This is a genomic window from Pseudomonas sp. BIGb0176, assembly GCF_024810175.1.
Taxonomy (GTDB): Bacteria; Pseudomonadota; Gammaproteobacteria; order Pseudomonadales; family Pseudomonadaceae; genus Aquipseudomonas; species Aquipseudomonas protegens.
Map to the genome: position 1 here is coordinate 1364185 of NZ_JANUEC010000002.1, position 57671 is coordinate 1421855.

At 61.2% G+C, this 57671-nt stretch carries 47 protein-coding genes, 3 tRNA genes and 1 pseudogene (2 of these 51 only partly in view); 10 read left to right on the plus strand and 41 right to left on the minus strand.

Translation table 11 applies throughout. The features are described from left to right. Both M2395_RS17290 and M2395_RS17295 read left to right on the plus strand, forming a co-directional pair. Nucleotides 1-238, plus strand: partial view of a betaine/proline/choline family ABC transporter ATP-binding protein gene (locus M2395_RS17290; protein WP_015634138.1) — the 3' end only. 920 nt of this gene lie to the left of the window's left edge; only the last 238 of its 1158 coding nucleotides appear in the window; its start codon lies beyond the left edge, outside the window; it ends in the stop codon at nt 236-238. 678 nt (nt 239-916) lie between these two features. Then, nucleotides 917-2080 (plus strand): type III PLP-dependent enzyme, encoded by a 1164-nt coding sequence (locus M2395_RS17295; RefSeq protein WP_015634137.1) that lies wholly within the window; start codon nt 917-919, stop codon nt 2078-2080. A 70-nt stretch (nt 2081-2150) separates the two neighbouring features. On the opposite strand, the gene M2395_RS17300 is transcribed toward M2395_RS17295, so the two are convergent. The 4 genes from M2395_RS17300 to M2395_RS17315 are packed head-to-tail and all read right to left on the minus strand — an operon-like array spanning nt 2151 to nt 4214. Next, the gene (locus M2395_RS17300) at nt 2151-2429 is read right to left on the minus strand and encodes a type II toxin-antitoxin system RelE/ParE family toxin (protein ID WP_072443006.1); all 279 of its coding nucleotides are present in this window, start codon (nt 2427-2429) and stop codon (nt 2151-2153) included. Continuing rightward, on the minus strand, nt 2426-2689 hold the full coding sequence (locus M2395_RS17305; RefSeq protein ID WP_047283908.1) for a CopG family ribbon-helix-helix protein: 264 nt from the start codon (nt 2687-2689) through the stop codon (nt 2426-2428). The genes M2395_RS17300 and M2395_RS17305 overlap by 4 nt, the downstream gene beginning before the upstream one ends. A gap of 55 nt (nt 2690-2744) precedes the next feature. Further along, nucleotides 2745-3530, minus strand: a complete 786-nt coding sequence (locus M2395_RS17310) for a tetratricopeptide repeat protein (RefSeq protein WP_077933345.1) — start codon at nt 3528-3530, stop codon at nt 2745-2747. A gap of 3 nt (nt 3531-3533) precedes the next feature. Continuing rightward, the gene (locus tag M2395_RS17315; protein WP_011059221.1) at nt 3534-4214 is read right to left on the minus strand and encodes a Fe2+-dependent dioxygenase; all 681 of its coding nucleotides are present in this window, start codon (nt 4212-4214) and stop codon (nt 3534-3536) included. Between the two features lie 206 nt (nt 4215-4420). On the opposite strand from M2395_RS17315, the gene M2395_RS17320 reads away from it, so the two are divergent. Both M2395_RS17320 and M2395_RS17325 read left to right on the plus strand, forming a co-directional pair. Next, nucleotides 4421-6727 carry a TonB-dependent siderophore receptor gene (locus M2395_RS17320; RefSeq protein ID WP_065364619.1) on the plus strand — a complete coding sequence of 769 codons (2307 nt, stop codon included), beginning with the start codon at nt 4421-4423 and terminating at the stop codon, nt 6725-6727. 156 nt (nt 6728-6883) lie between these two features. Further along, a complete protein-coding gene (locus M2395_RS17325) occupies nt 6884-9415 on the plus strand; it encodes a sulfite reductase flavoprotein subunit alpha (protein ID WP_077933343.1) in 2532 nt (843 codons plus the stop codon). A gap of 369 nt (nt 9416-9784) precedes the next feature. Here the strand turns inward: M2395_RS17325 and M2395_RS17330 are convergent, their stop codons facing one another. The 4 genes from M2395_RS17330 to ptsP all read right to left on the minus strand — a co-directional run bounded on the left by M2395_RS17330 (nt 9785) and on the right by ptsP (nt 17218). Next, nucleotides 9785-11326, minus strand: a complete 1542-nt coding sequence (locus M2395_RS17330; protein ID WP_077933342.1) for an alkaline phosphatase — start codon at nt 11324-11326, stop codon at nt 9785-9787. Between the two features lie 332 nt (nt 11327-11658). Continuing rightward, on the minus strand, nt 11659-13404 hold the full coding sequence (locus tag M2395_RS17335) for a PTS fructose-like transporter subunit IIB (protein WP_123430069.1): 1746 nt from the start codon (nt 13402-13404) through the stop codon (nt 11659-11661). 11 nt (nt 13405-13415) lie between these two features. Continuing rightward, complete coding sequence (gene pfkB, locus M2395_RS17340; protein ID WP_011059216.1) at nt 13416-14357, minus strand: 1-phosphofructokinase; 942 nt, start codon at nt 14355-14357, stop codon at nt 13416-13418. After that, nucleotides 14357-17218, minus strand: coding sequence for a phosphoenolpyruvate--protein phosphotransferase (gene ptsP, locus M2395_RS17345; RefSeq protein ID WP_123430068.1), 2862 nt, complete (start codon nt 17216-17218; stop codon nt 14357-14359). The genes pfkB and ptsP overlap by 1 nt, the downstream gene beginning before the upstream one ends. Nucleotides 17219-17519: 301 nt before the next feature. Here ptsP and cra point away from each other — a divergent pair, with 301 nt between their 5' ends. Further along, entirely contained in the window at nt 17520-18515 is a 996-nt protein-coding gene (cra, locus tag M2395_RS17350) for a catabolite repressor/activator (protein WP_011059214.1), read from the plus strand. A gap of 3 nt (nt 18516-18518) precedes the next feature. Beyond that, complete coding sequence (locus tag M2395_RS17355) at nt 18519-19310, plus strand: TatD family hydrolase (protein ID WP_015634130.1); 792 nt, start codon at nt 18519-18521, stop codon at nt 19308-19310. On the opposite strand, the gene M2395_RS17360 is transcribed toward M2395_RS17355, so the two are convergent. The 6 genes and pseudogenes from M2395_RS17360 to M2395_RS17380 all read right to left on the minus strand — a co-directional run bounded on the left by M2395_RS17360 (nt 19296) and on the right by M2395_RS17380 (nt 25842). Next, nucleotides 19296-19667, minus strand: coding sequence for a hypothetical protein (locus M2395_RS17360; RefSeq protein WP_019095647.1), 372 nt, complete (start codon nt 19665-19667; stop codon nt 19296-19298). The genes M2395_RS17355 and M2395_RS17360 overlap by 15 nt on opposite strands. A gap of 196 nt (nt 19668-19863) precedes the next feature. Then, on the minus strand, nt 19864-20577 hold the full coding sequence (locus tag M2395_RS31830) for a methyl-accepting chemotaxis protein (RefSeq protein ID WP_404944722.1): 714 nt from the start codon (nt 20575-20577) through the stop codon (nt 19864-19866). A 144-nt stretch (nt 20578-20721) separates the two neighbouring features. Continuing rightward, a pseudogene (locus M2395_RS31835) lies at nt 20722-21861 on the minus strand (HAMP domain-containing protein); the annotation flags it as partial. A gap of 295 nt (nt 21862-22156) precedes the next feature. Beyond that, nucleotides 22157-22993 carry a regulatory signaling modulator protein AmpE gene (gene ampE, locus M2395_RS17370; RefSeq protein ID WP_011059211.1) on the minus strand — a complete coding sequence of 279 codons (837 nt, stop codon included), beginning with the start codon at nt 22991-22993 and terminating at the stop codon, nt 22157-22159. Then, on the minus strand, nt 22990-23550 hold the full coding sequence (gene ampD / locus M2395_RS17375) for a 1,6-anhydro-N-acetylmuramyl-L-alanine amidase AmpD (RefSeq protein ID WP_011059210.1): 561 nt from the start codon (nt 23548-23550) through the stop codon (nt 22990-22992). Before ampD ends, ampE begins: the two co-directional genes overlap by 4 nt. 63 nt (nt 23551-23613) lie before the next feature. After that, nucleotides 23614-25842, minus strand: a complete 2229-nt coding sequence (locus tag M2395_RS17380) for a DUF1631 domain-containing protein (protein WP_053149016.1) — start codon at nt 25840-25842, stop codon at nt 23614-23616. A 364-nt stretch (nt 25843-26206) separates the two neighbouring features. On the opposite strand from M2395_RS17380, the gene nadC reads away from it, so the two are divergent. After that, complete coding sequence (gene nadC, locus M2395_RS17385) at nt 26207-27055, plus strand: carboxylating nicotinate-nucleotide diphosphorylase (protein WP_015634124.1); 849 nt, start codon at nt 26207-26209, stop codon at nt 27053-27055. 40 nt (nt 27056-27095) lie between these two features. Here the strand turns inward: nadC and M2395_RS17390 are convergent, their stop codons facing one another. The 18 genes from M2395_RS17390 to rlmE form a co-directional block, all read right to left on the minus strand. Beyond that, on the minus strand, nt 27096-27392 hold the full coding sequence (locus M2395_RS17390; RefSeq protein ID WP_015634123.1) for a DUF6388 family protein: 297 nt from the start codon (nt 27390-27392) through the stop codon (nt 27096-27098). 321 nt (nt 27393-27713) lie between these two features. Further along, nucleotides 27714-28244, minus strand: a complete 531-nt coding sequence (locus M2395_RS17395) for a hypothetical protein (RefSeq protein ID WP_123430067.1) — start codon at nt 28242-28244, stop codon at nt 27714-27716. Between the two features lie 424 nt (nt 28245-28668). After that, nucleotides 28669-28744 (minus strand) — tRNA-Thr (locus M2395_RS17400). Nucleotides 28745-28863: 119 nt separating this feature from the next. Further along, a complete protein-coding gene (gene pnp / locus M2395_RS17405; RefSeq protein WP_015634122.1) occupies nt 28864-30969 on the minus strand; it encodes a polyribonucleotide nucleotidyltransferase in 2106 nt (701 codons plus the stop codon). 197 nt (nt 30970-31166) lie between these two features. Next, on the minus strand, nt 31167-31436 hold the full coding sequence (gene rpsO / locus M2395_RS17410) for a 30S ribosomal protein S15 (protein WP_011059205.1): 270 nt from the start codon (nt 31434-31436) through the stop codon (nt 31167-31169). A 115-nt stretch (nt 31437-31551) separates the two neighbouring features. After that, nucleotides 31552-32469: a tRNA pseudouridine(55) synthase TruB gene (gene truB, locus M2395_RS17415; RefSeq protein WP_011059204.1), complete on the minus strand. Its 918-nt coding sequence runs from the start codon at nt 32467-32469 to the stop codon at nt 31552-31554. Between the two features lie 3 nt (nt 32470-32472). Next, complete coding sequence (gene rbfA / locus M2395_RS17420) at nt 32473-32874, minus strand: 30S ribosome-binding factor RbfA (protein ID WP_011059203.1); 402 nt, start codon at nt 32872-32874, stop codon at nt 32473-32475. A gap of 159 nt (nt 32875-33033) precedes the next feature. Beyond that, nucleotides 33034-35550 (minus strand): translation initiation factor IF-2, encoded by a 2517-nt coding sequence (gene infB / locus M2395_RS17425; RefSeq protein WP_011059202.1) that lies wholly within the window; start codon nt 35548-35550, stop codon nt 33034-33036. Nucleotides 35551-35577: 27 nt separating this feature from the next. Beyond that, nucleotides 35578-37059 carry a transcription termination factor NusA gene (nusA, locus tag M2395_RS17430; RefSeq protein WP_011059201.1) on the minus strand — a complete coding sequence of 494 codons (1482 nt, stop codon included), beginning with the start codon at nt 37057-37059 and terminating at the stop codon, nt 35578-35580. A gap of 47 nt (nt 37060-37106) precedes the next feature. Further along, a complete protein-coding gene (gene rimP / locus M2395_RS17435; RefSeq protein ID WP_041120545.1) occupies nt 37107-37565 on the minus strand; it encodes a ribosome maturation factor RimP in 459 nt (152 codons plus the stop codon). Between the two features lie 130 nt (nt 37566-37695). Continuing rightward, a tRNA-Met gene (locus M2395_RS17440) sits at nt 37696-37772 on the minus strand. A 96-nt stretch (nt 37773-37868) separates the two neighbouring features. After that, nucleotides 37869-37954: transfer RNA gene (locus tag M2395_RS17445), tRNA-Leu, on the minus strand. Nucleotides 37955-37983: 29 nt separating this feature from the next. After that, nucleotides 37984-38367, minus strand: a complete 384-nt coding sequence (secG, locus tag M2395_RS17450) for a preprotein translocase subunit SecG (protein WP_015634120.1) — start codon at nt 38365-38367, stop codon at nt 37984-37986. A 4-nt stretch (nt 38368-38371) separates the two neighbouring features. After that, the gene (gene tpiA / locus M2395_RS17455) at nt 38372-39127 is read right to left on the minus strand and encodes a triose-phosphate isomerase (protein ID WP_015634119.1); all 756 of its coding nucleotides are present in this window, start codon (nt 39125-39127) and stop codon (nt 38372-38374) included. Between the two features lie 66 nt (nt 39128-39193). Next, nucleotides 39194-40531 carry a phosphoglucosamine mutase gene (glmM, locus tag M2395_RS17460; protein WP_019095644.1) on the minus strand — a complete coding sequence of 446 codons (1338 nt, stop codon included), beginning with the start codon at nt 40529-40531 and terminating at the stop codon, nt 39194-39196. A gap of 16 nt (nt 40532-40547) precedes the next feature. Continuing rightward, nucleotides 40548-41399: a dihydropteroate synthase gene (gene folP, locus M2395_RS17465; protein ID WP_123430066.1), complete on the minus strand. Its 852-nt coding sequence runs from the start codon at nt 41397-41399 to the stop codon at nt 40548-40550. 8 nt (nt 41400-41407) lie between these two features. Next, on the minus strand, nt 41408-43312 hold the full coding sequence (gene ftsH / locus M2395_RS17470; protein ID WP_011059197.1) for an ATP-dependent zinc metalloprotease FtsH: 1905 nt from the start codon (nt 43310-43312) through the stop codon (nt 41408-41410). Between the two features lie 201 nt (nt 43313-43513). After that, nucleotides 43514-44143 carry a 23S rRNA (uridine(2552)-2'-O)-methyltransferase RlmE gene (rlmE, locus tag M2395_RS17475; RefSeq protein ID WP_011059196.1) on the minus strand — a complete coding sequence of 210 codons (630 nt, stop codon included), beginning with the start codon at nt 44141-44143 and terminating at the stop codon, nt 43514-43516. 104 nt (nt 44144-44247) lie between these two features. On the opposite strand from rlmE, the gene M2395_RS17480 reads away from it, so the two are divergent. Then, the gene (locus tag M2395_RS17480) at nt 44248-44556 is read left to right on the plus strand and encodes a YhbY family RNA-binding protein (RefSeq protein WP_015634115.1); all 309 of its coding nucleotides are present in this window, start codon (nt 44248-44250) and stop codon (nt 44554-44556) included. A gap of 12 nt (nt 44557-44568) precedes the next feature. Here the strand turns inward: M2395_RS17480 and M2395_RS17485 are convergent, their stop codons facing one another. The 8 genes from M2395_RS17485 to grpE all read right to left on the minus strand — a co-directional run bounded on the left by M2395_RS17485 (nt 44569) and on the right by grpE (nt 55068). Then, nucleotides 44569-44973: a hypothetical protein gene (locus M2395_RS17485; protein ID WP_011059194.1), complete on the minus strand. Its 405-nt coding sequence runs from the start codon at nt 44971-44973 to the stop codon at nt 44569-44571. Nucleotides 44974-45001: 28 nt separating this feature from the next. Then, nucleotides 45002-45478: a transcription elongation factor GreA gene (gene greA / locus M2395_RS17490; protein ID WP_011059193.1), complete on the minus strand. Its 477-nt coding sequence runs from the start codon at nt 45476-45478 to the stop codon at nt 45002-45004. Further along, nucleotides 45475-48696, minus strand: coding sequence for a carbamoyl-phosphate synthase large subunit (carB, locus tag M2395_RS17495; RefSeq protein WP_011059192.1), 3222 nt, complete (start codon nt 48694-48696; stop codon nt 45475-45477). Before carB ends, greA begins: the two co-directional genes overlap by 4 nt. Nucleotides 48697-48825: 129 nt before the next feature. Further along, entirely contained in the window at nt 48826-49962 is a 1137-nt protein-coding gene (carA, locus tag M2395_RS17500) for a glutamine-hydrolyzing carbamoyl-phosphate synthase small subunit (protein WP_011059191.1), read from the minus strand. A gap of 256 nt (nt 49963-50218) precedes the next feature. Continuing rightward, complete coding sequence (gene dapB / locus M2395_RS17505; RefSeq protein WP_015634113.1) at nt 50219-51025, minus strand: 4-hydroxy-tetrahydrodipicolinate reductase; 807 nt, start codon at nt 51023-51025, stop codon at nt 50219-50221. Between the two features lie 10 nt (nt 51026-51035). After that, on the minus strand, nt 51036-52160 hold the full coding sequence (gene dnaJ, locus M2395_RS17510; RefSeq protein WP_015634112.1) for a molecular chaperone DnaJ: 1125 nt from the start codon (nt 52158-52160) through the stop codon (nt 51036-51038). Between the two features lie 322 nt (nt 52161-52482). After that, nucleotides 52483-54399, minus strand: a complete 1917-nt coding sequence (gene dnaK, locus M2395_RS17515; protein ID WP_011059188.1) for a molecular chaperone DnaK — start codon at nt 54397-54399, stop codon at nt 52483-52485. A gap of 102 nt (nt 54400-54501) precedes the next feature. Continuing rightward, a complete protein-coding gene (grpE, locus tag M2395_RS17520; RefSeq protein WP_011059187.1) occupies nt 54502-55068 on the minus strand; it encodes a nucleotide exchange factor GrpE in 567 nt (188 codons plus the stop codon). A gap of 250 nt (nt 55069-55318) precedes the next feature. Between grpE and recN the strand changes: the two genes are divergently transcribed. Continuing rightward, nucleotides 55319-56992, plus strand: coding sequence for a DNA repair protein RecN (recN, locus tag M2395_RS17525; RefSeq protein ID WP_011059186.1), 1674 nt, complete (start codon nt 55319-55321; stop codon nt 56990-56992). Between the two features lie 94 nt (nt 56993-57086). On the opposite strand, the gene fur is transcribed toward recN, so the two are convergent. Further along, nucleotides 57087-57491, minus strand: coding sequence for a ferric iron uptake transcriptional regulator (gene fur, locus M2395_RS17530; RefSeq protein WP_011059185.1), 405 nt, complete (start codon nt 57489-57491; stop codon nt 57087-57089). A gap of 98 nt (nt 57492-57589) precedes the next feature. Here fur and M2395_RS17535 point away from each other — a divergent pair, with 98 nt between their 5' ends. Further along, nucleotides 57590-57671 carry the 5' end (the start) of an outer membrane protein assembly factor BamE gene (locus tag M2395_RS17535; RefSeq protein ID WP_011059184.1) on the plus strand. Its footprint extends 446 nt past the window's final position, so 82 of the gene's 528 nt are visible here — the first part of the coding sequence; it begins with the start codon at nt 57590-57592; its stop codon lies off the right edge, out of view.

The following is a 57671-nucleotide window of genomic DNA, read 5'->3' on the forward strand; positions in this document are numbered from 1 at the left end:
CGGCACCTGCGCCCAGTTCCTGCGAGAGTTCAACGCTACAGCCGCCTACGACGAACACCTGCGGATTCTTCTGTCGCGCATGTACGAGTTCAACCGCTCGTGGCTGCCGGTGATGGATGCCGAGCGGGTGTTCCTGGGCGAGGTGACTCAGGAATCCATCGCCGCCTACCTGAGCTCCGGGCGTTCGCGGGGGATGAAGACCAATATCGTCTCGCCGGCTGAAACAGTGGTCGCCTGATCAATAAATAGCCAATAACCAACCTGTGGCGAGGGCGCTTGCTCCCTCGGGACCGTGAAGCGGCCCCTCTTTGCAAAAAGAATGGGGCTGCTGCGCATCCGGCGCGAGCAAGCGCCCTCGCCACCAGGTGTTTTTGACCCACCCACACGCCGGAAAAAAATATCAACAGCCGCCCCGGTCAGAGCTGTCCGGCGCCCTCCTCCGAAACAGCCAAAATCCCCCTCAAACCGCCCTCTCGCCGCTAACGTCGCCGATGTTGACGCTTTCATACTTCCCAGCTACTTGGCACGCAAAAGCGTCGAACGTGCAGGTATTTTTAACACTCGAGAATTCTTCGGGAACATCTGTCCGTCATCTGTGTCGGCTACAAAGAGAGGTGTCGATAACGCACGTCAGACAAGTGCAAAAACGCGACATTTTTTGTTGATCTCAGCCCCCTCACCGCCTAAAGTTCGCGCCGAACGTCCATGCTGGAAACGATCCATCCGGCTCAAGTACTGACGACGAGACAGCAAGGCCAAGGGCAGATTTCCCATGGCCTTTTTGCTTTCGGCGACATGCCTTGGGAAGTAGGCGAACCAAAGTGGGGATACGGAGGACGTTCACAAGGCACTGTCATCAATGACATGTCCTTAAACCCATTGATTACCAACGTTTGCCAGTAGGAGTTCCCAACGCATGTCGATTAACGTCGAAGACTATTTCGCGCGCGAAACCTTTCAGAAAATGAAGTCTTTCGCCGACCAGCAAGAAACCCCGTTCGTGGTCATCGACACCCAGATGATCTCCCAGGCCTACGACGACCTGCGCGCCGGTTTCGAATTCGCCAAGGTCTACTACGCGGTCAAGGCCAACCCGGCCGTCGAGATCATCGACCTGCTGCACGAAAAAGGCTCCAGCTTCGACATCGCTTCGATCTACGAGCTGGACAAGGTGCTGGGCCGCGGCGTCAACCCGGCCAACATCAGCTACGGCAACACCATCAAGAAGTCCAAGGACATCCGCTACTTCTATGACAAGGGCGTGCGCCTGTACGCCACCGACTCCGAGGCCGACCTGCGCAACATCGCCAAGGCCGCACCGGGTTCGAAAGTCTACGTGCGTATTCTCACCGAAGGCTCCACCACCGCCGACTGGCCGCTGTCGCGCAAGTTCGGCTGCCAGACCGACATGGCCATGGACCTGCTGATCCTCGCTCGCGACCTGGGCCTGGTGCCTTACGGTGTGTCGTTCCACGTGGGTTCGCAACAGCGCGACATCAGCGTCTGGGACGCCGCCATTGCCAAGGTCAAGGTGATCTTCGAGCGCCTCAAGGAAGAAGACGGTATCGAGCTGAAGCTGATCAACATGGGTGGCGGCTTCCCGGCCAACTACATCACCCGCACCAACAGCCTGGAAACCTATGCCGAGGAAATCATCCGCTTCCTCAAGGAAGACTTCGGCGACGACCTGCCGGAAATCATCCTCGAGCCAGGCCGTTCGCTGATCGCCAACGCCGGCATCCTGGTCAGCGAAGTAGTACTGGTGGCGCGCAAATCCCGCACCGCCGTCGAGCGCTGGGTGTACACCGACGTGGGCAAGTTCTCCGGCCTGATCGAAACCATGGACGAGTCCATCAAGTTCCCGATCTGGACCGAGAAGAAAGGTGAAGTGGAAGAAGTGGTGATCGCCGGCCCGACCTGCGACAGCGCCGACATCATGTACGAGAACTACAAGTACGGCCTGCCACTGAACCTGGCCATCGGCGACCGCCTGTACTGGCTGTCCACCGGCGCCTACACCACCAGCTACAGCGCGGTGGAATTCAACGGCTTCCCGCCGCTGAAGGCCTTCTACGTTTAAAGACGGCAGCTAGCTGCAAGAAAAAGCCCATGACTTGTCATGGGCTTTTTTGTGCGCGCGGTTCAGTGATTCAACGATCTTCCCGGACATGCCAAATACGCAGGATGGACAAGGCCATGCCTTGAATCTCATAACGCATCTCGTAATGCCCCACCAGCAATCTTCGAACATCCCTCGGCTTGAATTCCTCCAACTGCTCTCCCAATCGAGGGTTAGATAGAAGAGCATCTGGAGCCTGCACCAGCGATTGCACGGTCCGAGCAGCAGTAGAACGATTGGCCTGGGCGAGAAACTCAAAAAGCCGAGCCAGATCGGATAGGGCCTTGCTCGTCCATTTCAGCTGTCTCATTTTGGTAAGGGCAGAGGGTTGTCGCCAGACAGACTCTGCGCCCAAGCCAACACTGACTGATGATCGACAACCCTTCCAGCATCGACATCTGCCAAGGCCTCAAGCGTCAGTCGACGGCGCTCTTCTTCCTGGTCAACCCAGGCCACCAACGCCTGCTTCACGACCCAGGCCCGGGAGCGTTCCAGGCGAGAAGCAAGTTGATCGACCTTATCAGCCAGGTCCAAGGGAATGTGAGCGGTCAGTACTTTTGTCGCGGGCATGAGGCAAGACCTGCATCAGAATGATTAAAAGCGATTAGCTTTGAATCATAGTGATTTAAGACAACACAGCAAGCCGCTCTCCATCCCGTTCGTCACCCAATTGCGCCGCCCGCCGCTGATAGGCCTGAGCCAGGTCGCGAATCTCGGGGTGCGTGGCCTTGAGCAGCGCGGCGCATGCCACCCGGAGGAAATTCAGGTTGCCACCGGCCAGAGCCCGTTGCAGCCACGCCACGGCTTCGTCAATACGCCCGGCATCGGCCAGCACCGCCGCATGGCTGAACTGCCCGCGAAAATCCCCGCCTTCGGCCGAGCGCCGGTACCAGTCCCGCGCCGCTTCAAGGTCGGCCTGGCACACCAGCCCCTCCTCCAGGTAGCGCCCCAGCAGGTTCATCGATTTGGCATGGCCAAGGTCCGCCGCACGACGGTAACAGGCCAGGGCCAAGGCATGGTTCTGCACCACGCCGCGACCGGTGGCCAACAGGTTGGCGTAGTTGTACAGCCCCCAGTCCAACCCCGCCTCGGCAGCCAGGCGATAGTGCCCGGCCGCGCGGGCGGCATCCGCCGGGCAACCCCAGCCGTGCTCATGGCAGCGCCCGAGCATGTTGCGCGCCATCAGGTGCCCGCGTTGTGCGGCGATCTCGAACCAGCGCACCGCCAGGGGTTGATCCTGCTGGATGCCGCGGCCGTCGAGGAGGATCTGCCCCAGCAGCGCCTGGGCGTCCAGCAGGCCCTCGGAAGCAGCGGCCAGCACCGCCTGGGCGGCGCGGGCCGGGCTCTCTTCAAGCATGGCGCTCAGTTGCGCGCCGTCGAGGAGCTCCTCGCGGCGAAGTTGAAAAGTCACGGCTTACACCTCGACCCAGCGACGCAGAAGGTTGTGGTAGGTGCCGGTCAGGCGGACCAGCGAAGGATGGTCGGGCACGTCCCGGGTCAGCTCCTGGATCGCGCCGTCCATCTCGAACAGCAAGGCGCGCTGGCTATCTTCGCGCACCAGGCTCTGGGTCCAGAAGAATGAGGCGTAGCGAGCACCCCGGGTCACCGGGTTGACCTTGTGCAGGCTGGTGCCTGGATACAGCACCATGTCCCCCGCCGGCAGCTTGACCCGCTGCAGGCCGAAGGTGTCCTGGATCTCCAGCTCGCCGCCTTCGTAATCCTCGGGGTCGCTGAAGAACAGGGTCGACGACAGGTCCGTACGCACCCGCTCCGGGCTGCCCTTGGGCTGGCGCACCGCGTTGTCGATATGAAAATCGAAACTGCCGCCGGCGGTGTAGCAGTTGATCAGCGGCGGAAACACCTTGTGCGGCAAGGCGGCGGACATGAACAGCGGGTTCTGCCACAGGCGATCGAGCATCGCCGCGCCGATCTCCTGGGCCAGCGGGTGGCCTTCCGGCAGTTGCAGGTTGTGCTTGGCCTTGGCCGACTGGTAACCGGCGGTGATCTTGCCGTCCGCCCAGTCCGCCTGTTCCAGGGCTTCACGGATGCGCCCGACCTCGTCACGGGTGAACACGCCAGGGATGTGCAGCAACATGGCCAGGTACCTGCAGAGCGAAAGGCCGTCAATGATATTGATTCTTATTGACTGTGTAAAACCCCGGGACGCATGAGAACGTAAAAACCGTAAAGGCAAATTGTAAAGAATGTAAATTAAGTGCGAATAGCAATATTTCGCAATTGATAACAAATGTTTCTTTCCCCTATATTCCGCCGCCTCAAATCCTTGGGGAGGGGAAAAACATGTCACGCCAACAACCACCATCCGCTGTCAGTTCACCACGCCTGCTGGCGTCTGCAATTGGCGTGGCGATCACCGCCGGCTCCGCAGGCCATATGGTCCAGGCGGCTGAAGAGACTCAGCAGAAGACTTCGGGCAAAGCCATTGCCCTGGAAGCCACCAGCATTACCGGTGAGGCCCAGGACCAAACGTCCTACAAGGTCGAAAACTCCTCCTCGAAAAAGTACACCGCGCCGCTGGTGAACACCCCACGCTCGGTGACCGTGGTGCCACAGCAAGTACTCAAAGACACCGCGGCCACCTCGCTGCAGGACGCCCTGCGTACCGTGCCCGGTATCACCTTCGGTGCCGGTGAGGGCGGCAACCCCCAAGGCGACCGTCCGTTCATCCGGGGGTTCGACGCCCAAAGTGACACCTACCTGGACGGCGTCCGCGACACAGGTGCCCAAAGCCGCGAAGTCTTCGCAGTTGAAAACATCGAAGTCAGCAAAGGCCCTAACTCGGCCATGGGCGGCCGTGGCGCCGCTGGCGGCAGCATCAACCTGGTGAGCAAGAAGGCGCACCTGGGTAACTCCCTGGACGGTGGCTTCACCTGGGGCTCCGATCAGACCCAGCGCTACACCCTGGATGGCAACTACCAGTTCAGCGATACCGCCGCTGGCCGTCTGAACCTGATGAGCCATGAAAGCAACGTCGCCGGACGAGACAAGGTCAACTACGACCGCTGGGGCATCGCCCCGTCCCTGGCCTTCGGCCTAGGCACCGACACCCGGGTATTCCTCGATTACTACCACCTGGAAAGCGATGACCTGCCGGACTCGGGCATTCCCTACGGCTATTCCATGGGCACCGCCCACACCGCGGCCCATCCGGACAAACCGGTCAACGGCGGCGACAGCAGCAACTTCTATGGCCTGACCGACCGCGACTTCCGCAAGTCCCGCGTGGACACCGCGACCTTCGCCATTGAGCACGACCTGAATGACTCGCTGACCCTGAAGAACACTTTCCGTCACGGCACCAGCATGCAGGACTACATCCTGACCCAGCCGGACGACAGCCAGGGCAACGTGCGTAGTGGCACCGTCTGGCGCCGGGCCAACACCCGGGTGTCGAACACCGACACCACCACCAACCAGACCGATCTGTATGGTGAGTTCGTGCTGGGCGGCTTCAAGAACAACTTCTCCGCCGGCATCGAACTGTCCGACGAGTCCTCGAGCAAAAGTGGCTACACCGTTTCCAACAACGCCAATATCAAGTGCAACGTGCCGCAGCCTGCTGGCGTTTGTACTTCGCTGTCGAATCCGACTCCGGATGACGCCTATGCCGGCACCATCAGCCGCAACTACGCGGGCACCGACACCGAAGGCACCACCCGGGCCATCTACTTTGCCGACACTCTGGAGCTGACCCCGCAGTGGCTGGTCAACATGGGCCTGCGCTACGACCACTTCGAAACCCAGGCCAAGACCAAGAACACCGCGCGCACCACCACCTTCAAGGCCGAGGACACCAGCGAATTCGTGACAGGCCAACTGGGCCTGGTATGGAAGCCGCAGGACAACGGCAGCGTCTATATCTCCTATGCCACCTCGGCTACACCGGTCGGCAGCACCCTGGACAACGGCGCCGAGACCAACCCGTTTGCCACCACCTCCGGCACGCCGACCAGCATCGTCAGCGACATGAAGCCCGAGGAAACCGTCAACTACGAGATCGGCACCAAGTGGGACCTGTTCAACGACCGCCTGGCACTGACCGGTGCGATCTTCCGTACCGAAAAGGAAAACACCCGGGTCCTGAGCAGCAACTACACCTACGAAAACGCCGGCAAGACCCGAGTTGACGGCCTTGAGCTGACTGCGAGCGGCAAGCTGACCGACAAGTGGCAAGTGTTCGCCGGCTACAGCTACCTGGACAGCACCATCGTCGATCCGGGCGCCAGCGGTGATCGCAGCGGTAAAGTCAGTGGCCTCGCCAACCCGGCCAAGGGCAATGAATTGCCAAATACGCCGAAAAACAGCTTCAGCCTGTGGACCACCTATAACCTGACCCAGAAGCTGACCATCGGCGGTGGCGCCTTCTACGTCGACAAGGTCTGGGGCGATAACAACAACAGCCTGTACGTGCCGTCCTACACCCGCTACGACGCCATGGCCAGCTACAAGCTGACCAAGAACGTCGACCTGCAGTTGAACGTGCAGAACCTGACCGACAAGACCTACTACGACAAGGCCTACGCGGCGCACTTCGCCAACCAGGCGGCCGGTCGTACCGCGCTGCTGACCACCAGCTTCCACTTCTGATCCAGCGCAAGACCTTCCTGTAGCCACGGCCACAGGCGCCCAAGCCCCACGCATTTCAATGCCTGGGGCTTTTGCATGTAAAAACGAATGCTTCTCGACAACACACGGCATAATGCGCGCCGTGTTTCCTCTCTCTGGACGAACAAGGCGAGTGACGTGTTGAAGAAAACCCTGTTCCAGCTGCACTGGTTCTTCGGCATCAGCGCGGGGCTGATCCTGGCCCTGATGGGCATCACCGGGGCGACCGTGTCGTTCCAGGACGAAATCCTGCGCGTCCTCAATCCATCGGTGCTGCAAGTCGACAAGCTCCCCGCCGGGGTGCTGCCGCCCGCCGAACTGGTGGAAAAAATCCAGGCCGCCGAAGGCAAGACGGTGTCCATGCTCTGGGTCGAGACCGACAGCGGCAACGCCGCGCGGGTGTTCTTCACCCCGCCGCCGGGGGAACGCCGTGGCCAGATGCGCTACTTCGACCCCTATACCGGCGAGTTCATGGGCGACGCCGTCGGCCAGGACTTCTTCGGCCTCATGCTGCAATTGCACCGCTTCCTGGCCATCGGCGACACCGGCCGGCAGATCACCGGCGCCTGCACCCTGATCCTGATCTTCTTCTGCCTGTCCGGGCTGTACCTGCGCTGGCCGCGCCAGGTCGGCAACTGGCGGGTGTGGCTGACCCTGGACTGGGCCAAGAAAGGCCGCGGCTTCAACTGGGACCTGCACGCCGTGTTCGGCACCTGGTGCCTGCTGTTCTACCTGCTGTTCGCCCTCACCGGCCTGTACTGGTCCTACGATTGGTACCGGGAGGGCCTGACCAAGCTGCTCTCCGATGCGCCACACAGCGAACGCCAGCGTGGCGGCCGCGGTGGCCCACCGCCCAAGGGCCCGGCCCCGGTGGCGGACTACAACGCCATGTGGAGCAGCATCTACAGCGCCGCCGGCAAGGACCTCAATGCCTACAACATCCGTATGCCTGCCGTGGCCGGGCAGCCGGCGACCGTGTTCTACCTGCTCAAGAGCTCCCCCCACGAACGGGCGCTGAACCAACTGACCCTGGACCCGGCCACCGGGGTGATCAGCCGTCATGACCGCTACGCCGACAAGAGCCTCAAGTCGCAGTTGCTCACCAGCGTCTACGCGCTGCACGTGGGCAGCTACTTCGGCCTGGTGGGGCGCATCCTGCTGACCCTGGCCTCCTTGACCATGCCGCTGTTCTTCGTCACCGGCTGGCTGCTGTACCTGGATCGCCGACGCAAGAAGCGCCAGATCAAGCAGGCCCGCCAGGGCCTGGAAAGTACCGCCCCCGACGGCTCGGCGTGGCTGATCGGCTTCGCCAGCCAGAGCGGCTTTGCCGAGCAGCTGGCCTGGCAGACCGCCGGGCAATTGCAGGCTGCCGGGGTGGCGACCAAGGTCCAGCCGCTGAGCAATCTCAGCGAACAGGACCTGCGTGACGCTCAGCGCGCGCTGTTCGTGGTCAGCACCTTTGGCGACGGCGAAGCACCGGACAGCGCCCGCGGCTTCGAGCGCAAGCTGCTGGGCCGCGAGCTGTCGCTGCAAGGCCTGCAATACGCCGTGCTCGGCCTGGGCGACCGCCAGTACCAGCACTTCTGCGGCTTTGCCCGACGCCTTCACGACTGGCTGTCGAACCAGGGCGGCAGCACCCTGTTCGCCCCCATCGAGGTGGACAGCGGCGACAGCTACGCCCTGCGCCACTGGCAGCAGCAACTGGGCCAGCTCACCGGCCATGCCCCGGTAGACCTGTGGCAGGCCCCGGCCTTCGACAACTGGACCCTGAAGAGCCGCACCCTGCTCAACCCCGACAGCAGCGGCTCCGGGGTCTACCTGCTGCAACTGCTGGCCCCCAGCGCCAGCAGCTGGCTGGCTGGCGACCTGGTGGAAGTCATGCCGCGCAACAGCCCGTGGCTGGTCGAATACTTCCTCGACGGCCTGGGGCTTTCCGGCGAGGCCAGGGTCCAGCTCGACGGCCTGGAAGAGAGCCTGGAACAAGCCTTGGGCAGCCGCCAGCTACCAGAAAACCGCACCCACCTGGTGGGCCTGCACGCCCAGGCCCTGGTGGATGCCCTGGTGCCCCTGAGCATGCGCGAATACTCCATCGCCTCGATTGCCGCCGACGGTTGCCTGGAGCTGCTGGTACGCCAGGAACGCCACGCCGACGGCAGCCTGGGGATCGGTTCCGGCTGGCTCACTGAGCATGCTGCGGTGGGTTCGAGCATCAGCCTGCGGGTGCGGCGCAACAGCGGCTTCCACCTGCCGGCCGAACCTTGCCCACTGATTCTGCTGGGCAACGGCACCGGGCTGGCGGGCTTGCGCAGCCTGCTCAAGGCGCGGATCGCCGAGGGCCAGCAACGCAACTGGCTGATCTTTGGCGAGCGCAATGCCGAGCATGATTTCTACTTCAAGGATGAACTGCAGGAATGGCGCACCCGGGGCGACCTGAGCCGCCTGGACCTGGCGTTCTCCCGGGACCAGGCCGAGAAGATCTACGTCCAGGACCGCCTGCGCCAGGCGGCGGACGAGCTGAAAAAATGGCTGGACGATGGCGCCGCGATCTACATCTGCGGCAGCTTGCAGGGCATGGCGTCGGGAGTGGACCAGGTACTCAACGAACTGCTGGGAGCAGAACACGTCGAACGCCTGATTGAGCAGGGTCGCTACCGCCGCGACGTTTACTGAGGCGTCAGACGCTTCACCGGCAAGCCGGCTCCTACATCAATCGTGCCGCACCCTCCGTAGGAGCTGGCTTGCCAGCGAAGGCGCCCGCCTGAACAGCGCAAGGCTCACGGGCCCTATTCGCCGGCAAGCCGGCTCCTACATCAATCGTGCCGCCCCCTCCGTAGGAGCTGGCTTGCCAGCGAAGGCGCCCGTCAGAACGGCGCAAGGCTCAAGGGCCTCTTCGCCAGCAAGCCGGCTCCTACATCAATCGTGCTGCACCTTCCGTAGGAGCTGGCTTGCCAGCGAAGGCGCCCGTCAGAACGGCGCAAGGCTCAAGGGCCTCTTCGCCGGCAAGCCGGCTCCTACGGGACGGGGCGTTGGCGGGGATGGTTACGCCGGTTGCAGGTTGTGCTCGTACACCGCCACGCCATCCAGGTCCCGCAGGATCACCTTCAGCTCCGCCGTTTGCCCATCGATCTGCACTTCGCCAAAGAACTGGAAGCCGGCAAAGGGTGAAGTGTTCTGCGCTGGCGGCGCCTTCTGGAACACCACTTCCGGGCCGAAGGTCTTGTCCAGCACATTGGGCCCGAAACTCCCCGCGTTCAGGGGGCCGGCGACAAACTCCCAGAACGGCTCGAAATCCTGGAACGCCGCCCGATCCGGGTGGTAGTGGTGGGCCGCGCAGTAGTGCACGTCCGCCGTCAGCCACACATGGTTGCGCACCTGATGCTTGCGCAAATACGCCAGCAGCTCGGCAATCTCCAGCTCGCGGCCCTGGGCCGAGCCCGGGTCGCCGTTGGCGATCGCCTCCCAGCGCGCCACCCCGGGGCTGACTTCGCCATCGGGCACGCCCAGGCCAATGGGCATGTCCGCCGCCACCACTTTCCACTGAGCCGAGGAGTCCTTGAGCTCACGCTTCAGCCAATCCAGTTGCTCGCGGCCGAGGAAAGGTTTCTCGCCGCCGAGGTTGTCATCGTTGGGGCCGCGATAGCTGCGCATGTCCAGCACGAACACATCCAGCAACGGCCCATAGCTGAGCTTGCGATAGATGCGCCCGCCGCCATCGGCGCTCTGCCGGCGCATGGGCGAATACTCCAGCCAGGCCTGGCGCGCGCGGCCCACCAGGGTCTGGATGTCCTTGACCACGTAACGTTCGTCCAGCTGCTTGCTCGGCGACCAGTTATTGACCACCTCATGGTCGTCCCACTGCCAGATCTGCGGCACCTCGGCGTTGAAGCGGCGCAGGTTTTCGTCCATCAGGTTGTAGCGGTAGTTGCCCCGGTATTCGTCGAGGGTCTCGGCCACTTTGCTCTTGGCCTCGGTGGTGAGGTTGCGCCAGATGCGCCCGTCTTCCACGGTCAACTGCGCCGGCACCGGGCCGTCGGCGTAGATGGTGTCGCCGCTGTGGATAAAGAAGTCCGGCAGGCGCAGGCGCATTGCCTCGTAGATGCGCATGCCGCCGATATCCGGGTTGATGCCGAAGCCCTGCCCTACCGTGTCGCCGCTCCAGACAAAACGGATGTCCCGGCGTTGCGAAGGCGCACTGCGCAAATGGCCGAACCAGGGCTCGCTGGCCGCGCCGGACTGGGCATCCTCGAAGGTCACCCGATAGAAGATCGCCTGGTTGGCCGGCAGCCCGGTCAACTCCACCCGCGCCGTGAAGTCGGTGCGGGCATCGGCCAGGGGCGAAACAGAGCGCCGGGGGTTGCTGAACATGCTTCGCGTGTCCCACTCCACCACCATCCGCGCCGGACGATCGCTGCGGCTCCAGATCATCGCCTTATCCCCCAGCAGATCCCCGGACTGCACCCCGTCGGTGAGCTGCGGCCGATCCTTGACCGAAGCGATCACCGCCGGCGCCAGGCTCGGCATCAACAGCCCCGCCCCGGCGATTTGCATGATCCGACGACGGCCGAGGTTGAACTCGCTCATGGTGACTCCCTGACAATGGTCAAAAAGCACACCTTAGACAGTGGGGATGAAGGGGGTGTGACAAGGAGCTGAAGGCCGTAATGCAGATAGGTCGTTCTCAACCTGCGGCAGCGGCTACACGAAGCTAGGTAATCCCTGTAGCCGCTGCTGAGCCTGCGAAGCTGCGAAAAGGACCGAAGGGCCTTGCTTGGCGATTTCCCGACGAACCTCGGGCAGGTTTGGAATCGCTGCGTCTCCTGCGACGGAGTGCCGCCCAGAGCGTTCGCAGCCTGCGGCAGCGGCTACAACGGGTGCCGTTGCGGGATTGCGCCGCAACGGATGTGCCGTGGAGGTCAGGCCGCCTTGGCCGGTTCCAGGGCCAGTTCGACGGTCTCTGGTCGTTTCACCAGCGCATAGACCACCGCCGTCAGCAGGCTGCCCGCGACAATCGCCAGCAGGTACAGAAACGCATGGTTGATGGCATTCGGGATCAGCATGACGAACAGGCCGCCGTGGGGCGCCATCAGTTTGCAGCCGAAGTACATCGACAAAGCCCCGGTCAGGGCGCCGCCGGCGATGCTCGCCGGGATCACTCGCAACGGGTCCTTGGCGGCAAACGGAATCGCGCCTTCGGAGATAAAGCACAGGCCCAATACCAGGGCGGCCTTGCCGGCTTCGCGTTCGGTCTGGGCAAATTTGCGTCGGGCAATGAAGGTAGCAATGCCCAGGCCAATGGGCGGTACCATGCCCGCCGCCATGGTCGCGGCCATCGGTGCATAGCTCTGGGACGCCAGCAGCCCTACCGAGAACGCATAGGCCGCCTTGTTGATCGGCCCGCCCAGGTCGACGCACATCATGCCGCCCAGCAGTACCCCGAGCAGAATCGCGTTGGTGGTACCCATGCTGTCGAGGAAGTGGGTCAGGGCTTCGAGCATGCCCGCCACGGGTTTGCCCACCACGTAGATCATCACCAGCCCGGTGAACAGGCTGGCCAGCAGCGGGATGATCAGGATAGGTTTCAGCGCCTCCAGGCTTTGCGGCAAGCGCGCATATTTATTGATCGCCTTGGCCGCATAACCGGCGAGGAAGCCGGCGACGATGCCGCCGATAAAACCCGCACCCAGGGTGCTGGCGAGCATGCCACCGATCATTCCCGGCGCCAGGCCTGGGCGGTCGGCGATGGAGTACGCGATGTAACCCGCCAGCAGCGGCACCATCAGCTTGAAGGCGGTCTCGCCGCCGATCTGCATCAACGCCGCGGCCAGGGTGCCCTCCTCCTTGAACGCAGTGATGCCGAAGACGAAGGACAGGGCAATCATCAAGCCGCCCGCCACCACCATCGGCAGCATGAACGACACCCCGGTCAGCAGGTGTTTGTAGACCCCGGTCTTTTCCTGTTTGGCCGGTGCCTGGGCGCCTGCTGCGGAGGACTCCAGCCGGCCCTCGGCCAGGGCCTTGTTCAGAGTCGCTTCGGACTGTTTCAGGGACACGCCGGTGCCGCAGCGATAAATGCGCTTGCCGGCAAAACGTTCGGTGGGTACTTCGATGTCCGCCGCCAGCAGCACCACGTCGGCCTCGGCAATGGCTTGGGCGCTCAGCGGATTGCGCGCGCCCACCGAGCCCTGGGTTTCCACTTGCAGGTCGTAGCCCAGGCGCTTGGCGGTTTGCTGCAGGGCCTCGGCGGCCATGAAGGTGTGAGCCACGCCAGTCGGGCAGGCAGTGATCGCCACCAGCCGCGGGGCGCGTTTGCCTGTTTCGACCACCGGCTCGACACTGGCCTCGGTGGCGACATGGACCTGGGCCTCTTCAGCGCCGCGACGCAGCACTGCATCGACATCCTGCAGGGCCTGGGACGGGCTGCTGCGGTACACCCGCTTGCCGACAAAACGCGACATATCCACAGGCCCGGTGCTGACCACCAGCACCCACTCGGCGGCCTCAATGGTGGCCGCCGAGAGTTGGCGTTCCGGGTGCGCTTCATCGTGCACTTCGACGCTGGTGCTCCAGCCCTGGCGCTGCGCCGCGGCGTCCAGCAGGCGAGCGCAGAGCACGCTGGTGACCATGCCGTTGGGGCAGGCGGTAACTATGGCTAACTTCATGGGCAACCCTCTTATTGTTCTAGGAGGGGATGCACGCGCACCCCCTGCTCCAGCCGGGCCAGTTGCACCCTGTCGCTGATGCCGAAACCGATCTGGGTCACGGCCATGGCGGCAATCGCCGTGGCGGTGCGCAGGGTCTGTTCAAACGGCTGGGCGCTGAGCAGGCCGTGGAGCATGCCCGCCAGCAGCGAGTCGCCGGCGCCTACGGTGCTGACCACGCGGACCTTGGGCGGCAAGGCCTGCAAGGACGGTGCAGCACTGAACCAGTTGACCCCCTCGGCGCCGTGGGAAATCACCACATGCTCGACGCCCTGGGCGTGCAACTGGCGCGCAGCCTCGGCCTGCCCGGCCACTGAAACCACCGGGCTGCCCAGGGCGTCCGCCAGCTCTTCGGTGTTGGGCTTGACCAGCCAGGGGCCTGCCGCCAGGCCGGCGCGCAAGGCGGCGCCGCTGGTGTCGAGGGCGACTTTAAGACCGAGGTTTTTCAAACGCAGCAGCAGGGCCTGGAACCATTCGGGGCTGACCCCACGCGGCAGGCTGCCGGCCACCACCACCGCGTCATGCCCGGGAGCGATCTGTTCCAGGCGTTCAAGCAGGGCCTGTTGCGCAGCTTCGCTAACCTCGGGCCCAGGGCCGTTGATATCGGTAATGCGCCCGTCGCTTTCGGCCAGCTTGATGTTGCTGCGGGTGTCCCCGGGCACACGGATAAAGGCGTCGACAAACCCGCGCTGGGCAAACAACGCGTCAAACGCCTGTGGATTGTTTTCCCCGAGAAAGCCGCTGACGGTCAGTTGATGGCCGAGGTCAGCCAGCACCTGGGCCACATTCACGCCCTTGCCGGCGGCGTGGGTGTACATGGCGTCGCTGCGGTTGACCTGCCCTGTGTCCAGGCGCGCCAGCTGCACCGTCAGGTCCAGCGCCGGGTTGAGGGTCAGGGTAAGAATCTTCGCCATTACATGGCCTCCACTAGGGCGCGCACTTCGTTGGCGCTGCCGACGGCCAGGGCCTGTTGAGCAAGGGTTTGTGCCTGGGCCAGGCGCAGTTCGCGGATCCGCGCCTTGACCTCGGCGATGCTGCGTCCGGAGACGCTGAGTTCATCCACCCCCAGGCCCACCAGCACCGGTACCGCCAGCGGATCGGCCGCCAGTTCGCCGCACACACCCACCCATTTGCCGTGGGCATGGGCGGCACGCACGGTGATGTCGATCAGTTGCAGCACCGCCGGGTGCAGGCCATCGGCCTGGGCGGAAAGGGTCGGGTGGCCACGATCGATGGCCAGGGTGTATTGGGTCAGGTCGTTGGTGCCGATGCTGAAGAAGTCCACTTCCTTGGCCAGCACCGGCGCCAGCAGGGCGGCGGACGGCACTTCGATCATGATCCCCAGTTGCAGGTCGGCCACGGGGATTTCCCGGCGCAGGCGCTCGGTCATGTCCCGGGCCTGGCGCCACTCTTCGACGCTGCCGACCATGGGGAACATGATCCGCAGCGGGCGGTTGTCCGCCGAGCGCAGCAAGGCGCGCAATTGCGCTTCCATGATCAGTGGCCGTTGCAGGGTCAGGCGGATGCCGCGCACGCCGAGGAAGGGGTTTTCCTCCTTGGCAATGGGCCAGTAAGGCAGCGGTTTGTCGCCGCCCACATCCAGGGTGCGCACCACCAGCGGACGCCCGGCGAGGCCGTCGAGTACACGGCGGTATTCGGCTTCCTGGGTGGCTTCGTCCGGGGCCTGGGGATGGGCCATGAAGATCAGTTCGGTGCGCAGCAGGCCGATGCCCTCGGCGCCGTTTTCCACGGCGGCGGCGACACCGGCGCTTTCGCCGATATTGGCGAACACCTCGACCGCGTGACCATCGGCGGTATGGGCCAGTTGATGGCGTTGTTCGGCGGCCGCCTTGAGCCGTTGCTCGCGGTTGTCGCGCTCCTCGGCGGCCCGCTGCAGGGTGTGGCTATCGGCGTCGACATGCAGGCGCCCGCGTTGGCCGTCCAGCAACAAGGGCGTACCGGACTTGATCAGCAGCACGCTGGCCCCCGCGCCCACCAGGGCCGGAATCCCCAGGGCCCGGGCGACGATGGCGCTGTGGGCGGTGGCGCCGCCGCGGGCGGTGAGAATGCCGGCGACCCGGGTCGGATCGAGGCGCGCGACGTCCGAAGGGCCGACTTCGTCCATCACCAGGATGTAGGGCTGGTCCGGCTCGGCCGGGGTTTCAATGCCGCACAGTTGCGCCAGCACCCGGCGGCCGATGTCCCGCAGGTCGGCGGCGCGCTCGGCGAGCAGGGCATCCTGCAGGGCTTCCTGCTGTTTGGCGGCGCTTTCGATCACGGTCATCCACGCCGCTTCGGCGCTTTCGCCCTGCTTGAGGCGGGTGTCCACTTCATCGCTCAGTTCGGGGTCGTCGAGCATTTCCTGATGGGTGATGAAGATTTCGCGGATGGCCTTGGCCTGGCTGCGCTGGATCAGCCCCTGGATGTCCTCGCGGACCTCGGCCAGGGCCTGCTGCAAGCGCTGGCGCTCGATGGCGGTGGACTCGCCCCGCAGTGGGTAATCGATACTTTGCTGGACCTGGATATGGGCCGGGCCGATGGCGATGCCGGGCGCAGCGGCGATGGCCTGGATCAGGCTGCCGGAGGCCGGGGCGCTGAGCGGCTCGACGACCTCTTGTGGCGCTTGCCGAGGCGTGCTGACAGCCGGCAATGGCTCGACCTCTTCGCCCAGGCCCTCTTCGATGGCTGCCAGTAACGCGGGCAAGGCATCGGCGGCAATGCTGGGTTCAGCGATCAGTTCCAGTACCTGGCCACGCCGGGCCCCGAGGCTCAGCAGCTTGCTCAGGCTTTTGACCGAGACCGCAGAATCCTTGCCATCGACGATGCGGATGCGGATCTCGCCTTCAAAGTTTTTTGCCAGTTGCGCCAGCACCTTGGCCGGGCGCGCATGCAGGCCGTGGGCGTTGGCCAGGGCGACGCGGGCGCTGGGCCAGTCCGCAGGCAACTCGCCGCCAAGCACTTCCAGGACTGCGCGGCTGCTGGTGGCGCGGCCCAATTCCTGGCCACGGCCTTCGATCAGCAGCGCACACAGGCGCTCCAGCAGGGACTGGTGGGCTTCCCCCAGGCTGGCCAGGCAGAACAGGCCGCTGAGGGGCTGGCCCAGGTAGCGGATGGGTTTGTCCGGGGTGACGAACGCCAGCCCCGGGCGCAGCACGGTCTGCTCGCTGTGCAGCCACCACAGGCCGTCACCCAGGGGCAGCGCCTCCACCTGTTGCAGCACCGCGGCAAAGCCGTTGCTCACGCACTCGGCCTGGCGCAGCAGGCGAGCGCCGCGCCAGACCAGCTCTTCGAAATCTTCCGCCGCCACCCCGAGGCCGATCATCTGTGCGTCCAGCGCCAGTTCCTGGGGTGCGCCCTGCAACAGCTTGAGCAGGGCCTGGGGAGAGCTGGCGCGACGCAGGGCCTGGCCCAGGTCGGTTTCACCCAGGGCGCGGGTCAGGAGTTGCAGGAGTCGCAAGTGCTCGTCGGATTTGGCCGCGATGCCGATGGCCAGGTAGACAATCTGCCCGTCGCCCCAATCCACGCCGTCGGGAAACTGCAGCAGGCGCACGCCGGTGGCAAAGACCTGGTCGCGGGTTTCCGGGGTGCCGTGGGGAATGGCGATGCCTTGGCCAAGAAAGGTCGAGCCCTGGGCTTCGCGGGCCTGGAGGCCAGCCAGGTAACCCTCGGCCACCAGGCCGTCCGCCACCAGTTTGTCGGCCAGCAAGTGCAGCGCCGCGGACTTATCCACAGCCGACTGGCCCATGGATATCTGCTCTACAGTGAGCTCGAGCATGGCTTCTCCTATTTAGCGCGGCAGGGGGCGGCGCTAGGTATTGTTTTAAGTAAGCAGCGTAGGCGTCTTTACTGCCACAAACGGGACTCGGTGCCTGGCAGGGGCGTTTTCCGTTCGGGCTTCGGCCTAGAAAATACGCTTGCTGAAACGTTTAATCTAGCAAGTTTGGTACGTTACTCCATAATCTCGAGCGCTTGAAGTCCTTCTGGTCGATTGCCGGTTCCGACGTTGGTCGCCTGCCCAGATCAGGTAGGATTGGCGAAAATATCGGGGCAAGCACCAAAAACAAGGAAATCCCGGGTTGAAACTCAGTGATATCGCTCGCCTGGCCGGTGTGTCTGTGACCACCGCCAGTTACGTCATCAACGGCAAGGCCGAACAACAACGCATCAGCAACGCCACCGTGGAACGGGTGCGGGCGGTGGTGGAAGAACACGGCTTTACTCCCAACCCCCAGGCGGCCGGCTTGCGCAGCCGGCACACCCGTACCTTGGGTTTCATTCTCCCGGACCTGGAGAACCCCAGCTACGCACGCATCGCCAAGCTGCTGGAGCAAGGCGCCCGGGCCCGAGGGTATCAGCTGCTGATCGCCAGTTCCGACGACGCTCCGGACAGCGAGCGGCAATTGCTCCAGCTGTTCCGCGCCCGGCGTTGCGACGCGCTGTTCGTCGCCAGCTGCCTGCCGCCGGAAGACGACAGCTACCAGCAGTTGCAGGCCCAGGGCCTGCCGATCATCGCCATCGACCGGGTGATGCCGCCCGAGCTGTTCTGCTCGGTGATCAGCGATGACCTGCAAGCCAGCCTGCACCTGACCCAGAGCCTGCTTGAGCCTGAGCCCAAGCAGATCGTGCTGATCGGTGCGCGCCCGGAACTGAGCATCAGCCAGGAGCGCGCCGCCGGTTTCCGCCAGGCCCTCGAGGGTTTCGGCGGCGAGGTGCTGATCGAGCACGGCGAAGCCTTCAGTCGTGATTGCGGCCGCCAGCTGATGGAGGAATTGCTGCAGCGCCTGGGCCATCTGCCAGACGCCCTGGTGACCACCTCCTATGTACTGCTGCAAGGGGTATTCGATGCCTTGCACGACTTCCCGCTGAAATCCCGGCCTCTGCGCCTGGGCACCTTTGGCGATACCCAGTTGCTGGATTTCCTGCCGCTGCCGGTCAATGCCATGGCCCAGCAGCATCAACTGATCGCCGAAAAAGCCCTGCAACTGGCCCTGGCTGCCATTGAAGAGGCGCATTACCAGCCCGGCGTGCAGGCCATCGCGCGGACCTTCAAACAGCGCATCCAACAGGGCTGAACCGTGGAGCTGATCGACAGCCACACCCACCTGGATTTCGCGGATTTCGATGCCGATCGCGGGGCGCTGCTGGCAGACAGCCGCGCCCTGGGCGTCTCGCGAATGGTGGTGCTGGGGGTCTATCAGGCCAATTGGCAGCGGCTCTGGGATCTGGTGCAAAGCGACTCGCAGCTGTACGCGGCCTTTGGCCTGCACCCGGTGTACCTGGACGATCACCGCCCGGAACATATCCAGCAACTGGGTGACTGGCTGACCCGGCTGGCAGGGCACCCGCAAGTGTGCGCGGTGGGCGAGATCGGCCTGGACTACTTTCTTGCGCACCTGGATCGCGAGCGCCAACAGGCACTCTTCGAAGCGCAATTGCAGCTGGCGGCAGATTTCCAGTTGCCCGCCCTGCTTCATGTCCGGCGCAGCCACGCGGCGGTGATCGCCAGCCTGAAGCACTTCAAGCTCAAGCGTGGCGGCATTATCCACGCCTTCGCCGGCAGCCGCGAGGAAGCCCGGGAATACCTCAAGCTGGGGTTCAAGCTGGGTCTGGGGGGCGCCGCGACCTGGCCCCAGGCCCTGCGCCTGCGCAAGGTGATCGCCGAGCTGCCGCTGCACGCCCTGGTGCTGGAAACCGACTCGCCGGACATGGCGCCTGCCATGTTTCCCGGCCAGCGCAACAGCCCGCAGCACCTGCCGGCCATCTGCGCCGCCCTGGCGCAGATCATCGGCATCACGCCCGAGCAACTGGCCAGCGCCAGCACCCGCAACGCCTGCGAGCTGTTCGGCTGGCCTTCAGCCGGCCTGTAGCTGCAACGGTCGGCGCTGGCGCCTGCGGGCAGCCATCATCACCAACAGGTAGCTCACCAGCATCAATGCCGAAACGCTCAGTTGCTGAGCCAGGCTTACCAGCCCGACCCACTCCAGCACCAGCGTCACCAATATCACCGTGGCACACAGCACGATCATGGTCGCGCGCAGGGTGGCCAGCGAACCCAGGGACCTGAGGCGCTTGATCTGTTCGGGGCAACTGAGCTTCAGCGGTTTGTGGCAATGGTTGCAGTTGAAGGCTTCCTGCAACGCCATGGCATTGAGTTGCCAGGGTTCGAGTTCAAGGAGGGTCTGGCAATGGGCGCAACGGCCCTGGATTCCAGAAGTGGCAGTCATCAACGTATTTCCTCAGGGCCATGCAAGGCACATGGCCAACTGGTCGAACAGCCTGCGGGATCACCGGGGCTGAAAAATCAGACGCGCAGGAAAACAGGAAACACGCGACAAACAAAGCATTCATTTACTACCGATTGTATGCAAAGCAGCGAAGCCCCTGGTTTCCGGGGCCTCGCCGAGAGCCGGTGCACGTTGCTCAGACGCGGAAAGCGCCGATCAATTGCTTCAGTTGCACCACCTGGGCCGACAACTGCCGGCTGGCATCTTCGGTCTGGTGCGCGCCCTCGGCAGTGCGCTCACCGGCACGATTGATCTCGACGATGTTCTGGTCGATGTCGTGGGCCACCGCGGTCTGCTGCTCCACGGCCGCGGCGATTTGCTGGTTCTGGTCGACGATCATGCCTACTGCACCAAGGATATTTTCCAACGCCTGCTGGACCTTTTCCGACTGGTCCACCGTACCGTTGGCCATGGCGTGGCTGCTGCCCATGGCCTTGACCGCCGCGCTGACGCCACCGTGGAGCTTGCCGATCATGTCCTCGATCTCCTCGGTGGACTGCTGGGTGCGTTTGGCCAGGGTCCGCACTTCATCGGCCACCACCGCAAAGCCCCGCCCCTGCTCACCGGCGCGCGCCGCCTCGATGGCCGCGTTGAGGGCCAGCAGGTTGGTCTGCTCGGCGATGCTCTTGATCACCTCCAGGACCCGGCTGATGGACTGGCTGTCGCTGGCCAGCTGGTTGATCACCAGCACCGACTGGTCGATCTCGCTGGCCAGCCGGGCGATGCTGCCCTGCTGGGATTCCACCAGCCCGCGGCCGCTGATGGTTTCGTCATTCACGCTGTGGGCGCTGCTGACCGCCGCCGCGGCGCTGCGAGCCACTTCCTGGGAGGTGGCGGACATCTGGTTCATCGCCGTGGCCACTTGCTCGATCTGGGTGCGCTGGCCAGCCACGGCCTGATTGCTCTGGGCCGATACACTCTGCACTTGCCCGGCCTGGCGCTCCACCTCACTGACGGTGTGGCCAACCCGCTCGATCAGGTCGTGGATTTTCAGCACGGTGCCGTTGAACACACTGCCCAGTTCCCCCAGTTCGTCGCGGCTGTGGGCGGTGAAGCTGACGGTCATGTCCCCCGCCGCTACCTTGTCCATCATCGCTCCCAGGCGCCGCAGAGTGGTGCGGGTGGAAGCGTAGAAACCGCCGTACAGGTAGACGATGGAGAGAAACACCAGGGCCAGAGCCGCCACCAGCAGCACCATGTGGCGACGGTTCTGCTCCAGGCGCTTTTGCAACTCGACATCCAGGAATTTCAAGGTGCCTTCATTGAGCTGGTAGGTCTGCGCCATCAGCCCGCTGACCTGGTCGTAGAAGGCCTGCCAGGGCGCATCCAGGGTATCGGCCATCACCACCTGCTCCTCGAACAGCTCGCTGGCCTGCTTGAGGCTGCCCTTGCTGGTCGTGGCCAGCGTGTCGAGAGCATCGTGGGCAGCGCGGCTGGACCCCAGGGCATCCTGCAACTTGAGCCCGTATTCGGCCTGGAGCTTTTCGATCTGCACCAGCAATTCGTCGAAACGCGTGCTGGACGAGGAATTGAGGAACCCCTGGCCCAGGGAGTAGGCGCCCATGGCCCGGCCTTCACCGAGGAGCTGGGTAACCTGCGGGGTGACGCTGGTGATCAGCTCGCTGAGCTGGCGAATGTCACCCTGGCCATCGCGGCTCAGGCCCGACTGGCTGGCGATGATCTGGCTGAACAACTGCGCGCTGCCCAGCAACTTGCCGATCAGGCCGCTTTTGTTCAGCAGCGAGCTTTCCACTTGCTGGGTCTTGAAGGCGGCAATCAGTTCATCGCGCTTGGCGTTGAAGACCTCCACCTGCTGTGGGTCCGTGGTTACCGCCTGCAAGGCCTGCAGGCGTTCCAGCACGGATTTCTCCAGGGCCACGATCTTGCCTTCCAGGTCCCCTGCCTTGCCGGACTGACCGAGGCTGGCGTTGATCTGCACCAGGTTATTGAGGGTTTCCAGGTCTCGGCGCAGGGCCAGGCTGCTGCCCAGCAGGTCGAGGCTTTGCAGTTCGACCCGGGTGCCCTGGAATTCGCGGTAGGAGTCGCGCACCAGATAGAAGTTGGTCACCAGCATGGGTAGAAAGAACAGCACGCTGATCAGGCTGAACTTCATGCCGAAGCTCAGGCGGTTCATCAGCGCGACAGCGGGATAGAGCAAGCTCTTCACAAAGAAGTCTCCCTTTTCTTTTATTGTTATTGGCAGGCAGGCGAAGGCAGCAGATAGCCACTATTCGGCGCTCCGTCTGTATAGCTCAATTTCGTGGGAGGTTTTGTAACTTAAAGTTAACCGCCAGCGCGGCATCCAGGGGACAGCTCGCGGGCTGTGGCGAGGGAGCTTGCTGCCGATCGACGGCGCAGCCGTCGCACTCTCTGCGATGCGCTGCGCCAGAAAACCCTCGGTGGGCGGTTGGGGCCAGCCCTTGGTCACCTCAGGCCAGGACGGTCCACAGGGCAAAGCCGGCGTACCAGAGCACCGCCGCCCGCAACAACAGCTCCCAGATACGATCCAGGCTGTTGATACCTTCGGGCCCGACTTCCGGCGGCGGGATTTCCGCGGCCACCAGGCCGACCTTTTCCACCAACTGCGCGGCACCGATATGCCAGTTGAGCAACTCGTGGAGCATCACCCGGCCGACTGCGACAAAGTTGCCCACCAGGGCAAAACTCGCCGCCAGCAGGCGCACCGGCAACCAGTCGAAGGCATGTCGCAACTGCCCCGCGCGTTCGACCAGGGCGGGGTTCTTGCCATGTTCGGCGGCGAGAGCCAACAGGCGATAGCTCAGGGCCGCTACCGGCCCCAGCAGGAAGTACCAGAAGATCACCGCGAAGAAACTCTGGAAGGCCTGCCACAGCAGGTGGCCCTGCACTCGCTCCAGCAGTTGTTCGCCATTTTCGGCGCAGATGCCCAGGTCACGTTCTGCGACATGGGCTGCCGCTTGCAGATCCTCACGCCGCCAGGCGTCACGGAACGGGCCCAGTTCACCCAGAAGATCGCCGCGACCCAGGGCGTAGATCACCACCAGCAGGTGCACCGGCAGCGCCAGCAAGCCATAGGCGATGGGCTCCAGCACCAGCAGCAACAGCCCGAGCAGCGCCACCGGCAGCAACACCATGACGATCAGCAGCCACCACGGATGCCCGGCCATACGCGGGCTCGACTCCAGCCGCGCCAGTTCCCCCAGCCACCAGCCATCACGCTGCACCCGCTGGCGCAGGGCCGAGAACTTCTCGATCCACACCGCCAACAGCAACACCAGAAAACTCATTGTCCTTCCCCCTTCTCCAAGGCGGCACGAAAGCGTGCCCAGTCGAATCCCGGGCCCGGATCGGTCTTGCGCCCGGGCGCGATGTCGCTATGCCCGCAGATCCGTTGTGGCGTGATGTCGCTGAAGGCCCGGCGCAGTTGCCTGCTCAGGCTGATCAACGAGTGATATTGAGCATCGCTGAAAGGCTGATCATCGGTGCCTTCCAGTTCGATGCCCAGGGAAAAGTCGTTGCACGTCTCACGCCCCTGGAAACTCGAGACACCGGCATGCCACGCCCGATCCAGGCAGGAAACGAATTGGGTGACGGCGCCGTCACGCTCGATCAGAAAATGCGCAGAAACACGCAGATCGGCGATCCCGGCAAAATAGGGATGCTCTGTGACATCAAGGCGATTCTGGAAGAATTCCTGCACCTTGCCGGTGCCGAACTGCCCCGGCGGCAGGCTGATGTTGTGAATCACCAGCAGGGAAATCTCGCCCGCCGGACGTTCATTGAAATTGGGTGACGGGCAATGCCGTACGCCATGACACCACCCCGTGGCAGGGTCCAGCCGCATACCGATTCCTTCAACTAAAGCCTTGGGTGGCCCAGTATGCCGCGTTATCCCCTCGGGTTGCGATCACTTGCCGTGATTGAGTCGCTGCAGGTTGCCGATCACCGATTCCAGGGCGCGGTCGAACAGCAGGGTGTCATCCAGGGCGCGCACTGCGCCGCGCTGGAACTCCAGGGCCAGGCCCATGCGCGTACGCTCCAGCACCTTCATGCCGGTGCGGTTGACGAACACGTATTTGGCCACCGGATGGGGAACAATCGCCGCCAGTTTGCAGCGCAGGGTGTTGTCCTCGTCCTCCAGGAATTCGACCCAGGCCCCAAGCCGCAGTTGGTCCACCCATTGCACGCTGGGGTCGTTGGCCGGCAACGCCAGCGGCGCGACTTCCAGCGGGCCCTCTTCGGCACTGGGCAGGACAATCTCTTCGGCCACCACGATCATGTGTGCAGGGTCTGCTTCCAGGACGGCACCCTGCAGTTGCGGGGCCTGAGCCTCGCGCTCGAATGCCTGCAAGTGCAGGAGCTCCAGCTGGCTGAAGAACTCGCTGGTAGCGAAAGGATCGAAAGCCGCCGCGCTCAAACCCTCGCGCAGGCCCTTGAGCAACCCCGGCACCAGCGCCAGCAAGCGCATGGCAGTATCCGGCTGTTCATGGCGCTGCACGCTCCAGATCAGCTCCAGCAGGGTCTGCTCCGCAGTTTGCCACTCTGGCGAGTCGTCGCCGTGCTTGAGGCAACTGAGCAGCATCACCTGGCTCCAGGCTTCGCGGACAAAATCCACCACCTTCTGCGGCAACACCTTGCCCAGCAGGGCGTCATTCAGGGCCTGCTCTACCCGGCGCCGGGCCAGTTCGGCCCTGGCCCGCCCTTCCTCGGCGTCACGGGTGCGCTGCTCCAGCAACTCGGCGCGACGCCGCTCGTCGGCAGTGAAGGCCAGGAAGTCCGCCAGCAGCTCGGAGAAGATCGCCGGGTCATCGCTGAACTCGCTGAGCAGGCGTTGCACCACTTGCTCGATCCGCAGGTACAGACTGTCGCGCTGGTGGTCATCGCAACCGCCCCAGCCCATGGCTGCAGCGGCGATCTCATTGAGCAGGCGCCGGGCCGGGTGATTGCCGCGGCTGAAGAAACTCTTGTCCAGCACCGCCACCTTGAGCATGGGAATCTGCAGGCGGCCAATCAGCGCCTTGAGCGAGTCCGGCAGGTTGCGGTCATCGAGAATGCATTCGAAGAGCATGGCGATCAGGTTGATCACGTCTTCATCGGCCACATCCACCACCCGGGATTTGCCGCTCTTGACGCTGACCCGGGTGAGCAATTGTTCCAACTGGTTGCGCAGGTCGAAATCGTCCTGGGCGCTGGGCGCCGGCACGTATTGCTGCAGGTGCGACAGCAGGCGCATGAGGTCGCGGGTGGAAATCGGCTGGGTTTCGGCGCTGGCTTCCAGGGTCGGCGCCACGCTGCCACGCACATGAAACAGCAGGGTCTGCAGGGCGGCGAAAACTTCCTGCACGCTCTCGTCGAGCTGCGACTGGCTGGATTTCGCCGTGCCCCCCTCGGTCGCTGACGCACGGGCCTCGGCCTGGGCTCGATCGGCCGCCCGGCGGGCCGGAGCAGGCATCAGTTCCGGCAGGATCCCGGTGGCGATCAGCAGCTGGTTGGCTTCGGCATAGAGTTGTTCGGCATCGCTGAGCACATAACGCTCGAACAACTTGAGGATGATCAGCTTGACCTTGATTTCCACCCCCAGGCTGCGCCCGGCCTGGAGGAAATACTCGCAGAGCAGCGCCGGCCCCAGGGGGTTGTCCCCATCCACCAGGCGCCGTCCCAGCAGCACACTCAGGCGCTCCGTCAACTGCCCCAGGGCGAAGCCATCACGGTTGAGCACCTTGGCCACCATGGCATCCACCGCGACGGTCTTTTCCAAGTCATCGTGGGACGGATCCAGTGATGGGTCGTAGACCACGGCATGGGGAATGGCCAGGGCCGGGTCATACTGCACCAGGCAGGCAAAAGCCTGGAAGAACGCCTCCAGGAAACCGCGCTCGATGCTCTTGCGCTTCAGCCGCAGGTCGCGCATGGCTTCGAAGAGGGTGTTTTGCTCGACGTTGTTGCGGGCCCGATCGGCCATTTCGAACAGGGTGTCATCAGCGTTATCGAACAGTTCCTGCAAGCCGTGGCGCAATTGCTGGGCGGCCTTGTCTCGGACCTGAAGCAGAATCACAGGCAGGCGGGCAAGCGGCGAAGCGGTCGCCTGATCTGTAGCGGCCTTGTGCAAAGGCACTACATTCCCGTCGTTGTGCATCCAAGCCTCCTGGAAAGGTGTTTCTTCGGTTCGAGATCAAGATTCAGTCAAGCCGACGACGCTCACAGCCGGCTCTCAGCGGAGGCGCATGCACTCCACTGCACTTCATTTAGGGGGGAAGCCAAAGACACGTCAAAGCTATGACGTCAATTACAAGTCATATTATCTTGTAAAAGTCCCCTCTTGCGCCAGCAGACTCTGTGGCCTCCTCCGAAATAACCCCTAGCGACTCAAGAAAAGTCACTCCTATTCATCAGACAAAGCCATCCAGGACAGGTTCGCCAATGCCTTGCAGGCATTTGCCACCTTGGGTTCGCTGATCCCCTGGCCCTATAATCGGCGCACTTTGTTTGTGGAGCCCGTTATGCCGAATCTACGCCTCGCCGACCTGACCGCCGAAATCGAAGCCAACGTGCGCCGTGCGTTGCTGGAAGACATCGGCAGCGGCGACATCACCGCGCAACTGATCCCGGCCGAACGTCTGGCCAAGGCCACCATCATTACCCGCGAAGCCGCAGTAGTCGCCGGCACCGCCTGGGTCGATGCGGTCTTTCGCCAGCTGGACCCGCGGGTCGCTGTGCACTGGCAAGTGGCCGACGGTGAGCGGGTGGTGCCCAACCAGGTGCTTTTCCACCTCGAAGGCCCAGCCCGCTCGCTGCTCACCGGCGAGCGCAGTGCCCTGAACTTTCTGCAACTGCTGTCCGGCGTGGCCACCCGCGCGCGGTACCTGGCGGACTTTGTCGCCGATACCCAGGTCAAGCTGCTGGATACCCGCAAGACCCTGCCGGGGCTGCGCCTGGCACAGAAGTACGCGGTCACCTGCGGCGGTTGCCACAACCACCGCATCGGCCTGTATGACGCCTTCCTGATCAAGGAAAACCATATCGCTGCCTGCGGCGGTATCGCCCAGGCCATCAGCGCCGCCCACAGGATCGCCCCGGGCAAGCCGGTGGAAGTGGAAGTGGAAAGCCTGGAGGAACTGAAGGAGGCCCTGGCCGCCGGGGCCGACATCATCATGCTCGACGAACTGAGCCTGGACGACATGCGCGAGGCCGTGCGCCTGAACGCCGGCAAGGCCAAGCTGGAAGCCAGTGGCGGGATCAACGAAAGCACCTTGCGCCCGATCGCCGAGACCGGGGTGGATTACATTTCCATCGGTGCCATGACCAAGGACGTGAAAGCGCTGGACCTGTCCATGCGCTTGAGCCTCTGAGCCATGAAAAACGCCAGCCTGGTTCAGGCTGGCGTCGTGCTCAACCGTCGATCTCGTTGAGCTGCAGATAGTCCTCCAGGTCCATGCCCAGCGCTTCAGCAACTTCCTGATGCACCTCCAGGCGCATGGCCTTCAGTTCCTCCGGTGTTTCTGCCACCAGATCGAGCACCAGTTCCCATGGCTCTATGCCGCGGGATTCCGCCTCGTCCTCGAACGCCCATTGCGCCTGCTGCTTCTGCTCTTCCGGGCTCAGGGCGCTGATTTCCTCTTGCAAGGAAGGCGTGGCAGCCAGGTACCTTTCAAGCGCTACGTCGATTCTTGCCTCTTTAGGAATCATCTCGTTCTCTCTGATCGTGGGAATGGAAGATGGATCTGGATCGTTGGGATCTCTCTGCCGCAAAAAACCGTTGTGAACTTCGATTTATCTGGCCTTCAGAACCATTCTGGATCATCTGAAAACAGCATGCTGGTACTCAGACAGGGACCGAATATAGGACCTTTGGTCCACTATTTATATGACCTGATGCACCCATTGGAGAAAAACTCCGGGTTTTCCAAGCCATCGGCAGACGCCAGCCCGGCAGAACCCTCAGAGAACGAGATTTCGCAAATGCAGCCGCAGCGATATTTCATGCCGGTGTTTCACCAGGTTACGGAGCTAGGACCCCACAGCCGTAGCTGTTCCTTTTCTCAAGCAAGCTCCTGTCTGCCCGACATCGATAAGCCTTCTTAGATTATCGAGAATATCGAACTCCTTTACTTCTCCATCCTTGGCTATGAGGATCCCGGCTCTAGTCAGCCATAGATACCCTTCCTTGCTTTGATTAGGGATGACAGTAACTACGAAATTCAATGTCGGACTCTCTGGACGACTCTCCGGCACCTTGGTCTCAGTGAAATTGAAAGTCAGTTCATTATCATCGTTTGGTGAAACGCTTTGTGCGCTGACAACAGGCAGCCGTGCCCTTGAAGCAGCAGGAAACTCAGCGGAATACAACACACTTCCACCCTGTACCTGCTTGGTTATTCTTAAGAAATATTGCTCCAGGTCTTTGGTATTCGTTGGTGTCGTGCAGTCTTCGCCTTCAGCGGCAAAATATTCCCCCTCAAACTCATAAGAGGGTCCTTTCTCACAGGCTGCAAGGGACAGCGACACTATGCCGACCAAAGCCAGCTTCCACTTCTTCACACCGGTCACTCCATGATTTGCGGGCGTCATTATGCGCAATGCCCCTGGCTGCTACCACCCGGTTCATGACCCGCACAGGTGTGAACAACTGGGCACTAACCTCGTCCAGACACAAAAACACCGAAACCAGATAACCCCAAGCAAACCGCTTAAAACTCGGTACAGGATGCTGAGTACAGGCGTGGAAAGTCTTCGTTGATAGAAGTCTCTCTGGCTGCTAAATCCGCATAAACAATGACGCGCACGTCCACAAACAACTATAGGAGCGCCAATTGAATAGCACCGGGAACCTCTGAAACTTCCACAGCACACTTTTGCGGGTGCCTCGTAGTTTCCCGCCTTTCAAGGGCGCTTATTCAAAGCCTGGCGAACTTTGTTGGGAGGGTGGGTTTAGACAGCCATAAACTGCTCTCAACCCGAAATGTGGTGCCGGAGACAGGAATCGAACCTGCGACCTTCGCGTTACGAGTGCGCTGCTCTACCGACTGAGCTACACCGGCGTGGGCTAAAACCTAGCACCAGCGTCCCGGGCCGGCAACCGAGCGGCTTTTATCGCAGATAGCAAAACGCCCCGAACCAGTCGGGGCGTCTGCTTGTTCAGCGTAAGGCTAAAGGGTGATTAAACGCCCGAAGCCTTGGCTGCTGCCACGTCTTTGATGGACAGCTTGATACGGCCGCGGTTGTCCACGTCCAGTACCAGCACTTCCACTTCCTGGCCTTCTTTCAGGATGTCGGTGACTTTCTCAACGCGAGCGTCGCTCAGCATGGAGATGTGCACCAGACCGTCCTTGCCCGGCAGGATGTTGACGAAGGCGCCGAAGTCGACGATGCGCTCAACCTTGCCGACGTAGATCTTGCCGATCTCGGCTTCCGCGGTGATGCCCAGAACGCGCTGACGCGCGGCCTCTGCAGCTTCCTTGGTTTCGCCGAATATCTTGATCGAGCCGTCGTCTTCGATGTCGATCGAAGCCTTGGTTTCTTCACAGATCGCGCGGATGGTGGCGCCGCCTTTACCGATGACGTCACGGATCTTGTCGGTGTCGATCTTCATCGCGATCATGGTCGGAGCGTTGGCCGACAGCTCGGTACGGGACTGACCGATGATCTGGTTCATCTGACCGAGGATGTTCAGGCGAGCTTCCAGGGCCTGGCCCAGGGCGATCTCCATGATCTCTTCGGTGATGCCCTTGATCTTGATGTCCATCTGCAGCGCGGTGACGCCTTTGGCGGTACCGGCGACCTTGAAGTCCATGTCGCCCAGGTGGTCTTCGTCACCCAGGATGTCGGTCAGGACTGCGAACTTCTCGCCTTCCTTGACCAGACCCATGGCGATACCGGCAACCGGCGCCTTCATTGGTACACCAGCGTCCATCAGCGCCAGGGAAGCACCGCACACGGAAGCCATGGAGCTGGAACCGTTGGACTCGGTGATTTCCGATACTACGCGGATGGTGTAAGGGAACACGTCGGCGGCTGGCAGCATGGCCTGGACCGAGCGACGGGCCAGACGGCCGTGACCGATTTCACGACGACCAGCGCCGCCCATGCGACCACACTCGCCCACCGAGAACGGAGGGAAGTTGTAGTGCAGCATGAAGGGGTCTTTCTTCTCGCCTTCCAGGGTGTCCAGCAGCTGTGCGTCACGGGCAGTACCCAGGGTCGCAACCACCAGGGCCTGGGTTTCGCCACGGGTGAACAGGGCCGAACCGTGAGTCTTGGGCAGTACGCCGACTTCGATGTTCAGCGGACGTACGGTGCGGGTGTCGCGGCCGTCGATACGAGGCTTGCCGTTGACGATGTTTTCGCGAACGGTGCGGTATTCGATCTCGCCGAAAGCGGCTTTGACGTCGGACGCCGAAGGCTGGCCTTCTTCACCGGAGAGCTTGGCGACGACCTGGTCTTTCAGCTCGCCCAGGCGAGCGTAACGGTCGGCCTTGACGGTGATGGTGTAAGCCTGGGAGATGGCTTCGCCGAACTCGGCACGGATAGCGCCCAGCAGTTCGGTGGCTTCTGGGGCAGCAGCCCAGTCCCAGGTAGGCTTCGCAGCTTCGGCGGCCAGCTCTTTGACAGCCTTGATCACCGACTGGAATTCGTCGTGGGCGAACAGTACAGCGCCCAGCATCTGGTCTTCGGTCAGCTCTTTGGCTTCCGATTCAACCATCAGTACGGCTTCTTCGGTACCGGCCACGACCATGTCCAGGCTCGAAGCAGCCAGTTGCTCGTAGGTCGGGTTCAGCAGGTAGCCGGTGCTTTCGTGGAATGCCACGCGAGCGGCGCCGATCGGACCGTCGAAAGGAATGCCGGAGATCGCCAGGGCAGCCGAGGTACCGATCATCGCAGCGATGTCCGGATCGGTCTTCTTGCTGGTGGAAACCACGGTGCAGACAACCTGCACTTCGTTCATGAAGCCTTCTGGGAACAGAGGGCGGATCGGACGGTCGATCAGACGCGAGGTCAGGGTTTCTTTCTCGGAAGGACGGCCTTCGCGCTTGAAGAAACCGCCAGGGATCTTACCGGCAGCGTAAGTCTTTTCCTGGTAGTGAACAGACAGAGGGAAGAAGCCCTTGCCTGGATCGGCTTGCTTGGCGCCAACCACGGTCACCAATACGCTGACGTCGTCGTCAACGGTGACCAATACTGCGCCGGAGGCCTGACGGGCGATACGGCCAGTCTCGAGGGTTACGGTCGACTGACCGAACTGGAATTTTTTGATTACCGGGTTCACGGTGTCCTACCTTCTTTGTGGCTCTTGGGGAAACTTGCTTCTTGCGAAATTCTTGGGCAATGCGGGGAATCGGCCCAGCCTTTATTGTCCAGGTAAAACAGTGCAGCAGATAAAACTTGAGGCTGGAAGCCTGCCATACGCCGGCGGAAAAACCGCTGACGCATGGCAAACAACCAACCTCATAGCGCAATCGCTGATTAGCGACGCAGACCCAGACGACCGATCAGGGTGCTGTAACGGCTCAGGTCCTTGCCTTTCAGGTAGTCCAGCAGCTTACGACGCTGGTTTACCATGCGGATCAGGCCACGACGGGAGTGGTGGTCTTTACCGTTGGCTTTGAAGTGACCTTGCAGTTTGTTGATGTTGGCGGTCAGCAGTGCAACTTGCACTTCTGGCGAACCAGTGTCACCAACAGCTTGCTGGTAGTCGGTTACGATCTGAGCTTTTTCTTCAACGCTGAGTGCCATGTGGGCAATCCTTATATCAGGAAACTGTTCAAGAACAGTTTCAACAGGCCAGGGACAAATCCCTGTATCTATAAATGAGTAGTGACCGTGCCTGTTAACAGCCACCCTCGTCCGGTCATTCTGACCGAATCAGTCGACGCGGCGCGATGCGCCCGTCTTCGCTCACTTCACCGATACCGATGAAGCGACCGTTGTGATCCTGTACCCGCACCATGCCGAACTTCGGTGCATCCGGGGCACGTACCGGCTGGCCGTTGAGCCAGTAGAACGCGCTGTGCTCCGAGAACTGCAGCAGCGGCCAATCCAGCAGCCCGCTGTCCGATGGCATCAGGAAGCGATCTACCGCTTCGTTGCCGCCTTCGGCGTGCACGGCTTCAAGCTCTTCCAGGGTGACCGTCTGCGCCAGGCTGAAAGGTCCGGCCTGGGTCCGTCGCAGTTCTGCAACGTAGGCACCACAGCCGAGCTTTTCACCGATATCTTCCACCAGGGTACGGATATAGGTGCCTTTGCTGCAGTCCACCGCCAGGCGAGCAGTGTCACCTTCGAAGGCGAGCAATTCCAAGCGCGCAATAGTAACAGAACGCGGTTCGCGCTCCACCACTTCCCCTGCACGAGCCAGTTTGTAGAGTGGCTGGCCATCGCGCTTGAGGGCCGAGTACATCGGCGGTATCTGCTTGATTTCGCCACGAAATTCCGGCAATACCGCCTCGATATCGGCACGACCAACGGTCACTTCGCGGGTCTGCAAAACTTCGCCTTCAGCGTCCGCGGTGGTGGTGGTCTTGCCCAACTGAGCCAGGGTTTCGTAACCCTTGTCGGAATCGAGCAGGTATTGCGAGAACTTGGTGGCCTCGCCAAAGCACAGCGGCAAAACGCCGGTGGCCAGGGGGTCGAGGCTACCGGTGTGGCCGGCCTTCTCGGCGTTGAGCAGCCAACGGACCTTCTGCAGCGCCGCGTTGGAGGTGAAGCCCAGCGGCTTGTCCAGGAGGATGATGCCGCTGACGTTACGACGGATACGCTTGACCTGAGCCACCGCTTACTCCTTGGCGTCTTCAGGGGCAGGCGCGTCGCCATGCTGGCTGTCTTCAGCCACGGCACGCTCGATCAGGGCCGACAGGTGCGCCCCGCGGGCGACGCTCTCGTCGTAATGGAAGTGCAGTTGCGGCACGCTACGCAGCTTCATTTCCTTGGCCAATTGCATGCGCAGGAAACCTGCCGCCGAGTTCAGCACCTTGATGCTCTGGGCAATTTGTTCGGCGTTTTCCTGGCCCATCACGGTGATGAAGATCTTCGCGTGGCCGACGTCGCGGCTGACTTCCACGGCGGTGATGGTCACCAGGCCGACGCGTGGATCCTTGACTTCACGACGGATCAGTTGCGCCAGTTCGCGCTGCATCTGATCACCGATACGTTGGGTACGGCTGTATTCTTTTGCCATGTCTTGTTACCTGTTACTGCCTCACGGTGAAACCCGTGTGGTCTGAAAGCGGCAAACGCCCGGCCTGGCAGAAGCCAGACCGGGCGTTGCGTTTAGAGGCCGCCGAGGGCGCCGTGCATTTGCATGCGAGCGGCCATCAGGGCTCTTGAAGTGCGCGAGTTAGAGGCTGCGAGCAACCTGGACCTTCTCGAAGACTTCGATCTTGTCGCCGACTTTGACGTCGTTGTAGCTCTTCACGCCGATACCGCATTCCATGCCGGCACGTACTTCAGAGGCGTCATCCTTGAAGCGGCGCAGGGATTCCAGCTCGCCTTCGAAGATAACGATGTCTTCACGCAGTACGCGGATTGGACGGTTACGGTGCACGACACCTTCGATGACCATGCAACCGGCGATCGCGCCAAACTTCGGCGAGCGGAACACGTCGCGAACTTCGGCAACACCCAGGATGTTCTCCCGAACGTCGCTGCCCAGCATACCGGTCAGGGCTTTCTTGACGTCTTCGATGATGTCGTAGATCACGTTGTAGTAACGCATATCCAGACCTTCCTGCTCGACGATCTTCCGTGCGCCGGCATCGGCACGCACGTTGAAGCCGAACAGTACAGCGTTGGAGGCCAGTGCCAGGTTGGCGTCGCTTTCGGTGATACCACCGACGCCGCCACCCACTACGCGCACTTGCACTTCGTCGTTGCCCAGGCCGTTCAGAGCGCCTTGCAGAGCTTCCAACGAACCACGGACGTCGGATTTGAGGACGATGTTGAGCGTCTTCTTCTCTTCCTGGCCCATGCTTTCGAAGATGTTTTCCAGCTTGCCGGCGTGAGCACGGGCCAGCTTGACCTCGCGGAACTTGCCTTGACGGAACAGCGCCACTTCACGGGCTTTCTTCTCGTCGGCAACCACGCTCATCTCGTCGCCAGCGTCCGGAGTACCGTCCAGGCCGAGGATCTCGACCGGAATGGAAGGACCGGCTTCCTTGATTGGCTTGCCGTTCTCGTCGAGCATGGCGCGCACGCGGCCATAGTTCGAGCCGACCAGCACCATGTCGCCTTGACGCAGCGTACCGTCCTGAACCAGCACGGTAGCTACCGGGCCGCGGCCCTTGTCGAGGCGGGACTCGACCACGACACCACGGCCCGGGGCCGAAGGAGTCGCCTTGAGTTCCAGGACTTCGGCCTGCAGCAGAACAGCTTCCAGCAGGTCGTCGACACCGGTACCCATTTTCGCGGAGACCGGTACGAATGGAGTATCACCACCCCAGTCTTCGGACGTCACGCCGTGAACCGAAAGCTCACTGCGGATACGGTCCAGGTCGGCGCCCGGCTTGTCGATCTTGTTCACCGCAACCACCAGCGGAACGCCGGCAGCTTGTGCGTGCTGAACGGCTTCAACGGTCTGCGGCATCACGCCGTCGTCCGCTGCAACCACCAGGATCACGATGTCGGTGGCCTTGGCACCACGGGCACGCATGGCGGTAAACGCGGCGTGACCTGGGGTGTCGAGGAAGGTGACCATGCCGCGCTCGGTTTCTACGTGGTAGGCACCGATGTGCTGGGTGATGCCGCCGGCCTCGCCCGCGGCCACTTTGGCGCGACGGATGTAGTCCAGCAACGAGGTCTTACCGTGGTCAACGTGGCCCATTACGGTCACGACCGGCGCACGGGCAACCGCTTCACCTTCGAACTTCAGGGACTCGGCCAGGGAATCTTCCAGGGCGGTGTCGCTGACCAGGGTCACTTTGTGGCCCAGTTCTTCAGCAACCAACTGGGCAGTTTCCTGGTCCAGAACCTGGTTGATAGTGGCTGGAGTACCCAGCTTGAACATGAACTTGATGACTTCGGCAGCCTTGACCGACATCTGCTGGGCCAGTTCGCCCACAGTGATGGTCTCGCCGATCTGCACGTCACGTACCACTGGCCCGGTTGGGCTCTGGAAACCGTGAGCATTGCGCTTCTTCAGCTTGGCCTTGCCGCGACCACCACGACGGAAGCCATCGCTTTCTTCGTCGGTGGTACGTGGGGCAACGCGCGGAGCTGGGGCCTTTTCCTTGACCGAAGCACGATGCGGAGCATTTTTGCGCTCGCCATCGCCGCCACGACGGTTGTCGTCGTTGCGGGTCTTGTCCGGACGGCGCTGTTCGTCTTTCTTGCGCGCGTCAGCTGCTGGAGCCGCAGTGGCCACCGGAGCTTCCTGCACAGGCTCGACTACAGGCGCTGGAGCAGGAGCTGCTGCTTGCGCAGCAACCGGCTCGGCAACCGGAGCAGGCTGGCGACGCGCTTCTTCTTCGGCGCGACGCTTGGCTTCTTCTTCAGCCTTCTGACGAGCAGCATTTTCTACTGCGCGACGTTCTTCCAGTTCGCGTTGACGCTCGGCTTCGATTTCTTCCGGGCTGCGCTGTACGAAGACTTTCTTCTTGCGCACTTCAACGCTGATGCTCTTGCTGCCAGCAACCCGCAGGGTGCTGGTGGTCTTGCGCTGCAAAGTGATTTTGCGTGGTTCTTCCACTTTCGCCTTGTGGCTGCTTTTCAGGTGAGTCAGCAACGACTGCTTCTCACTGTCGCTCACATGTTCCTCGGCGGCGGTGTGCGGCAGACCTGCCTCACGCATCTGCTGCAGCAGGCGCTCTACCGGTGTTTTGACCTCATCGGCCAGTTGTTTCACCGTGACTTGCGTCATGCACTTCTCTCCTCAGGCCGCGCCTAATTACTCGAACCAGTGGGCTCGGGCGGCCATGATCAACTTGCCGGCACGATCATCGTCAATGCCGTCGATGTCGAGCAGGTCGTCAATAGACTGCTCGGCCAGGTCTTCGCGGGTAATTACGCCGCGCACCGCCAGTTCCATCGCCAAATCCTTGTCCATACCCTCAAGCGAGAGCAGGTCTTCGGCCGGATGGGCGTCTGCCAGCTTTTCCTCAGTAGCGATGGCTTTAGTCAACAAGCGATCCTTGGCTCGAGCGCGAAGCTCGTTGACGATATCTTCGTCAAAGCCGTCGATGTTGAGCATTTCTTCCAGCGGTACGTAGGCAATCTCTTCCAGGCTGGTGAAGCCTTCATCAACCAGAACCTGTGCCAGTTCTTCATCGACTTCCAGCTCGTCGATGAAATTGCGCAGGATGTCGCCGGTTTCTGCTTGCTGCTTGGCCTGGATGTCCGATTCGGTCATCACGTTCAGGGTCCAGCCAGTCAGTTGGCTGGCCAGACGCACGTTCTGACCACCACGACCGATGGCTTGAGCCAGATTGTCTGCGCCAACGGCGATGTCCATGGCATGGGCATCTTCGTCGACGATAATTGCCGCGACTTCGGCCGGCGACATGGCGTTGATCACGAACTGCGCCGGGTTCTCATCCCACAGGACGATATCCACACGCTCGCCACCCAACTCACCGGAAACGGCCTGGACGCGCGAACCGCGCATACCAATGCACGCGCCCTGCGGGTCGATGCGCTTGTCCTTGGAGCGAACTGCGATCTTGGCCCGCGACCCCGGATCACGGGAGGCGGCCATTACTTCGATCAGGCCTTCGGCAATTTCCGGCACTTCGATACGGAACAGCTCGATCAGCATTTCCGGCGCGGTACGCGACAGGATCAGCTGCGGGCCGCGGTTCTCGGTGCGGATTTCCTTGAGCAGCGCGCGCAGGCGCACGCCAACCCGGAAAGTCTCACGGGAGATGATGTCTTCACGGGCCAGCAACGCCTCGGCGTTGTTACCCAGGTCGACGATCACGTTGTCACGTGTCACTTTTTTCACGGTGCCGGAGATGATTTCCCCCAGGCGCTCGCGATAGGCATCAACTACCTGTGCGCGCTCGGCTTCGCGAACCTTCTGCACGATGACCTGCTTGGCGGTCTGGGCAGCGATGCGGCCGAACTCGATGGATTCGATCTTTTCTTCGATCACATCACCGACTTTGGCGTCGGGATGGGTTTCGCGAGCCTTGCTCAACCAGGTCTCGACCGCTGGATCATCCAGGTCGGCTTCTTCGACCACCGTCCAGCGACGGAAAGTTTCGTAGGAACCGGTGTGGCGATTGATTTCCACACGCAGGTCTACTTCGTCCTCAAAACGCTTCTTGGTAGCAGTGGCCAGGGCCAGCTCCAGCGCTTCAAAAATTACGCTTGCCGGTACACCCTTTTCATTGGATACCGACTCAACAACCAGCAGTACTTCTTTGCTCATCGTACGCCTCGCCTTTCGCAAGCCATTGGATCCGCGGGATCCGCGTCTCAGTCAAAACTGGGAATTATGTTGGCCTTGTCGATCATATCGATCGGCAACAGGAACTCATGGTCATCCACTTGCACCACGACATCCTGTTCCTCCACCCCGCGGAGAAGGCCCTGAAAATTACGCCGACCTTCGAAGGGCGAGCGCAGTTTGATCTTCACTTGCTCACCGACATACTTGGCAAACTGTTCAAGAGTGAACAGTGGGCGTTCCATGCCAGGAGAGGAAACTTCAAGGGTGTATTCAACGGAGATCGGATCTTCTACGTCGAGAACACCACTGATCTGACGGCTGACGATGGCGCAATCGTCCACCAGCACGCCGCCTTCTTTATCGATATAAACGCGCAACAATGAGTGGCGACCCTGAGCCGAAAACTCAATACCCCAGCATTCATAGCCAAGGGCCACGACCACCGGGGCCAACAAGGCCTGCAACTGTTCTAGCTTGCTCGACACCTGAACCCCCTCGTGCATGCTTGTGCAAATAAAAAATGGGCGAAGCGCCCATCCCGGAAACGCCGTTGAATAGCGGCGTTGTAAAGTGTCCAGCTAACAAAAAGCCCCTGAAAAGGGGCTCCGCTAAAACTGGTTGCGGGGGCCGGATTTGAACCGACGACCTTCGGGTTATGAGCCCGACGAGCTACCAGACTGCTCCACCCCGCGACAAAGCTGGGGCGGAAGTATACGACTGATCCCTTTTTGGGTCAATGTAACCTTCCACCTACAAGAAAGCCCGCGACAGCGGGCTCTCCTGATAATTGGTACCGAGAAGGGGACTCGAACCCCTACACCCTATGGGCACAACCACCTCAAGGTTGCGTGTCTACCAATTCCACCACCTCGGCATAGACTACGTTACTGCGTGAAACTCTTCTTACTTCTGCTCTGGAGCTGGAGGTACGTCAGTCGCGCTGTTGGCCGACTTTTGCTCTTGGAGCACCGGGACATCATCAGAAGCCGGTTTTTGCTTTGGTACTTCAAGCACTGCTGGATCTGGCAAACCCACTTGAGTCAGCTGGTGAGCTTTCTCTTTAGCAAAGTAACCTAACCCCAAGCTGGTTATGAAGAAACCGGCGGCAAGTATAGCAGTAAACTTACTAAGAAAGGTAGAGGAACCTTGGCTTCCGAACACAGTATTTGAAGCACCTGCACCGAAAGACGCGCCAGCATCCGCACCTTTACCCTGCTGCAGCAAAACCAGAGCAACTACGCCCAGGGCACCCAGCAGATGAAAAACGACTACGACTGTTTCCAGCATTTTTTCAGTTTCCCGCGGCGCGACAGATCGCACCGAACTCATCTGCATTCAGGGAAGCTCCACCAATGAGCCCCCCATCGATATCCGGCATGCCGAACAGTTCGACCGCATTGGCCGCCTTCACGCTGCCGCCGTATAGAAGCCGCACACCTCGTGCCACTTCAGAATTTTCTGCCGCCAACTGCGCGCGGATAGCTGCGTGCACATCCTGCGCCTGTTGCGGTGTCGCAGTCAGCCCGGTACCAATGGCCCAGACCGGCTCGTAAGCGATAACAGCATTGGCGAACGCACCAACACCCAACTCTTCGATGATGCTGCCCAGCTGACGCCCGACAACCTCTAGAGTCTTCCCGGCTTCGCGCTGCTCGAGGGTCTCCCCTACACACAGAACCGGCTTCAAGCCACAGGCCTGCGCCGCTGCGAACTTGCGATTGAGAGTCGCGTCACGCTCACCCATGATCAGGCGGCGCTCGGAGTGCCCAACCAGCACCAGGGAACAACCTGCATCCACCAACTGACTCGGGGCGATCTCGCCCGTCAATGCACCTTGCATGGATTCCACCGCAGAGTTCTGCGCGCCGACCTGAATCGACTTACCCTTCAAACCATCAATCACTTGATTGATATGCAAGCAAGGCGGGAATACCGCGACATCAACACCGCTTGGCAAGGCCAGATGACGAAGGCCGTTGATCAGCTCAGCGACGCTGGCGCGGGTACCGTGCATCTTCCAGTTACCAGCTACCATAGGGCGACGCATGCTGTACCTCGTCGGTCAAAGTGGGCGCAGATGTTACCCAACCAAAACAACACTGGCAAGCCGAAATCAGGCAGAAACTTCAGCAACCAGTTTCGCCAGCTCTTCGGCGTAAGCGCGAACCTGAGCTTCGTCGTCGCCTTCAACCATCACGCGCACCAGAGGCTCAGTACCCGACTTGCGCAACAGAACCCGACCACGCCCAGCCATAGCGGCCGTGACACGCTCGCAAGCCTCTTTCACCGCAGGATGCTCGACCGGGTTCTCACCGCCGCCAAAGCGCACATTGACCAGCACCTGAGGACACTTGCGCAGCCCCTGACGGGACTGGGCCAGGCTTTCACCACGAGCCTTGAGCGCCATCAGCACCTGCAGCGCGGCAATGATCGCATCCCCGGTAGTAGCATGACGGAAGCACACGATGTGCCCGGAGTTTTCGCCACCTACCAGCCAATTGCGCTCCAGCAGCTCGGCGATCACATAACGGTCACCGACGTTGGCCCGGACAAAGGGGATACCCAAGTCCGCCAGGGCCAGTTCCAGCCCCAGGTTGCTCATGAGCGTTCCGACCACGCCGCCTTGCAGCTTGTCACGCTCATGCAGGTCGCGAGCGATGATGAACAGCAGCTCATCACCATCCACGATCGCGCCAGTCTGATCGACCATCAGCACCCGGTCACCGTCGCCATCAAAGGCGATCCCCAGGTCCGCATGCTCGGCCAGGACAGCCGCCTGCAATTGGCCCATGTGAGTCGAGCCGCAGTTCTCGTTGATGTTCAAGCCATTAGGCTGCGCAGACAGAACCGTGACTTGTGCGCCCAACTCGCGGAATACACTCGGCGCGACCTTGTAGGTGGCACCATGAGCGCAGTCCAGGACGACCTTCAAGCCGGCAAAACTGGTGCTCGATGGCACACTGCTCTTGCAGAACTCAATGTAGCGTCCTGATGCATCGTTGATCCGCGACACCTTGCCGAGCTTGCTCGACTCGACCACGGTCATCGGCGCATCCAGCAACTCCTCGATCATCAGCTCGACCTCGTCAGGCAGTTTGGTGCCTTCGCCCGAGAAGAACTTGATGCCGTTGTCATCATGAGGATTGTGCGAGGCACTGATAACGATGCCCGCCTCCGCATGGAAGGTACGCGTCAGGTAAGCAATGGCCGGAGTCGGCATCGGTCCCAGGAGCATCACATCGGCACCGGCTGCAGACAACCCGGCCTCCAGTGCAGACTCGAACATGTACCCGGAGATACGCGTGTCCTTGCCCACCAGCACGCGGCAGGCGCCCATGCTGCGAAATGCCATGCCGGCGGCCCAGCCGAGCTTGAGCATGAAATCAGGAGTGATAGGGAATTCGCCTACACGGCCGCGGATGCCGTCGGTGCCAAAGTATTTTTTAGTCATAAGTACTCCATCATTCTTATTCGGCGGATTCCACTGCCACAATCATTCGCACCACATCCACGGTCTCGGCGACATCATGGACACGGATAATTTTCGCGCCCTTGGCCACTGCCAGGGCCGCTAGCGCCAGACTGCCGTGCAATCGCTCACCTACGGGGCGATTCAAGGCCTGGCCAATCATGCTCTTGCGCGACACCCCAACCAACAACGGGCGCCCAAGGGCATGCAAGGCATCCATATGCTTGAACAGGCTCAGGTTGTGTTGCAGGGTCTTGGCAAAGCCAAAGCCCGGATCGAGCACAATCCGCTCTGGACCGATGCCCACTGACGCACACTGGGCCATGCGCTCAACCAGGAACTCGGCAACCTCTCGGGTCACGTCCTGATAATGCGGGTTGTCCTGCATATCACCGGGCTCACCCAGCATGTGCATCAGACACACAGGCAAGCCAGTGGCCGCCGCCGCATCCAGGGCACCCTCCCGGCGCAATGAACGAACGTCATTGATCAGCCCTGCGCCGAGGCGAGCGGTTTCACGCATCACCGCCGGTGTCGAGGTATCAACAGAAATGATCACATCCAACTCACGGTGGATGCGCTCGACCACAGGCGCGACTCGCTCCAACTCCTCCAGCGGCGATACCGCACGGGCACCCGGGCGAGTGGATTCGCCACCGACATCAATCAGCGTAGCACCGGCCGCAACCATGGCCTCGGCATGCCGCAAAGCCAGATCAAGCTGGCTGAAGCGGCCACCATCAGAGAAGGAGTCGGGAGTTACATTCAAGATGCCCATGACATGTGCATGGGCCAAATCAAGAACCCGGTTGCCGCAAGGCAACCGGGTGGAGGAAGGAACAGAAGTCATTTAAAACCTTAGTGGTCGGCTGCTGGGCCGCCAATGGGTGTTTCCGGACGCTCATTCTGCACTACTGGAGGAGGAGTACCCGAGCCGCCCTCCCAATCACGAGGTTCGCGTGGAGTACGCCCTGCCATGATGTCGTCGATCTGATCGGCGTCGATGGTTTCGTACTTCATCAGGGCGTCTGCCATGGCGTCCAGCTTGTCGCGGTTGTCCGTCAGGATCTGCTTGGCGGTGCCGTAGCACTGATCGATGATGCTGCGCACCTCGGAGTCGATCAGTTTCGCCGTTTCCGCAGACAGGCTCGCATGCTGGCTACCCGCGCTGCGCCCCAGGAACACCTCACCCTCTTCTTCGGCATACATCAGCGGACCAAGCTTCTCGGAAAGACCCCATTTGGTCACCATGTTCCGCGCGATCTGGCTGGCACGCATGATGTCGTTGGAGGCGCCGGTGGTCACGCCGTCGAAGCCAAGGGTCATTTCTTCAGCGATACGACCGCCGTAGAGCGAGCAGATCTGGCTGATCAAGGCACGCTTGGAGAGGCTGTAACGATCTTCTTCCGGCAGGAACATGGTGACACCCAAGGCCCGGCCGCGAGGAATGATCGACACCTTGTAGACCGGGTCATGCTCGGGCACGACACGACCAACAATGGCGTGGCCAGCTTCGTGATAAGCCGTGTTCTGCTTCTCTTTTTCGGACATGACCATGGATTTGCGCTCCGCGCCCATCATGATCTTGTCCTTGGCCAGTTCGAATTCCTTCATTTCAACGATGCGCTTGCCGGTACGCGCCGCAAACAGCGAGGCCTCGTTGACCAGGTTCGCCAGGTCGGCACCGGAGAAGCCCGGGGTACCGCGGGCGATTACCGCAGGTGCAACGTCGTCGCCCATTGGTACTTTACGCATGTGCACCTTGAGAATCTGTTCGCGACCGCGAATGTCCGGCAGGCCAACCACGACCTGACGGTCGAAACGGCCCGGACGCAGCAAGGCCGGGTCCAGTACGTCAGGACGGTTGGTCGCGGCGATCACGATAATGCCGTCGTTCATTTCGAAGCCATCCATCTCAACCAGCAACTGGTTGAGGGTCTGCTCACGCTCATCATGACCGCCGCCCATGCCGGCGCCACGGTGACGACCGACGGCGTCGATCTCGTCGATGAAGATGATGCAAGGAGCATGCTTCTTGGCTTGCTCGAACATGTCACGGACGCGGCTGGCACCCACCCCGACGAACATCTCGACGAAGTCGGAACCGGAAATGGTGAAGAACGGCACCTTGGCTTCACCAGCGATGGCTTTGGCCAGCAACGTCTTACCGGTACCTGGTGGCCCCACCATCAACACGCCGCGAGGAATACGACCGCCCAGACGCTGGAACTTGCCTGGGTCACGGAGGAATTCAACCAACTCACCTACTTCTTCCTTGGCCTCGTCGCAACCGGCAACGTCAGCCAAGGTAGTTTTCACCTGATCTTCAGACAGCAAGCGCGCCTTGCTCTTGCCGAAACTCATCGGCCCGCCCTTGCCTCCGGCACCACCCTGCATCTGGCGCATGAAGAACATGAACACCGCGATGATCACCAGGATCGGGAAGCTGGCCACCAGCAGTTGAGTCCAGATGCTTTGCTGTTCAGGCTGCTTGCCTTCGACCACCACGTGGTTGTCCACCAGGTCGCCGATCAGGCCATTGTCCTGAATGGCAGGACGAATGGTCTTGAAGCTGTCGCCATCGTTGCGCTTGCCGGTAATCACGTAGCCATCAACCGCTACGCGCTCGACCTTGCCATCCTTAACTTGCTGGATGAAGTCGGAATAGTTGAGGGTCTGCGGCTCGTTAGGGCTGGAGAAGTTGTTCATCACCGTCACCAGGACGGCGGCGATGATCAACCACAGGATCAGATTCTTTGCCATGTCGTTCAATTAACTACCCTCTGAAGCAAGCTCCGCTACTGGCGCGCGCTTCGCATGATATTCACCGGCCTAACTTACTACATTACCTACAGCTCTGGCAGGCGCTGTCTGTAACCCTATGTGAAACTTAGACTACACAATATGCGCCTAATCTGACGGGGCGAAATACGAAAATCCTATCACCCCAGTCAAAACTCTTACTTACTCACTACGACCACGGAAGCCGCGCCCCAGCAGGTATTGCTCCCGAGAACGGTCACGGGATGATGACGGTTTGCGCATCTGCACTTTCTCGAACATCTGCCGCACGCTCTTGTGGTACTCATCGAAGCCTTCACCCTGGAAGATCTTGATCAGAAAATCACCACCTGGACGCAAGACCCGACCAGCAAGATCCAGCGCCAACTCGCACAGGAACATCGCTCGCGGCATATCCACGGCTGCTAACCCACTCATATTGGGGGCCATATCGGAAATCACAAGGTCAACTTCAGAATTTCCGACCGCCTCGAGGATCTGCGCCAGTACTGCATCCTCAGTGAAGTCCCCTTGAATAAAGGTCACATCGGGAATGCTGTCCATTTCCAGGATGTCCGAGGCAATCAGGCGCCCCTGGCCACCAATCAGACGACTGGTCACCTGCGACCAGCCACCCGGGGCGGCCCCCAGGTCGATAACACTCATGCCAGGACGGATAAGGCGGTCCTTTTCCTGAATCTCCAGCAGTTTGTAGCTGGCACGGGAACGGTACCCATCTTTTTGCGCCATTTTGACGAATGGGTCGTTGAAGTGCTCTTTCAGCCAGTTATGGCTAGTTTTGGAACGGGCCACGGGCCACCTCAAAATAAAACGGGTCGTGATTAACTGGGCGGTCCCGGACTCGCTCGGGTAAACTGGCCGCCGCTTTTTACAAGATCAGACGCAGGGGTCAGATTATGCCGCTCACTCAAGAGCAGAAGAAACAGTACAAATCCATTGGCCACCATCTGAAACCAGTATTGACTGTGGCTGACAACGGTTTGACCGAAGGTGTATTAGCCGAACTTGAACGCGCCTTGAGCGATCACGAGCTGATCAAGATCAAGCTCAACATCCTCGAGCGCGAGTCGCGCCTGGAGGCCATTGCCCAATTGTGCAAGGCCGGCAAAGCGGATCTGGTGCAGGTCATCGGCAAGATGGCGCTGATCTACCGCAAGAACGCCAAGGTAAACAAGCAATTGTCGAACGTCCATCGTTTCCACTGACGTCGAATCGGGTCAAGGGTGTGCCTGGCGCACCCTGCCACCCCATCCCGGCACTGGCTGCAACACCAGTACCAGCCCGGAAAAACCCAGGACCAGATAGCTGAACAACTGCCAGCGCTGAGCTTCCGGCAACAAGATGCGTACGACGAAATACATCGCACACGCATACATCGCCATCAATAGCAGTTGCCCCCGAATATCCCGCCACAAGCTCCTCAGCCCTTCGGACTGGATCAATACCAGTATCTGCAGGACCAGGCACGCCGCTGAAAAACCTACCAGCAACGCACTGAGCAGTGACGAGATTTCTTCGATCAGCAAGGGGGCAAGGCCAATCTGCCCCAGGGCGGGCAGCAAGCCGAGATGCAACAACCACAAGCCGCCGACCCACAACATCTGGGCCAGCTGCCAAAGCATGGCGCCCGCGTGCAGCGGGCGCCTTCTTTCAGATGTGACGGACTTCGACAATCTCGTACTCGATAACGCCACCAGGCGTTTTGACCGCCACCACATCCCCCTCTTCCTTGGCAATCAAGGCGCGAGCGATCGGCGAGCCGACGGAAATTTTACCGAGTTTGATGTCAGCCTCGTCCTCACCCACGATCTGGTAGGTGACGCTTTCGTCAGTTTCGACGTTGGCGATTTCTACCGTGGTGCCAAAGATCACCTTGCCGGTATGGGGAATGGTCGTGACATCGATGACCACCGAGTTCTGCAGGCGGCCTTCAATATCGCGGATCCGCGCTTCTACCATGCCCTGCTGTTCGCGAGCGGCATGGTATTCGGCGTTTTCCTTCAGGTCACCCAACTCGCGGGCCGTACCGATGTCCTGGCTGAGCTTCGGACGCACGACCTTGGTCAGGTGAGCATGCTCTTCTTCCAGGGCGCGCGCGCCCTGGACGGTCATTGGGTATTTATTCATGCCTTCAATCCTGCGTGTAGATCCTGCAAGCGACGCACGGTCTTTTCCGGACCGAACTTCAACGCTTCACAGATAGCTTCGCCAGCAGCAATGGTGGTGGTGCAGTAGATCTTGTGCTGCAAGGCGTTACGACGAATGGAATAAGAGTCAGCAATCGACTGACGGCCTTCAGTGGTGTTGATGATCAGAGTGACTTCGTCGTTCTTGATCATATCGACCACATGCGGACGACCTTCAGTCACCTTGTTCACACGACGCACCTTCAGGCCGGCCGCCTCGATCAGCTTGGCGGTGCCCGCAGTAGCGACCACTTCGAAGCCCAAGTTGATCAGATCACGGGCCACGCCTGCAACCAGAGGCTTGTCATCGTCGCGCACGCTGATGAACGCAGTACCGCCGGTCGGCAGCACTTCGCTGGCACCCATCTGGGCCTTGGCAAAGGCTTCGCCGAAGGTGTCGCCCACGCCCATCACTTCACCGGTGGACTTCATCTCTGGGCCGAGGATCGGGTCGACACCCGGGAACTTGGCAAACGGGAATACCGCTTCCTTGACGCTGTAGAAGTTCGGAATGATTTCCTTGGTGAAGCCCAGCTCTTTCAGGGTCTTACCGGCCATCACACGAGCAGCGATCATCGCCAGGGAGACACCGATGCACTTGGAAACGAACGGCACGGTCCGGGAAGCGCGCGGGTTCACTTCGATGACGTAGATCTGATCGCCTTGCAGGGCCAGCTGCACGTTCATCAGGCCAACCACACCCAGTTCCAGGGCCATTTTCTTGACCTGTTCGCGCATCTCGTCCTGGATGTGCGCCGGCAGCGAGTACGGCGGCAGCGAGCACGCAGAGTCACCGGAGTGAACGCCAGCCTGCTCGATGTGCTGCATGATGGCGCCGATCACTACGTCGGTGCCGTCGCAGACCGCATCCACGTCCATTTCAATGGCGCAGTTGAGGAAGTGGTCCAGCAGCACCGGGCTGTCGTTGGACACTTGCACTGCTTCTCGCAGGTAGCGCTTGAGCTCATCTTCCTCGTAGACGATTTCCATCGCCCGGCCGCCCAGCACGTAGGACGGACGCACCACCAGCGGGTAACCGATCTTGGCGGCGGCACGAATCGCTTCGTCTTCGCTGCGCACGGTAGCGTTTGGTGGCTGACGCAGGTTCAGGCGTTCGACCATCTGCTGGAAGCGCTCACGGTCTTCGGCGCGGTCGATAGCGTCTGGGCTGGTGCCGATGATCGGCACGCCGGCGGCTTCCAGGGCACGAGCCAGTTTCAGCGGAGTCTGGCCGCCGTACTGCACGATCACGCCTTTTGGCTTCTCGACACGGACAATTTCCAGCACGTCTTCCAGGGTCACCGGTTCGAAGTACAGGCGATCCGAAGTGTCGTAGTCGGTAGAAACGGTTTCCGGGTTGCAGTTGACCATGATGGTTTCGTAACCATCGTCGCGCAGCGCCAGGGCGGCGTGTACGCAGCAGTAGTCGAACTCGATGCCCTGGCCGATACGGTTTGGACCACCGCCCAGAATCATGATCTTGTCACGGGTCGAAGGTGCGGCTTCGCACTCTTCTTCATAAGTCGAGTACAGGTACGCGGTGTCGGTGGCGAACTCGGCGGCGCAGGTGTCGACGCGCTTGTAGACCGGGAACACTTCCAGCTTCTGACGATGTGTGCGCAGGTTCTTCTCGGTCACGCCCAGCAGCTTGGCCAGACGCTGGTCGGAGAAGCCTTTGCGCTTGAGGCGGAACATCAGGTCGCGGTCGATGGCCGACAGGCCCAGGGTCTTGACCTTCTCTTCTTCCTTGATCAGGTCTTCGATCTGCACCAGGAACCAAGGATCGATCATGTTCATGCCGAAGATCTGCTCGACGGTCATGCCGGCACGGAAGGCATCAGCCACGTACCAGATACGCTCGGCGCCGGGCACGGTCAGCTCGCGCTTGAGCACGTTCATGCTTTCCGGATTGCTCAGGTCGAGCTTGGGATCCAGGCCGCAAACGCCCACTTCCAGACCGCGCAGGGCTTTCTGCAGGGATTCCTGGAAGGTCCGACCGATGGCCATGACCTCACCCACCGACTTCATCTGGGTGGTCAGGCGCGCGTCGGCCTTGGAGAACTTCTCGAAGGCGAAGCGTGGCAGCTTGGTCACGACGTAGTCGATGGACGGCTCGAAGGACGCCGGGGTCTTGCCGCCGGTAATATCGTTGGACAGCTCGTCCAGGGTGTAGCCGACAGCCAGCTTGGCCGCGACCTTGGCGATCGGGAAACCGGTGGCTTTCGAAGCCAGCGCCGAGGAACGGGATACCCGCGGGTTCATCTCGATCACGACCATGCGGCCTGTGTTCGGGCAGATACCGAACTGCACGTTGGAACCGCCAGTTTCCACACCGATCTCGCGCAGCACCGCCAGAGAGGCGTTACGCAGGATCTGGTATTCCTTGTCGGTCAGGGTCTGTGCCGGAGCCACGGTGATGGAGTCACCGGTGTGCACGCCCATCGGGTCGAAGTTCTCGATGGAGCAGACGATGATGCAGTTGTCCTTCTTATCGCGGACCACCTCCATCTCGTACTCTTTCCAGCCGATCAGGGATTCGTCGATCAGCAGTTCCTTGGTCGGCGACAGGTCCAGACCGCGGGCGCAGATTTCTTCGAACTCTTCGCGGTTGTAGGCGATGCCACCACCGGTGCCACCCATGGTGAAGGATGGACGGATGATGCAAGGGAAGCCCAGCTTGTCGAGGACCGCATTGGCCTCTTCCATGCTGTGGGCAATACCGGAACGCGGGCACGCCAGGCCGATGGACTTCATGGCAGCGTCGAAGCGCGAACGGTCTTCAGCCTTGTCGATGGTGTCGGCGTTGGCGCCGATCATCTCTACGCCGAACTTCTCCAGGACGCCTTCACGCTCCAGGTCCAGGGCGCAGTTCAGCGCAGTCTGGCCGCCCATGGTCGGCAGCAGCGCGTCCGGACGCTCTTTCTCGATGATCTTGGCAACGGTCTGCCACTTGATCGGCTCGATGTAGGTGGCGTCGGCCATGGCCGGGTCGGTCATGATGGTGGCCGGGTTGGAGTTCACCAGGATGACCCGGTAACCCTCTTCGCGCAGGGCCTTGCAAGCCTGGGCGCCGGAGTAGTCGAATTCGCAGGCTTGGCCGATCACGATCGGGCCAGCGCCAAGAATCAGGATGCTTTTAATGTCTGTACGTTTTGGCATGGGTTGTCACTCAAATCCGCAGGTCAGTCGGCAAGCCGTCTTGAACATTCTCTGAGGCGCCCGAGGGGTTCCGCCGGATTTGCCGGGGCCGCCCTCAAGCGCTGCTCGCTACACTTTCAAGGCGAGCGTTTAGCGTCGCTTGGCCATCTCGTTGATGAAGCGGTCGAACAGCGGCGCGACATCGTTCGGGCCCGGGCTGGCTTCCGGGTGGCCCTGGAAGCTGAACGCGCTCTTGTCGGTACGCTCGATACCCTGCAGGGTGCCGTCGAACAGCGACTTGTGGATCGCCCGGACGTTGCCCGGCAGCGTAGCTTCATCCACCGCAAAACCGTGGTTCTGGCTGGTGATCATGACCACGCCGCTGTCCAGATCCTGCACCGGGTGGTTGGCACCGTGGTGGCCGTGGCCCATTTTCAGGGTCTTGGCACCAGAGGCCAGGGCCAGCAGTTGGTGACCCAGGCAGATGCCGAACACCGGAATCTCGGTTTCGAGGATTTCCTTGATCGCCTTGATGGCGTAGTCGCAAGGCTCGGGGTCACCTGGGCCGTTGGACAGGAACACACCGTCAGGCTTGAGAGCCAGCACATCGCTCGCTGGGGTCTGGGCAGGCACCACGGTGACGCGGCAACCGCGCTCCACCAGCATGCGCAGGATATTCAGCTTGACCCCGTAGTCGTAGGCAACCACGTGATACGGCAGCTCGGAAGCCTCGATGGTGGCGTGGCTGTCGGTCTTCAGATCCCAGACAGTCGAACGCCACTCGTAGCTTTCCTTGGTGCTGACGACTTTCGCCAGGTCCATGCCTTTGAGGCCAGGGAAGCCGCGCGCTGCAGCGATCGCCGCTTCTTCGGAAATGTTGTCACCGGCCATGATGCAGCCGTTCTGTGCACCTTTCTCACGCAGGATGCGGGTCAGGCGACGGGTGTCGATACCAGCGATCGCCACCACGTTGTTGGCTTTCAGGTAATCGGACAGGGACAGAGTGTTACGCCAGTTGCTGGCTACCAGCGGCAGGTCACGGATGACCAGGCCGGCCGACCAGACGCGGTCGGACTCGGCATCTTCCGGCGTGGTGCCGGTGTTGCCGATGTGAGGGTAAGTCAGGGTAACGATCTGTTGGGCGTAGGAAGGATCGGTAAGGATTTCCTGATAGCCGGTCATTGCGGTGTTGAACACCACCTCACCAACGGTTTGACCGTCGGCTCCAATGGCTTCGCCACGAAAAATGCTGCCATCAGCAAGGGCGAGTATGGCTGGCTTAGTCAAGAAGACCTCCCGTAAATAGAGCCTGAAAGGGCGATCGCAGGTTGCAAAAAAGCGGAATGACGTATAGACACGTCACCCCGCTTCTTCGTCGAATTATCTGCGCGCTTTTAGTGGACACACTAAAGCTGTAGCTTACAGAAAAAGGCTTTTTCGGTCCACCGCTAATGAGCCCTAAAGGCAGAGGAATGCGACAGAACATCGCCTAGCGGTACGAAGTGGGGTTGAAGGACAGCCTCAACCCCACTTCAGATGCATCTCAACGCAGATCCAGCACATCCTGCATGTCGTATAGGCCGGCCTCGCGCCCGTCCAGCCACAGCGCGGCACGCACCGCGCCCTTGGCGAAGGTCATGCGACTGGAGGCCTTGTGGGTAATCTCCAGGCGCTCGCCCTCAGTGGCAAACAGCACGGTGTGATCCCCCACCACATCGCCACCACGAACCGTGGCGAAGCCGATGGTTTCACGCTCACGGGCGCCGGTATGGCCTTCACGACCATACACCGCGACCTGCTGCAGATCGCGCCCCAGAGCGCTGGCGATCACCTCACCCATGCGCAGGGCGGTGCCCGATGGCGCATCGATCTTGTGTCGGTGATGCGCCTCGATGATCTCGATATCCGCATCATCACCCAGCACCCGAGCCGCCATATCCAGCAGCTTCAGCGACAGGTTGACCCCAACACTGAAGTTGGCAGCGAAGACGATCGGAATCTCCTTGCCCGCCTCGGCCAGCAATTGCTTTTCCTTGGCACCCAAACCCGTAGTACCAATCACCATGGCCTTGCCCGCCTTACGGCAGAAGGCCAGGTTCTTGAGCATCACTTCCGGCAAGGTGAAATCGATCAGCACATCAAACTCATCGACAACCTTCTCCAGGCTATCGGACATCGACACGCCAAGACGCCCCAGGGATGCCAGCTCACCTGCATCCGCGCCCACCAGCGAACTGCCAGGCCGAACGATGGCTGCCGTCAGCCCGGAGAGCGGCGAGCGCAGCTGCACAGCCTCGACCAGGGTCTTGCCCATGCGCCCGGCGGCGCCCATCACTGCTATACGTCGCATGCGTTACTCCTTACAGGTCGCCGAAGAAGCGCTTGACGCCCTCGAACCAGCCGGTAGTTTTCGGCGAGTGAGAATTGTCGTCGTCCAGCGAACCACGCAACTCTTCCAGCAGCTCGCGCTGACGACGACTCAGGTTCACTGGCGTCTCCACCGCAACCCGGCACATCAGGTCGCCGGCACCGCCGCCACGCACGGGAGCAACGCCCTTGCCACGAATCCGGAACTGCTTGCCGGTCTGTGTTCCCTCTGGGATCTTCAGCTTGACCCGACCGTCCAGGGTCGGAATCTCCAGCTCGCCACCCAACGCCGCATCTACGAAGCTGATGGGCACTTCACAGAACAGGTGCTTGCCGTCGCGCTGGAAGATCGCGTGCTCACGCACATTGATCACCACATACAGGTCGCCAGTCGGGCCACCCTGGGTCCCCGCCTCGCCTTCGCCGGACAGGCGAATACGGTCGCCGGTATCGACACCTGCCGGCACTTTCACCGACAGCGTCTTGTACTCTTCGACCCGACCTTCGCCGTGGCACGAATCGCACGGATCGGAAATGATCTTGCCCTGGCCATGGCAGCGCGGGCAGGTCTGCTGCACCGAGAAGAAACCCTGCTGCATGCGCACCTGACCAATACCGCCACAGGTCGGACAAGTGACAGGGGAAGACCCCTTCTTGGCGCCCGAACCATCGCATGGCTTGCAGTTGACCAGTGTCGGCACACGGATATTCACCGTGGTGCCACGCACCGCCTCTTCCAGGTTCAACTCCAGGGTGTAACGCAGGTCGCTGCCGCGTTGCGCACCGCCACGGGAACCGCCGCGACCGCCACCGAAGAAATCACTGAACACGTCACCGAAGATATCGGAGAAGTTCTGCCCGCCGAAGCCGGCACCCCCGCCACCCATGCTCGGGTCGACACCAGCGTGGCCGTACTGGTCATACGCGGCACGCTTGCTGGAATCGGACAGTACTTCGTAGGCCTCGTTGGCCTCCTTGAACATGTCTTCCGACGCTTTGTCGCCGGGATTACGGTCCGGGTGATGCTTCATCGCCAAACGACGGTAAGCCTTTTTCAGCTCCGCATCGCTGGAGCCACGCTCCACACCCAACACTTCGTAATAGTCACGCTTTGCCATAAGTCTTTGCACTCTTAAGGACGTCCGGCAAACCCTCCTGAGCTCTGCCAAACTCGCTGAGCCCCAATACAGGCCCGGACCCAACTCACGTCAATTCAACGATCCTGGTCTTGGAAAGCCAACCCGGTTGCGGGCCGACCATTGCGGTCATCACAGCCGGAAAGCAGGAGCTTCTCCGACCCGACCGCCAGCGCACAAACGGAGCTTGTACGCCGTCAAAATTTCGCTGACTCCAGACACGCCAACGCGGGAGCAAGCTCCCGCGCGGCGACATCCTACCAGTCACCGCCCGAAGGCAGTCAACCGGCCGACCAACAAGCCATTACTTGTGGTCTTTTACTTCTTCGAACTCGGCGTCGACGACATCGTCGGCTTTTTCAGCAGACTCGGCGTGCGGTGCCGCGCCTTCTGCAGGCTGGGCCTGTTCGGCGTACATCTTCTGGGCAACCGGGGCCGAGACTTTCGACAGCTCTTCGACCTTGGCGTCGATGGCAGCCTTGTCGTCGCCCTTGACGGCAGCTTCCAGGGCAACCACGGCGGCTTCGATTGCGGTTTTCTCTTCCGCGGTCACTTTGTCACCGGCGTCAGCCACCATCTTGCGAGTCGAGTGCACCAGCGCATCACCCTGGTTACGGGCGGTGGCCAGTTCTTCGAACTTGCGATCCTCTTCCGAGTTGGCTTCAGCGTCACGGATCATCTGCTGGATCTCTTCATCCGACAGACCCGAGTTGGCCTTGATCACGATCGACTGAGTCTTGCCGGTAGCCTTGTCCTTCGCACCTACGTGCAGGATGCCGTTGGCGTCGATGTCGAAGGTCACTTCGATCTGCGGCACGCCACGTGGAGCTGGTGGAATGTCGGCCAGGTCGAACTTGCCCAGGGACTTGTTCTGCGCGGCTTGCTTGCGCTCGCCCTGCAGTACGTGAATGGTCACTGCGCCCTGGTTGTCGTCGGCAGTCGAGAACACTTGGGATTTCTTGGTAGGAATCGTGGTGTTTTTCTCGATCAGCGCGGTCATCACGCCACCCATGGTTTCGATACCCAGGGTCAGCGGGCTGACGTCCAGCAGCAGTACGTCTTTCACGTCGCCGGCCAGTACCGCACCCTGGATGGCAGCACCCATGGCAACAGCTTCGTCCGGGTTGACGTCCTTGCGCGCTTCCTTACCGAAGAAGTCGGTTACGGTCTTCTGTACCAGCGGCATACGGGTCTGGCCGCCGACCAGGATCACGTCGTTGATCGAACCCACGTCGATACCGGCGTCTTTGAGCGCGATACGGCAAGGCTCGATGGTGCGCTGAACCAGGTCTTCAACCAGCGATTCCAGCTTGGCGCGGGAGATCTTCACATTCAGGTGCTTAGGACCGGTGGCATCTGCAGTGATGTACGGCAGGTTGACGTCGGTCTGCTGGCTCGAGGACAGCTCGATCTTGGCTTTCTCGGCAGCTTCTTTCAGGCGCTGCATGGCCAGCGGGTCACCCTTGAGGTTCATGCCGCTTTCTTTCTTGAACTCATCAACCAGGTAGTCGATCAAGCGGATGTCGAAGTCTTCACCACCGAGGAAGGTGTCACCGTTGGTGGCCAGCACTTCGAACTGGTGCTCGCCATCGACTTCAGCGATTTCGATCACCGAAACGTCGAAAGTACCACCGCCCAGGTCGTAAACGATCACGGTGTGATCGCCCTTGGCCTTGTCCATACCATAGGCCAGAGCGGCTGCGGTTGGTTCGTTGATGATACGTTTGACGTCCAGGCCTGCGATGCGGCCGGCGTCTTTGGTCGCCTGGCGCTGGCTGTCGTTGAAGTAGGCCGGAACAGTGATGACCGCTTCGGTCACGGCTTCGCCGAGGTAGTCTTCGGCGGTCTTCTTCATTTTCTTGAGGATTTCAGCCGAGATTTGTGGCGGAGCCATTTTCTGGCCGTTCACTTCAACCCAGGCGTCGTTGTTGTCAGCCTTGACGATCTTGTAAGGGACCATCTGGATGTCTTTCTGCACAACTTCTTCGTCGAAGCGACGACCGATCAGACGCTTTACTGCGTACAGGGTGTTGTGCGGGTTGGTGACAGCCTGACGCTTGGCCGACTGACCTACCAGGATTTCGCCATCGTTGGCGTACGCGATGATCGACGGCGTGGTACGCGCGCCTTCAGCGTTTTCGATAACTTTTACGTTGCCGTTTTCAAGAATGGAGACGCACGAGTTGGTGGTCCCCAAGTCAATACCGATAATCTTGCCCATGTTAACTCTCCCGAAACTTTGGATTTGGATGCCGCAGCTGTGGTGGCAAACTGCGGTAGCACTTAAACGCTTGACTGATAAATGGGGGCTCTACAGCCGTTTTCAAGCCTTTTCGTCAATCGAAGGCGAAACCGGTGCAGGGGCCTTGCTGACCACGACCATGGCCGGGCGCAGCAGGCGACCGTTGAGCTGGTAGCCCTTCTGGAACACTTTCAGAACACTGTTCGGCTCGACATCCGCGCTTTCCTGCATGGCCATGGCCTGATGCTGTTCAGCGTTGAAGGGTTCGCCGTGTGGATCGATGGCTTCCAGCTGATAACGCTTGAGGGTGTCGTGGAACATCTTCAAGGTCAGCTCGATGCCTTCACGCATCGGGCGGATGCTTTCGTCGTCCGGGTTGGACAGCTCCAGGCCACGCTCCAGGCTGTCGATCACCGGCAGCAGGTCGCCGGCAAACTTCTCCAGCGCGAATTTGTGAGCTTTCTCCACGTCCTGCTCAGCGCGGCGGCGGACGTTCTGCAGATCGGCAGCAACACGCAAAGCCTGATCCTGCGCGCCAGCCAGTTGCTCTTCGAGCACTTGTACACGAGCCGCCAGGTCATCACCCGATGCCTCGGGAGCCTGATTGGCGTCTAGATTTTGCGTATCCAGCGTCTGTTCGTCAGCCATGAAATTCTCCTTTCAATATCGTCTGTGAGCCGGGCTCACTCTTCTGCCCAGCTATATGGGGTCGCATTTTCAAGGTTCAAGTCCGCAGCCACAGCAAAAGTCGTTCCGACCCGATAAATCCTGTATGTGGACATTACCGAGCGCACTAAAAAGCCAGAACGACCAAGCAAATCGAGCTAAGGGAAAGCATTGTCAGCTCGAAACAAAACACTGTATAAATAACCAGACATCTAGTTTGGGAGCGGCCTTAATGCTGGTGCACCTGTCCGTACACAATTACGCCATCGTCGAACACCTGGATCTGGAACTCGATCGCGGGATGAGCGTCATTACCGGCGAGACCGGTGCCGGCAAGTCGATCATGCTCGACGCGCTCGGCCTGACCCTGGGTGATCGTGCCGACAGCGGCGTGGTACGCCCCGGAGCCGACAAGGCCGATATCCTCGCCACCTTCGATCTGGCGGATATCCCCGAGGCCCACGCCTGGCTGGCCGAGCGTGACCTGGACACTGACGGCCCGTGCATCCTGCGTCGGGTCATCACGGCAGAAGGACGTTCCCGCGGCTATATCAACGGTACGCCCTGCCCGCTCGGAGACTTGAAAGCCCTGGGCGAACTGCTGATCGATATCCACAGCCAGCATGAACACCAGTCGCTGCTCAAGACCGATACCCATAGGCGCCTGCTGGACGAGTACGCCGGCGCAACCGACCTGGCGCGCCAGGTGCAACTGGCTGCGCAGCGCTGGCGCCAGACCCGCCTGGAGCTGGAGCGCCTGTCCAACTCCGGCGACGAGCAGCGCGCTCGCCATCAACTGCTCAGTTACCAGCTCGAAGAACTGGAAAACCTCGGGCTCGGGGAAAATGAACTCGAACAGCTGGAGCAGGAGCACAAGAACCTGACCAATGCCGAAACCCTGCTGGGCATCTGCCGCCAGGTGGTGGAGCAATGCAGCGAAAGTGATTCAGGCAATGTCCTGAACGCCCTGACTGTCAGCCTCAACCGCCTGTCGAGCATCGGCAACTCCTCGGGCTCCCTGGGCGAGGCCACCAACCTGCTGGCCAGCGCGCAGATCCAGGTCGAAGAAGCCGTGGGCGAGTTGAATCGCTTCCTTGACCACTTCGACGCTGATCCAGCACGCCTGCAACAACTCGAAGAACGCCTCGACGCCATCTATACCCTGGCGCGCAAACATCGCATCCAGCCCTTCGAACTCGCCGCCATGCAGCAAACCCTGCTGGATGAAATAGAGACTCTGGACGCCAATGACGAATCCATCGAACGGCTGGGCGAAGAGCTGCAATCCTTCGCTCGTCATTATCAGGAGAAAGCCCAGGAACTGAGCCAGTTGCGCCAGCAGGCCGCGACCAGCCTGGCCAGCGCAGTGGAGCAGGAAATCCAGCGCCTGGGCATGCCCGGAGGGCGCTTCACCATCGAGCTGCGCGCCAACAGCAGCGATGAACTGCTGCCCAACGGCCTGGAGCAGGTGGAACTGCTGGTCAGTGCCAACCCCGGGCAACCCCTCAAGGCCCTGGCGAAAGTCGCGTCCGGCGGTGAGCTGTCACGTATCAGCCTGGCGATCCAGGTCATCACCGCGCAGACCTCGCGGGTTCCCACATTGGTATTCGACGAAGTCGACGTGGGGATTGGCGGCCCGACAGCCGAGATCGTCGGCCAGCTGCTGCGCCGCCTCGGCGAACGCGGCCAGGTATTGACCGTGACACACCTGCCGCAAGTCGCCGCCCAGGGGCATCAGCATCTGTTCGTGCACAAGGTGCGCGGCAGCGATGCCACTCATACCGCAGTATCCAAGCTGGGCAAGAATGAGAGGGTCGAGGAGGTGGCGCGGATGCTCGGCGGCATCGACCTGACCAAGGAGTCTCTGGCCCACGCCAAGAAAATGGTGGTGACCGCCAAGGCCTGAACCTTCAGCGCTTCTTTTATATAGGCACAAAACACGAAGGCGACCCTAGGGTCGCCTTCGATCGTTTCACGACGATAAACGCCGCGTGAGGGGCTTACTTCTTCTTGCGCACGTACAGCACAAGATTGTGATCCACCAACTCGAAACCGTGCTTTTCGACAATCGCCTTCTGAAGCTTTTCGATTTCTTCGTCGAAGAATTCGATCACTTCACCAGACTCCACGTTGACCATATGGTCGTGGTGACCGCCATCCGCCAGCTCGAATACAGCGTGACCGCCATCAAAATTATGGCGTACCACCAGTCCGGCTGCTTCGAATTGAGTCAGTACACGGTAAACCGTGGCCAGACCCACATCCTCACCAGCTTCCATCAGCGCCTTGTAGACATCCTCAGCGCTCATGTGCCGCTGCTCGGTGGAATCGAGCATTTGTAGAATTTTGACTCGTGGCAGAGTCACTTTGAGGCCGGCTTTACGTAGTTCGCTATTTTCAACCATGGTCAGCTTTCTCGCCGATGCTGCTTCGCAGCTTCTCTTAATGCGGGTATGATCGGGGTTTACGTTGTCCCAGCCAAGATAGTGGAAGTCGCCCACCGATGCAAAACACCAAGCTCTTGCTAACCAGTTTCACCTTCGTGGGACTGCTCGCACTCGCCGGTTGTTCATTCCCCGGGGTTT

What these genes read in the sequence shown, in the direction of transcription:
- M2395_RS17295 (WP_015634137.1), top strand. Translation starts at nt 917, where the DNA reads ATGTCGATTAACGTCGAAGACTATTTCGCGCGCGAAACCTTTCAGAAA.
- M2395_RS17300 (WP_072443006.1), bottom strand. Translation starts at nt 2,429, where the DNA reads ATGAGACAGCTGAAATGGACGAGCAAGGCCCTATCCGATCTGGCTCGG.
- M2395_RS17305 (WP_047283908.1), bottom strand. Translation starts at nt 2,689, where the DNA reads ATGCCCGCGACAAAAGTACTGACCGCTCACATTCCCTTGGACCTGGCT.
- M2395_RS17315 (WP_011059221.1), bottom strand. Translation starts at nt 4,214, where the DNA reads ATGTTGCTGCACATCCCTGGCGTGTTCACCCGTGACGAGGTCGGGCGC.
- M2395_RS17320 (WP_065364619.1), top strand. Translation starts at nt 4,421, where the DNA reads ATGTCACGCCAACAACCACCATCCGCTGTCAGTTCACCACGCCTGCTG.
- M2395_RS17330 (WP_077933342.1), bottom strand. Translation starts at nt 11,326, where the DNA reads ATGAGCGAGTTCAACCTCGGCCGTCGTCGGATCATGCAAATCGCCGGG.
- M2395_RS17335 (WP_123430069.1), bottom strand. Translation starts at nt 13,404, where the DNA reads ATGAAGTTAGCCATAGTTACCGCCTGCCCCAACGGCATGGTCACCAGC.
- pfkB (WP_011059216.1), bottom strand. Translation starts at nt 14,357, where the DNA reads ATGGCGAAGATTCTTACCCTGACCCTCAACCCGGCGCTGGACCTGACG.
- ptsP (WP_123430068.1), bottom strand. Translation starts at nt 17,218, where the DNA reads ATGCTCGAGCTCACTGTAGAGCAGATATCCATGGGCCAGTCGGCTGTG.
- M2395_RS17360 (WP_019095647.1), bottom strand. Translation starts at nt 19,667, where the DNA reads ATGACTGCCACTTCTGGAATCCAGGGCCGTTGCGCCCATTGCCAGACC.
- M2395_RS31830 (WP_404944722.1), bottom strand. Translation starts at nt 20,577, where the DNA reads ATGAACCAGATGTCCGCCACCTCCCAGGAAGTGGCTCGCAGCGCCGCG.
- ampE (WP_011059211.1), bottom strand. Translation starts at nt 22,993, where the DNA reads ATGAGTTTTCTGGTGTTGCTGTTGGCGGTGTGGATCGAGAAGTTCTCG.
- ampD (WP_011059210.1), bottom strand. Translation starts at nt 23,550, where the DNA reads ATGCGGCTGGACCCTGCCACGGGGTGGTGTCATGGCGTACGGCATTGC.
- M2395_RS17380 (WP_053149016.1), bottom strand. Translation starts at nt 25,842, where the DNA reads ATGCACAACGACGGGAATGTAGTGCCTTTGCACAAGGCCGCTACAGAT.
- nadC (WP_015634124.1), top strand. Translation starts at nt 26,207, where the DNA reads ATGCCGAATCTACGCCTCGCCGACCTGACCGCCGAAATCGAAGCCAAC.
- M2395_RS17390 (WP_015634123.1), bottom strand. Translation starts at nt 27,392, where the DNA reads ATGATTCCTAAAGAGGCAAGAATCGACGTAGCGCTTGAAAGGTACCTG.
- rpsO (WP_011059205.1), bottom strand. Translation starts at nt 31,436, where the DNA reads ATGGCACTCAGCGTTGAAGAAAAAGCTCAGATCGTAACCGACTACCAG.
- rbfA (WP_011059203.1), bottom strand. Translation starts at nt 32,874, where the DNA reads ATGGCAAAAGAATACAGCCGTACCCAACGTATCGGTGATCAGATGCAG.
- infB (WP_011059202.1), bottom strand. Translation starts at nt 35,550, where the DNA reads ATGACGCAAGTCACGGTGAAACAACTGGCCGATGAGGTCAAAACACCG.
- nusA (WP_011059201.1), bottom strand. Translation starts at nt 37,059, where the DNA reads ATGAGCAAAGAAGTACTGCTGGTTGTTGAGTCGGTATCCAATGAAAAG.
- secG (WP_015634120.1), bottom strand. Translation starts at nt 38,367, where the DNA reads ATGCTGGAAACAGTCGTAGTCGTTTTTCATCTGCTGGGTGCCCTGGGC.
- tpiA (WP_015634119.1), bottom strand. Translation starts at nt 39,127, where the DNA reads ATGCGTCGCCCTATGGTAGCTGGTAACTGGAAGATGCACGGTACCCGC.
- glmM (WP_019095644.1), bottom strand. Translation starts at nt 40,531, where the DNA reads ATGACTAAAAAATACTTTGGCACCGACGGCATCCGCGGCCGTGTAGGC.
- folP (WP_123430066.1), bottom strand. Translation starts at nt 41,399, where the DNA reads ATGACTTCTGTTCCTTCCTCCACCCGGTTGCCTTGCGGCAACCGGGTT.
- ftsH (WP_011059197.1), bottom strand. Translation starts at nt 43,312, where the DNA reads ATGGCAAAGAATCTGATCCTGTGGTTGATCATCGCCGCCGTCCTGGTG.
- M2395_RS17480 (WP_015634115.1), top strand. Translation starts at nt 44,248, where the DNA reads ATGCCGCTCACTCAAGAGCAGAAGAAACAGTACAAATCCATTGGCCAC.
- M2395_RS17485 (WP_011059194.1), bottom strand. Translation starts at nt 44,973, where the DNA reads ATGCTTTGGCAGCTGGCCCAGATGTTGTGGGTCGGCGGCTTGTGGTTG.
- greA (WP_011059193.1), bottom strand. Translation starts at nt 45,478, where the DNA reads ATGAATAAATACCCAATGACCGTCCAGGGCGCGCGCGCCCTGGAAGAA.
- carB (WP_011059192.1), bottom strand. Translation starts at nt 48,696, where the DNA reads ATGCCAAAACGTACAGACATTAAAAGCATCCTGATTCTTGGCGCTGGC.
- dapB (WP_015634113.1), bottom strand. Translation starts at nt 51,025, where the DNA reads ATGCGACGTATAGCAGTGATGGGCGCCGCCGGGCGCATGGGCAAGACC.
- dnaJ (WP_015634112.1), bottom strand. Translation starts at nt 52,160, where the DNA reads ATGGCAAAGCGTGACTATTACGAAGTGTTGGGTGTGGAGCGTGGCTCC.
- dnaK (WP_011059188.1), bottom strand. Translation starts at nt 54,399, where the DNA reads ATGGGCAAGATTATCGGTATTGACTTGGGGACCACCAACTCGTGCGTC.
- grpE (WP_011059187.1), bottom strand. Translation starts at nt 55,068, where the DNA reads ATGGCTGACGAACAGACGCTGGATACGCAAAATCTAGACGCCAATCAG.
- recN (WP_011059186.1), top strand. Translation starts at nt 55,319, where the DNA reads ATGCTGGTGCACCTGTCCGTACACAATTACGCCATCGTCGAACACCTG.
- fur (WP_011059185.1), bottom strand. Translation starts at nt 57,491, where the DNA reads ATGGTTGAAAATAGCGAACTACGTAAAGCCGGCCTCAAAGTGACTCTG.